Source organism: Bradyrhizobium sp. 31Argb, from assembly GCF_043638955.1.
Lineage (GTDB): Bacteria > Pseudomonadota > Alphaproteobacteria > Rhizobiales > Xanthobacteraceae > Bradyrhizobium.
On the sequence record NZ_JBEGDB010000024.1, the window covers coordinates 1 to 54079 of the forward strand.

Genomic DNA, 54079 nt, shown 5'->3' on the forward strand with positions numbered 1-54079 from the left:
GGTCACTTTGGCGTAGAGCTCACCAGGCCGCCGCCCAGCGCGCGCACTTCAAAACAAAAAGACAACTGTAATGCTAGTTTGCGATGATCCGTCCCGCTTCACCCTGAGAAACGACCATGGCGCTGCAACTGCGACCGAACTGCGAGTATTGCGACAAGGATCTGCCGCCGAACGCGACGGAGGCGATGATCTGCTCCTATGAATGCACCTTCTGTGCCGATTGCGTGGAGCACAAACTGTTCAACGTCTGCCCGAACTGCGGCGGCGGCTTCGCGCCGCGGCCGATAAGACCGTCGCAGGAATGGCGCGTCGGCGTGTGCGTGGTCAAGCAAACGCCGTCGGAGAAGCGGATGCATTTGAAGTACAGTCTCGAGGATGTCGCGGCGCATTCGGCGAAGCTACGCGGCATTCCGCCGGAGGAACGCTGACTGTCCTGTTGCCGTGAGCTGCGTAGGGTGGGCAAAGCGCAGCGTGCCCACCATCACGAGCGGAGTGCTTGAAGGTCGGCACGCTTCGCTTTGCCCACCCTACATGCTCCTCCGTCACTCCGCCGCGACGATCGTGCCTTCGACCTCGCCGAAGCCGATGCGGTAGCCGTCGCCCTGGCACCAGCCGCGCATGACGAGCGAATCGCCGTCTTCGAGGAAGGAGCGCTTGATGCCGCCGGCGAGTTCGACCGGCTCGGTGCCGTTCCAGCTTATTTCCAAGAGGCTGCCGCGCTGGTCTTTCTCTGGCCCCGAGATCGTGCCCGAGCCTAAGAGATCGCCGACATTCATGGCGCAGCCGGAGGACGCGTGGTGCACCAATTGCTGCACCGAGGACCAGTACATGTGTTTGAAATTGGTGCGGCAGATCCGCGCCGGCTCGTTCATCGCGCCTGCGCGCAAGGCGACGTCGAGCGTCAGGTCATAATTGTTCGGCTGGGTCTGGCGCAGATAGGGCAGCGGCACCAGCTCCTGTGTCGGCCCCTGCAGGCGGAATGGCTCCAGCGCCTCGCGCGTCACGACCCATGGGCTGATCGAGGTCGCGAAGGCCTTGGCCTGGAATGGACCGAGCGGGACATACTCCCATTGCTGGATGTCGCGCGCGCTCCAGTCGTTCAGGATCACGAAGCCGAAGATCATCTCCTCGGCCTGTTGCTCGCTCAGCATCTCGCCCATCGCTGACGGCTGGCCGACCACGACGCCCATCTCGAGCTCGAAATCGAGCCGCTTGCACGGACCGAAGCTCGGCGCCTCCACGTTTGGCGGCTTCAACTGGCCGCGCGGCCGGCGCACTTTCGTACCGCTCACGACGACGGTCGAAGCGCGGCCGTTATAGCCGATCGGCATGTGCAGCCAGTTCGGCTGCAGCGCATTGTCCTTGCCGCGGAACATGACGCCGACATTGGTGGCGTGCTCCTTCGACGAATAGAAATCGGTGTAGCCGGCGACCGTGATCGGCAGATGCAGCTTCACGTCGGCCATCGGCACCAGCGCACGTTGGCGCAGATGTTCATTGTCGCGCAGCTCGGGATGGTCGTGGCGCAGCAGTTCGCTGATCCGTGCGCGGGTGCGCGACCAGACCTTTGGACCAAGAGCCATGAACGGATTGAGCGAGGACGCGGCGAACACTGCGGGTTCGACGACATCGATGCGGCAGTCCTGCGCGAGCTGCCAGAGATCGAGCACGTAGTCGCCGATCGCAACGCCGATGCGCGGAGCAAGGCCGTCCTTGGCCGAGAACACGCCGTAGGGAAGATTCTGGATCGGGAAATCGGACGCAGGATCGACGTCGATGAAGGAGCGGAGCTTTGGGTCGTTGGGGTGGGACATGGTTTCCTGCCGAATGTTTCGACGCGCTATCCTTCGTCATTCCGGGATGCGCCGCAAGGCGCAGGCCCGGAATCCATTTCACCACGGGAGCCGGCGGAAAAATGGATTCCGGGGTCGCGCTTCGCGCGCCCCGGAATGACGGAGCGAGCTTATACTACGGCCTGCCCGGATCGAACCGCTTCTCCAGTCCCTTCCAGCAATCGGCATAGTCGTCCTGCAGCGTCGCGGACTTCGCCGCGAATTCGGTGACGCGCTGCGGGAAGCGGGTCTCGAACATGAAGGCCATGGTGCCCGTGAGCTTCACCGGTTTCAACTCGCTGTTGCTGGCGTGATCGAACGCCTCGCGGTCGGGACCGTGCGGCAGCATGCAGTTGTGCAGCGAGATGCCGCCGGGGACGAAGCCCTGCGGCTTGGCGTCGTAGACGCCGTAGATCAGGCCCATGAACTCCGACATGATGTTCATGTGGTACCACGGCGGCCGGAACGTGTTGTCCGCCACCATCCAGCGCTCCGGGAAGATGACGAAATCGATATTCGCGGTGCCCGCCGTCTCCGATGGCGAAGTCAGGACCGTGAAGATCGAGGGGTCGGGATGATCGAACGCGATAGCGCCGACCGGCGAGAAGGTGCGCAGATCGTATTTGTATGGCGCGTAATTGCCGTGCCATGCGACCACGTCGATCGGCGAATGCGGCAGCGTGGTCTTCCAGAGCACGCCGCCCCATTTCACATAGAGCTCGGTCGGCGTGTCCTTGTCCTCGTAGCTGGCGACCGGCGTCAGAAAGTCGCGCGAATTGGCCAGGCAATTGGCGCCGATCGGGCCGCGCTCCGGCAGCGTGAAGGCGCCGCCGTAATTCTCGCAGAGATAGCCGCGCGCGGGGCCGTTCGGGATCTCGGCGCGGAATTTCACGCCGCGCGGGATCACCACGATCTCGCCAGGCTCGGCATCGATGCGGCCGAACTCGGTGACGAGGCGCAGATTGCCCTGCTGCAGCACGAACATCATCTCGCCGTCGGCATTGTAGAAATGCTGGTCGACCATCGATTTGGTAATCAGATAGACATGCGCGGCCATGCCGGCCTGCGTGTTCGCATCGCCAGCCGTGGTCATGGTCTGCACGCCCTGCAGAAAAGTCTGTTCCTGCGTCGGGATCGGAGCCGGATCCCAGCGGAGCTGCGCGATCGGCATTTCGTATTCGTGGCAGGGTGCGGTGCGCCACAGCCCGGCATCGACCTTGCTGAAGCGGCCGAAATGCTTCACCGATGGGCGGATCCGATAGAGCCAGGAGCGCTCATTGGCGCCGCGCGGCGCGGTGAAGGGCGAGCCGGAGAGCTGCTCGGCATAGAGCCCGTAGGCGCAGCGCTGCGGCGAGTTGCGCCCGACCGGCAGCGCGCCGGGCAGGGCCTCGGTCTCAAAGCTGTTGCCGAAACCGGACATGTAGCCCGGCGTGATTTGCGCGGAGCTCTTGCCGATCGCATCAGGCGAGGTGTTGATGTTCATGGTCATCCTCCTCCTTGCAGGGCGGCCCACATTTCGCGGTCGCGCTTGTCGGTCCAGATCACGGGATCGTCGATCCCGGACGCCTCGTCATAGGCGCGCGAGACGTTGAACGGCAGGCAATGCTCGTAGATCGCGAAGGTCGAGAATTTCGGATCCATCACGTCGCGCGTCGCCGCCATCGTCTCCTTCAGCGTGCGCCCTTTTGCCACCGCTGCTTCAGCAGCGCCGTAGAGCGTCGTGACGAAATCACGTGTCATCGCGATCGCCTCGCGACCGGTGGCAAGGCCTTTCAACGCATCGCCGCGGCCCGGCGCGATCGCCTTCGGGTTGAAGGCGCGGATCTCGTTCAGCGTCATCGGCCATTCGCGCAAATGCGCATCGCCGCAATAGCAAGCCGAGTGATATTCGATGAGATCGCCTGAGAACATCACCTCGGCATCGGGCACCCAGGCCACGATATCGCCCGACGTATGTCCTGCGCCGAGCTGCATCAGCCGCACCTCGCGCTTGCCGAGATAGATCGACATCTCGCCTTCGAAGGTCAGCGTCGGCCAGGTCAGGCCGGGAATGCTCTGCGCGTCCTGGAACAGACGCGGAAAGCGGCCATACTCCGAATCCCAATCCTGCTGGCCGCGTTCCTCGATCAGGCGGTAGGTCTCCTGCGAAGCGACGATGCCTTGCGCCTTGTAGGCGGAAGCCCCCAGCACGCGCACCGCGTGACAATGCGACAGCACGACATATTTGATCGGCTTGTCGGTCACGGTGCGTACGCGCTCGATCACCTTGTTCGCCATCGCCGGCGTCGCCTGCGCGTCGAACACGAGGCAGCCGTCGTCGCCGACGATCACGGCGGTGTTGGGATCGCCCTCGGCGGTGAAGGCATAGAGATCGGTGCCGATCTCGGAGAAGGTGATCTTCTTCTCCGCGAGATCCGTGGTGGACGCAAAGCCTTTGGCCATCTCGTATCCTCGTTATTGTTGCTGCTGTTGTTGCTGCTGGCTCGCCTCCAGCATCCGCCGCTTGGCGAGCGCGATCGCCTCGTGCAGCACGTCGATGTCGCCGATATGGTTGGCGAGCACGAGCACCAGCGCGGCGTCGAGATCGGCGCTCTGCGCATCCGTCAGGCCGCGATGCGCCTCGACGATGGCGCGGAAGGCATCGTCCGGCTTTGCGAAGTTCGAACTGGTCGACAGCGCCATCACAGCACCTCAGTTCATTCCCGACGCCCGCGCCAGCGCCGCCTCTAACAGCGGCCGCGTCGGGCGACGGAAGCGCGCGGCAACATAGCCGTCGGGCCGTAGCAGATAGGCGGAGCCGGGTTCGGCATCGTAACGTTTGCTGACGAGCCCCGCGGCATCGGCGAAACCATCGTCGCCACCGATGCGGATGGCCTTGATGCCATCCGGCACATCCACCGCGGCGCCATTACCAAACTCCAGCAGCGCGAACCGCGTTCCTGCGCCGATAAACGCCTCGGTCAGGAACTGCGGATTGCTGTCACGTCCGGCGATCGGCGCATCCAGCAGTGAAGCGCCCGGCGGCGGCCCGCCGCGCCATACGTCACAGTCCCGCGTAGAGAGCGGCGTGTCGTAAACCGACGGCACCGACAATCGCCCACCATTGACCATGCGCTTGCCGAACTCGGTCTCCTTCGCCAGCGCCAGCACCGCCTGGCGCAGCCGCGCCTCCTGCCGCGAGCTTGGCGCCATGAAATCGGTGGAGCGGGTGGATTCGCGGATGTTCTCGTCCGCCGCAGCACTGCGCTCGATGTGATAGCTCTCGAGCAGCGATTCCGGCGAAATCCCGCGCAGCACGCGGTCGAGTTTCCACGACAGATTCTCGGCGTCCTCTAATCCGGAATTGGCGCCGCGCGCGCCAAAGGGCGAGACCTGGTGCGCGGCGTCGCCGGCAAAGATCACGCGGCCATGGATGAACTTGTCCATCCGCCGGCACCGGAATTTATAGAGCGAGATCCATTCGAACTCGAATTTGTCGTGGCCGAGCATGCGCGCGATCCGCGGCCGCACATTTTCCGGCTTCTTTTCGTGCACCGGGTCTGCATCCGGATGGAGTTGCAGATCGATCCGCCAGACATCGTCCGGCTGCTTGTGCAACAGCGCCGAGCGTCCGGCATGGAACGGCGGATCGAACCAGAACCAGCGCTCGGTCGGGAACGCCGCAGTCATCTTGACGTCGGCGATCAGGAACTGATCCTCGAACACCTGGCCGGCAAATTCCGCGCCGACCAATTTGCGCAGCGACGAGCGCGCACCGTCACAGGCGATCACGAAAGCCGCGCGAATAGTGTATGAGCCTTCCGGCGTCTCGATGGTCAGCGCGATGCCATCGTTGCGGCTCTCCAGCGCGATCACCTTGTTGCGCCAGCGCAGGTCGATCGCAGGCAACTCGCCCACGCGGTCGACCAGATAGGCCTCGGCGTAGAATTGCTGCAGGTTGATGAAGGCCGGCCGCTTGTGGCCGGCCTCCGGCAACAGGTTGAACTGATAGAGCTGCGAGGCGCCGTGGAAGATCTTGCCGACACTCCACACCACGCCCTTCTCGACCATGCGGTCGCCGACGCCAAGCCGGTCCCAGAATTCCAGCGAGCGCTTCGAGAAGCAGATCGCGCGCGAGCCTTCGCCGATCCGGTCGGCGTCGTCGAGCAGCACCACCGGTTGTCCGCGCTGGGCGAGATCGATTGCGAGCGACAGCCCGACGGGGCCCGCCCCGACCACCACGACCGGATATTCAGCCGTATCGGCTGCCACCCGATCCTGGTCGGGATGCCTGCGATAGCCGAACTGGGTGTTGGTCTTGGCCTGCGCCATCCGCTCAAACCCTTGTCAAACCCTTGCCGCTTCCTCGTGGCCCTGTTAAATTAGTCTCACTTGCAACGATCTTAAACCCCCTGACGGCACTGCCGTCAACTCCCCCTCGGAGGCATTTTGACGAAATCGGTTTCGAGCGACGGCATGGCGGCGGCGCGATCCGAATTGGAGTCGGTCTCGCCGCAAGAGGACGCGGCGGCCAAGAAAAGGCTCGACCTCTTCCACTTCATGCCGTTCCGCCTCAACCGATTGGCGGCGGAGGTGAGCTCGGCGCTTTCCGCCGAGTATCAGGCGCGCTACGGGCTCGACATCCCCTCATGGCGCGTGCTGGCAACGCTCGGCTTCCGCCGCGAAGCCTGCAGCGCACAATACATCGCCGATTGCACGCGGACGCATAAGTCCACCGTCAGCCGCGCCGTCACCACGCTGATGGAACGGCAGATCATCGAACGCGTCGAGAATGCCGACGACCGCCGCGAGTTCCGCCTGCAGCTCACGCGCAAGGGCAAGGCGCTGTACGAGGAACTGATCCCGCGACTGCTCCGAAGGGAGCAGGAGATTTTTTCATGCCTGTCCGCGCAGGAGCGGCGGCAACTCGGAAAACTGCTCGGCAAGATCGAGCACAGCCTTGAGCTGGTGCAGACCAGCGAAGAGGCGGACGCAAAAGAAGTGTATTAGCGATTTCTCTCACCGTCATTGCGAGGAGCGGAGCGACGAAGCAATCCATGCCTCCGTGCGCGTGGAGCGATGGATTGCTTCGCGGAGCCTGTCATCGGGCGCGCATTCGCGCGACCCGGTGGCTCGCAATGACGGCTGAATCAGCTACTGCCCTACTTCGCAAACGAGCGCGACGGCGCCAGATGCAGGGCAAAGGCGTCGACCTTGTCGCTCGCGCGCGGATAGATCTCGGCGACGATTGGATCATGCCCCGGGATAAAACGATCGGGATGCCCGGCGAGCCGCTCGACGGTTTCCCAGCCGATCGCCATGTCGCCGATGTTGTAGACGATCGGAAACGGACTGCGCTTCTGCAGATTGGCGTAGTAATGCGCGGCGTCGGATGCCAGCACCACAGGACCGCGCGCGGTCTCGACCCGCACCACCTGCAGGCCGTCGGAATGGCCGCCGACACGGTGCACGGTGATTCCAGGCGCGACCTCACCATCTCCAGAGTGGAACGTGACGCGCTCGCCATACACGTGGCGAACCATCAGCGTCACATGCTCGATCGAGAACGGGTGCCGCAGCATGCCGTTGCACATGCACCGTCCGGTCGCGTAGCTCATCTCGCGTTCCTGCAAATGGAAGCGCGCGTTCGGGAAGCGATCGAGATTGCCGGCGTGGTCGTAATGCAGGTGGGTGACGATCACGTCCCGGATTGATGCCACTGACACGCCAAAGCGATCCAGCGCATCGACCGGATTGAGAGTCAGCTTGCGGGCGCGCAGCTTGGCCTCCTCGGCGTTGAAGCCGGTATCGACCAGGATGTCGCGGCCCGCTCCCCGAACGAGCCAGACGAAGTAGTCGAGGTCCTGCGCCGCGGTCTCATGCGGATCGGGCGCAAGAAAGTTCATGTTCGGGGTGCGCGGCGACATCGTCGCATAGCGCAGTGCATAGATCTCGTAGGCATTTCCCATTGGCTTCGCTTTTCTTGTTAGGTGGCCGCTTGTGCGGCAAGCAAGCCATTGTCATCGGCAAAGGTCAAACCTTGCAAGCCTGCTGCGGCTGCATGACAGGATCGTGCGAGCCAATGTGAGTGTCATAGTGAGAGGGTGTCACAGTGGAAGGGTGTCACGGCGTCGTCGACGGAACCAGCTCTGCCGCCGGAACAGCCGCGCTTCATTTCCCTGCCGGAAGCCGCCGCTTCGCGCTTGATTGTCGCAATTAACGATGACGGCGCAAGTGGTTGACGGCCTATAGGCGCGGTTTGATAATGCCGGTTGCGTAGAGTAAGGTCGCCGCGGCGCAGACCGGGATCGGCGTCTTTTTGGCTGGACTGCCGCGACTATGAACATCCGCTTTGCTTTACTCCTCACATTGATTTTCGCCATCGCCTCGACCGCCCCCTCCTTCGCTGCGGGCGACCGTTTTGCCCTGGTGATCGGCAACGCCAAATATCCGGACGCGGATGCGCCGCTGAAGGAGCCGATCAATGATGCGCGCGATGTTGCCGACGAGCTCAAGCGCGACGGCTTCAGCGTGGACATCGGAGAAAATTTAACCGGCGAACAAATGCGGCATGCCTTCGATCGGCTCTACGCTAAGATCAAGCCCGGTTCGGTCGTCCTCTTGTTCTTCTCGGGCTATGGTATCCAGTCCAGTCGCCAGAGCTACATGATCCCGATCGACGCCCAGATCTGGAGCGAGGCCGACGTCCGCCGCGACGGTTTCAGCCTCGAGACGGTCCTCGGCGAGATCAACAGCCGCGGCGCCGGGGTCAAGATCGCTTTGATCGATGCTTCCAGGCGTAACCCGTTCGAGCGCCGATTCCGCAGCTTTTCAGCCGGCCTCGCGCCGGTGATCGCGCCGAACGGAACGCTGGTGATGTATTCGGCGGCGCTGTCGTCCGTGATCTCGGACAATGGCAGCGACCACAGCCTGTTCGTGCGGGAATTGCTCAAGGAAATCCGGACCCCCGACCTGATGGCGGAGGAGACGCTGAACCGCACCCGTGTCGGTGTCACCCGCGCCTCGCGCAGCGAGCAGGTGCCGTGGATTTCGTCTTCGCTGGCGGAAGATTTCTCTTTCATTCCGGGTTCAGCGGCGCGGCCGCAGAGCCCGCCGCCGCCTGAACCTCCGCCGCCACCGCCGGCTCAGACGGCGGTCGCCCCGCCGGCGCCACCTGCCCCACCGTCGCCGCCCCCCGCTCCTCCCACGCAGACCACCACCGCGGCGCCGCCGCCATCCGAGCAGTTGCCACTGCCGCCACCGACGACGCCGCGCCCGGTGGACATCGCCACGCCGCCAACGCCGACCCCGAAGCCGGCCGACACGTTGGCCGATGATCCGACCATCAAGACCCTGACGGCCCGGCTCAACGACAACCCGGATGATGCGGCCGCGCTTTACCGCCGCGGCCAGGTCTATGCCAGCAAGGGCGCCTACGACCTCGCGATCAAGGACTTCAACAATTCGCTTCGATTAAACCCCAAGGATGTCGAGGCCTACAACAACCGCTGCTGGGCCCGCACCGTCATCGGCGATCTGCAGGCTGCGCTGAAGGACTGCAACGAGGCGCTGCGGCTGCGCCCGAATTTCGTCGATGCTCTCGACAGCCGCGGCCTTTTGAATCTGAAGAGCGGGCAGACCAAGAACGCCATCTCCGATTTCGATGCGGCGCTGAAGCTGAACCCCAGATTGACATCCTCCCTCTACGGGCGCGGGCTTGCCAAGAAGCGTAACGGCTCGGTCGCAGAAGGGGATCTGGACATCACCAACGCCAAAGCAATGGACCCGAACATCGTCAAGGAATTCGCCGATTATGGCGTGCAGTGACGATAATTTGGATAGGTAGTTCCGTCCGGCCTCGAACCTCGGGTGGAGGTGCTAGACTAAGAATTTAAGATGGGCCGGGATCAAGCAACCGGCAGTGATTTGGCAAATTGATTTGAAACCGCGCGAACGGCGCAAGAGGGGCTGACAATGTTCGACATCACTGCGAAGAAGAATCTTGCTGCGATGCTTTCGGTTGCAACGATCAGCGCCACGCTTGCCCTTGGCATGGTGGCCGCCCGAGCCGGCGACAATGTCACCGAAGAGCAAATCCTCAGGGCGCTGACGCCGGAGAAGAAGCCGTTGACCCGCGGCCTGTCGATCGGACCGAAGGTCGAGCCGGCCGCAAACCCCGCCGAAGACAAGTTCGTCCAGACCATCCGCGGCCGCTCCACCCGCTCGCTGTCGTCGGCCGAGCGCGAGGAGATCGCGACCATCGTCCAAGACAAGCCCAAGATCGATCTGGAAATCAACTTCGACTACAACTCGGCCCAGATCAACGCCAGGTCGCTGGCGTCCGTGCAGGCCTTGGGCCGCGCTCTGACCAATGCCGACCTGAAGGGCTCGACCTTCGTCGTAGCCGGCCACACCGACGCCGCTGGCGGCGAGGCCTTCAACCAGGACCTGTCCGAGCGCCGCGCCGAAGCGATCAAGCGCTACCTCGTCGACAAATATGGCATCAACGGTTCCGACCTCGTCACCGTCGGCTACGGCAAGAGCAAGCTGAAGGATCCGAGCCAGCCGCTGGCGGAAGCGAACCGCCGCGTGCAGGTCGTGAACATGGAAAACAAGGCAACCGCGTCCAAGTAGCCCGTTCAGGTAAACGGCGTAGCGCCACGTGGTATTTTAAGGGTAAGATGCGTCTCGCACCCCTGCGGGACGCATTTGTTTTAGCAATAGACTTCAAACAATTCGAAGCGTTCTGCTTCAGCTAAACTTCAGGTCTGGATCGATCCGGCGATGAAATTCTCCGAATACCTAAAGCCTGTGCTCGGAACAGTTTTTGTCGTCGCACTTGGCGCCGGCTACTACTGGTTCGAGCATCGCCCGCGTCCGGAGGAGAAGGAGACGCCAGGCCAGGCGCTCGTCGTCGTCACCAAATCCACCAATGCCTGCTTCTCCGACATGGTCCGCGTCACCGGCTATATCGTGCCGCGTCGCGAAGCGCAGGTCGGCGTCGATCAGGAGGGCTCCAAGGTCACCGATGTCTTTGTCCGTGAGGGCGACACCGTGACCGAGAACCAGGAACTGGCACGGCTGACCCCGCCGCCGCAGCAACAGCAACAGACAGCCCAGGGCGGCGGACGCGCAGCATCGCTTTCCCTGCGCGCACCGGCCGCGGGCCTGGTCACGGAGGTGCGGACCGCCGTCGGCGCCCCAGCCTCGCCGCAGGCCGGACCAATGTTCCGGATCGCGATCAACAACGAGATCGAGCTGGAAGCCGAGGTGCCGAGCATTCACCTGCTGAAGCTCAATCCGGGCGCAACCGTCCGGATCAGCCGCGACGATGCGCCCGACATGGTCGGCAAGGTGCGGCAGATCTCGCCGCAGATCGACCGCAACACCCAGCTCGGCCGTGTCAGGATATCCCTCACCAACAATTCCTCGCTGAAGGTCGGCATGTTCGCCCGCGCCAATATCGACGCCAAGCGCTCTTGCGGCGTCGCCGTTCCGCGCACTGCGATCGACCGCCTCACCTTGCAGGTCGTCAAGGGCAACACGATCGAGACGCGAAAAGTGCGGGTCGGGCTGACCTCGGACACGTCAACGGAAATCCTTGAGGGCCTCGACGTCGGCGAAACCGTCGTCGCCGATGCTGGCACCTCGCTGCATGACGGCGACCAGATCAAGATCATGTTCGCCGACGAACTCGAGCGCACGCGGACACGCTAATGGCTTTGAATATCTCGGCTTGGTCGATCCGGAACCCGCTGCCGTCGATCGTCTTCTCGATCATCCTGCTGGTGCTGGGCTGGGTCTCCTTCACCAAGCTTGCGGTGACGCGGCTGCCGAGCGCCGATATCCCCGTGATCTCGGTTGCGGTGTCGCAGTTCGGCGCAGCACCGTCGGAACTGGAAGCGCAGGTCACCAAGACGATCGAAGACGGCGTCTCTGGCGTCGAGGGCGTGCGCCACATCTCCTCTTCGATCACCGACGGCCTCTCAGTGACCACGATCCAGTTCGCGCTGGAGACCAATACCGACCGCGCGCTGAACGACGTCAAGGATGCTGTCACCCGCGTCCGCGCCAACCTGCCGCAAAACGTCACCGAGCCGCTGATCCAGCGCGTCGACGTCATCGGCCTGCCGATCGTCACCTATGCCGCGATCTCACCCGGCAAGACGCCGGAGCAGCTTTCCTATTTCGTCGACGACGTGGTCAAGCGCGCACTGCAGGGCGTGCGCGGCGTCGCCCAGGTCGAGCGCATCGGCGGTGTCGAGCGCGAAATCCTGGTCTCGCTCGATCCCGACCGGCTGCAGGCGGCGGGGCTGACCGCCGTCAATGTCAGCCAGATCCTGCGCGGCACCAATGTCGACCTCGCCGGCGGCCGCGCCGAGATCGGCAAGAATGACCAAGCAATCCGCACACTCGCCGGCGCCAAGACGCTGAACGAACTCGCCGGCACCATGATCCCGCTGTTCGGCGGCGGAGAGGTGCGGCTCGATGATCTCGGCACGGTGACCGACACCATCGCCGACCGCCGCACCTTCGCCCGCTTCAACGGCGAGCCGGTGGTCGCGCTCGGCATCAAGCGCTCCAAGGGCGCGAGCGACGTGGTGGTCGCCGCCGCGGTGCAGAAACGGATCGATGCGCTGAAGGCCGCCTACCCCGATGTCGATCTCAAGCTGATCGACACCTCGGTCGAATTCACCAAGGGCAATTATGAGGCGGCGATCTCGACCTTGTTCGAGGGCGCGATCCTCGCTGTCATCATCGTGCTGTTGTTCCTGCGCGACCTCCGCGCCACCATCATCGCCGCGGTCTCGCTGCCGCTATCGATCTTCCCGGCGTTCTGGGCGATGGACCTTCTGGGTTTTTCGCTCAACCTCGTCAGCTTCCTGGCCATCACGCTCTCGACCGGCATCCTTGTCGACGATGCCATCGTCGAGATCGAGAATATCGTGCGCCACATGCGCATGGGCAAATCGCCCTACCGCGCCGCGCTGGAGGCAGCCGACGAAATCGGGCTTGCGGTGATCGCGATCTCGCTTACCATCATAGCGATCTTCGCGCCCGCGAGTTTCATGTCGGGCATCGCCGGCCAGTTCTTCAAGCAGTTCGGCATTACGGTGTCGGTGCAGGTGTTCTTCTCGCTGCTTGCAGCGCGCTTCGTCACGCCGATGCTGGCTGCTTATTTCCTCAAGCATCAGGCGCACGAGGAACCGCCGCCGGGTCGGGTGCTGCGGACCTATCACAGCCTGGTCACCTGGTCGGTGAAGCATCATTACATCACGGTGGTGATCGGCTTTGCCGTCTTCGCGGCATCGATCTGGAGCATCAAGCTGTTGCCGCAGGGATTCCTGCCGGCGCAGGACACCGCGCGCTCGCTGCTGGCGATGGAGCTGCCGCCGGGCTCGCAGCTTGCGCAGACCGAGAAGGTGACGGAAGAGATCGTCGCGCGCCTGCGCAAGCGGCCGGAGGTGAGAAGCATATTCGTCGACGGCGGCCGGGTTCCGCCGGGCACGCAGGAAGTGCGGCGCGCCGCGCTCATCATCAACTACACGCCGAAGAACGAGCGCAAGATCACCCAGCGCGAACTCGAGCTCTCCATCAGCAACGAGCTCGAGAACGTCCCTGATATTCGCTACTGGTTCCTCGACGAGAACGGCCTTCGCGCGATCTCGCTGGTCGTGACCGGCGTCGACAGCAACATCGTCAACAATGTCGCAAGCGAGCTGGCGACGCAGATGAAGCGGATCCCGATCATCGCCAACGTGATCTCGGAAACCGCGCTCGATCGTCCCGAACTACGCATCCGCCCACGCTCCGAACTGGCGGCGCGGCTCGGCGTCTCCACCGAGAGCCTGTCGCAGACGATCCGCGTGGCGACCATCGGCGATGTCGGCCCGGCGCTGGCAAAATTCGATGCCGGCGACCGCCAGGTGCCGATCCGCGTCCAGCTCGAGGATAGCGCGCGCAGCGACCTGCAGATGCTGCAGCAATTGCGCGTGCCGCTCGGCCAGCGCGGCGAACGCGGCGGCGTGCCGCTGTCTGTTGTCGCTGACATCCAGCTCGACCAGGGCCCGACCAGCATCAACCGCTACGACCGCGAGCGGCAGGCCACGGTCGCGGCCGACCTCGTCGGCAACGCCGCGCTCGGCGATGCCACCAAGCAGATTTATGAACTGCCGGTGATGAAGAGCCTGCCGAAGGGCGTCAAGGTGAGCCCGTCGGGTGACGCCGAAAGCCTCAACGAGCTTTCGGATGGCTTCGCCACCGCGATCACCGCCGGCCTGATGATGGTCTATGCCGTGCTGGTGCTGCTGTTCGGCACCTTCCTGCAGCCGATCACCATCCTGTTCTCGCTGCCACTCTCGATCGGCGGCGCGATCGCTGCGTTGCTGCTCACCGGAAAGCAGCTCACCACCCCGGTCTGGATCGGCATCCTGATGCTGATGGGCATCGTCACCAAGAACGCGATCATGCTGGTGGAATTCGCCATCGAGGCGATCCGCGCCGGCCAGCGGCGCGAGGAAGCGATGATCGACGCGGGCATGAAGCGCGCGCGCCCGATCGTGATGACGACCGTTGCCATGGTGGCCGGCATGATGCCGAGCGCACTGGCGGTCGGCGCCGGCGGCGAGTTCCGCTCGCCGATGGCGCTCGCCGTGATCGGCGGCCTGTTGTTCTCGACGGTGCTGTCGCTGGTGTTCGTGCCGGCAATGTTCATGGTGATGGACGACGTCGGCAACGTGATCTGGCGCTTCGGCAAGCGGCTGATCGTCTCGCACGCCGACGAGGAACCGCCCTCCGACCACCACGGCGAGCCGCCGGCCAAGCAGCCGCCGACGATGGTCTCGCCCGCAGCGGAGTAGTTCTACTCATTCCTCGCCATCGCGGTCAGCTTGGGCATGTCGTGCAGCAGGATCCGCCCGCGCTGCAGGTCCAAGATGCCGTCCTTGCGCCAGAGCTGGAGTTGCCGGTTGACGCTTTCGCGCGCGGCGCCGACGACGATGCCGAGCTGTTCCTGCGAAATGTGGACTTCGGAACCGGAGTCGGACGCCAGCGCGCAGAGCCGCTTGGCGAGGCGGACCGGCAAGGGTTGCTGCACCGATTCCTCCATCCGCTCGCTCATCCAGCGGATGCGCTGGCAGAGCAGCTCGATCAGCTTCACGGCAACCTTCGGCTCGCGCTCGAGGAAAGAGAGAAAATCCTCGCGGCGCAGCACGAACAAGTCGCTTGCTTCACCGGCAGTTGCGTCCGCGGTGCGGTCCTGGCCGTCGAGGACGGCGACCTCGCCAAAGAGGTCGCCGGGGCCCATGAAGTTGAGCGTCAACCGGTTGCCGTCGGAGGCGCCGGTCTCGATGCGGATCTGGCCGCGCCGGACTCCGAACAGGGCATCACCGGCATCGCCCTTCTGGAACAGCACCTCGCCCGCCTGAAGGTGCTGGGTGTGACAAAGGCCCGCAAGTCGCTGCAATTCGTCCGCCCCCAAATCGGCAAACATCGGATTCATCTTCAAAATGACCGCAAATTCGGCCTGTTTGCTCATTGTAATGCCTCCCACAACAACCTCCCGAGCGGCTTGCCTGCAGCCCGGATTAACAAAATTCACCCCCATGGAAGTGTGCCATAAGTCACATATGTTTGCAGCTGCGGCGGATTATTTTCGGCCGCTTTGAGCGGAAACCTGTTTCCGGGATAAACTTGGGGCGCCGGCTGCGCGGTGGCGCGGCGAGTAGCGTGAGGTTTGCGCGGTCTGGAATGTCGAGATGAGAGCACTGAAAATCGCAGGCGCCGCGATCGGAGCCGTGATCGTCGTCATCGCGCTGCTTGCCGTGATCGGCATCCCCTCCAGCTTCCTGACGTCGGCGATCCAGGAGCGGGTCGAGCGCGAGACCGGCTATCGGCTCGCCATCAATGGCGGCGCCAAGATCAGCCTGTGGCCGTCGCTCAACATCACACTGAACGATATCGCGCTGCAGGATCCGAAGGACCGCGAGATCAACAACCGCCTGACCGCGAGTAGCATCCAGGCTGACGTCACGCTGGCGAGCCTGTGGTCGGGCCGGCCGCACGTCACCGACCTCGTGATCGTGCGGCCGATCCTGACCATGCCGCTGCAGCGCGTGCGCGAGCCCAATCCGCCCGCAAAGAGCACCGCCGCCAGCACCGGCGAGGCCAAGTTCGGCATCGCGCATGTCAGCGTCACCGGCGGCACCATCGTGTTCTCCAATGTGCGCGACCGCGTCGAAGGCCGGATCGAGACCGTCAATGCGGATGCGACCGTCGGCAGCGACCGCAAGGTCGTCATCAGCGGCAATGCGAGCGGCGGCGGCCAGCCGCTGAAATTCGAGATCAAGGCGACCGCGCCGGCGCCGCCGACCGAGCGGCAGAACATCCCGACCGAAATCGCCTTTGAGGCGCCCGGCCTCTTGCAGGCGCCGCTGTCGGCGCGAACCGAGGTGCGGCTCAACGGCGCGGTGGTGATGTTCAACGGCGTCACCGGCACGCTCGGCGATGGCGCGTTCAACGGCTGGGCCTCCGTCGATATCGCCAGCAACAAACCGCTGGTGAAACTCGATCTCGACTTCCAGCGGCTGTCGGTGGCGATGCGGCGCGGCCAGCCGGGCACGGCCGCCCAGCCCTGGAGCAATGCCTCGTTCGACCCCATCGGGCTGAACTATGTCGACGCGCAGGCGAAGATTTCCGCGGCCGAGCTCAACATCGGCGACGGCCGCTTCGCGCCGGCGGCGATCGAGGCGACGCTGATGAGCGGCGTCTTGAAGGCGCGGCTCGCCAATCTCGGCGCCTATGAAGGCAACGCCAATGGCGATCTCGCCATCGACGTTTCCACCAGCAATCCGACCTACGCGCTCGGCGCCGATCTCAGCAATGTGCGGGCGCTGCCGCTGCTGCGCAGTCTTGCCGATTTCGACAAGATCGACGGCAGGATGCAGGCGAAGATCGCGGTGCGCTCCTCCGGCAACAGCCAGCGCGCGATCATGGGAAATATCAGCGGCACGGCCTTCGCCGTATTCCGGGACGGCGCGATCCGCGGCCTCAACGTCGCGCAGATGATCCGCTCGTTGACGACGAGCCCCCTCTCCGGCTGGCAGGAGGGCGATCAACTGGCAACCGACCTGAGCCAGCTCTCGGCCTCCTTCAAGATCGACAAGGGCCAGGCGGTCACCACCGATCTCAATTTGATCGGCCCGCTGGTGAAGATGACGGGCGTCGGCACCATCGATCTCGGCACCAGGATGATCGGCTTCCGCGTCGAGCCGAAGCTGGTGCTGACCACTGAGGGCCAGGGCCGCACCAGCGATCCGGTCGGCCTCGGCATCCCCGTGATGATCGAGGGGCCGTGGGATGGCCCGCGGATCTATCCGGAGATGCAGGGCATGCTCGACAATCCCGAGGCCGCCTATGCCAAGCTGCGCGAGATGGGCAAAGGCCTGTTCGGACCGAACGGCGTCAATCTCGGCGGACTGTTCGGCGGCGGCCAAGGCAGCCAAGACAGCGGAACCGGCACCCAGGGCGGCAGCACGAACGGCCAGGGCCAGTCCGGCCAAGGTGGCGGGCTGCTCGGCGGCCAGCTTGGCGAGACCATTGGCAACCTGATCCAGCAGGGCCTCAGCAGCGGAGGAACCCAGCCGCCGCGCCCGAGCCGCAGCATCCCGCCGGCCTCGGCGCAGCAGCCCGAGCCGCAGCCCCAATCCGCCGCGCCTCCGCCGCCGGGCGATAGCGGCGAGACGCAGGACAGCCAGGCGATGAACGAGGTGCTGCGGCAGCTCTTCAATCGTTGAGGCGCGCTGAAATTCGATTTTCAAACAGCTACTCCGCTGTCATCGTCCGGCTTGACCGGACGATCCAGTATTCCAGAGACGCCGGAGCTCAAGCTGAGAGGCCGCGGCGTACTGGATGCCCCGCATGCGCGGGGCATGGCGAACAGAGTTTGAGGAAACATACGTCCACATTCTCGCGGCACGAACTGCCCGAGCTTTGCGTCTGTTTCACCCGTCTCAGTGAAGAGAGGGCGCAGGGAAGGCCGGGTGCCGATTGCACCCGTGGGCCCCGTGCAACAAAAAGCACGGGGGAGGACCACAGGTCAACCGGAGCAACGCCGGCCATCCCTGCGCAATGGTTTTAACGGTTTCCTTCGTGCTCTCCCCGGTGACCGGGCTTTCTTGCCACCGTCATCTCTCGCGCGAACTTCTTCGCGCAAGAAACTTAGTGCCAGCGTCGGGGCGCCAGGACCACACGACTTCGCCGTCCGCGTTAGCCAAGCGTTCGTCGTTCGCCAGCTCTCGCGTCCACCGCATCCCGCCGCGCGTTCGTGACGACCGCGATCCGCCCCTCTTGCCGGGCGGGACGGCGGACTTATAGGGGGTGATTTGGGGAGAAAACGAAGCGGTTTATTTTTCGCTGTTAGCCTGGACGAGGCAAATCATATTGATTTAATTGCGATAATTCTTCTCGCCGCGCAATGCGAGGGGAACTTTTGGTCGCCTCGCGCGTTGTAGCTGCATGTCAGACTCATACACACCCCGTGAGAAGCCAACGCCGGAGCAGCGCAAGGCCAGAGAGGCCGAGCGACGGCGCGATGCAGAGCAGGCCATGCGGGACCATCAGCTCGCGCAAGAGGCCTTTCAGAAAAATCGCGAACGGCTGAAAGCGGAGCGACTGGCGCGCGAAGCGGCGGACGGAAAGTAGCGTTATGTGCTGGCGGCGAGCGCCAGATAGATCGCTGTCGCAACGAGACCGAGTGCGGTGCGCACCGCATGCATCCCGCCCCAGGAGACGACGAGCGCACGTGACTCGTTACCAGCCTGCTCGGGCGGCCATGCTTCGATCCGCTTGTTGGTCGGCAGCATCACCAGCAGCGTATAGGGCCAGTTCGCCAGCATCAGCACCGCCGCGACCGACCACCGCCAATCCTGCAACTGCCAGCTCGCGAGAAATCCAAGCAGCGCCGAGATGACGGCGAGACTCGCCTGCATCGCAAAGCCGCGCGCATAACTCGGCTTCCATTGCCGCAGCAGGCTCGCATCGTCGAGCAAGAGCCGCGCCGGCTGCTCGGCGACATTGATATAGAACGCCGCCCCGGCAAACGCCGCCGCGGCGACAAGGGCGAATAGTCCGAGCACCATCGCTCCCTCCCCAGCAAAGCCAACGCACTCTCTCAATATGGATGCATGCTGGCATGCAGCAAGCAAGCTCCCTCGTCGGATCGCGAAACCGACGCGCTGACGCAACTGATCCTGGAAGTGCTCCGCCTGAATGGCAGCCTGATCGCGGCCGGCGACCGCCTCGTCGCCGACCTCACACGCTCCATGGGCTTGCACCGCCAGGGCGTGCAGCGCATCGTCAACGAGCTCGTCGAAGAGGGCATCGTCACCCTCGACGACAATCCCCACCACCGCTGCGCCAAACTGGTGCGCATGTCGAAAAAGGGCGAGGCGCTTTATCGCGCGGCGGAGCGAAGGCGGAAGCCGTCGGCGAGGCGGCTAGCGAAGGGGATTGGGGGAGGGCGACTGTCTCAGCGCATGCGATGCTCAACACGATGCGGGACAGATTGGAAGATAGACACGTGCAGGGTGAGAGCTTATTCGTCGAATGTATCTTCATCCAACCGCTTAACCTGAATAACGCGCTCGATCCGGACACCGATTTGATAGCGTATCATCAGTTGAGCCAAATCATCGCCGTCGACAAGGATGATTTGCTTCTGAATGCCTTTAACATAGTCGATGCTGGCCTTGCTGAACCTCGCAGTTGTAATGAAAACACCTCTGCTGGTCTTCTTGTCGTCCAAGCTACCCGAAAAATCACGCACTTGGCTCGGCTGGATCAGCACATCTCGATCATAACACTTTGCCTGAACGTAAACGCGATCCAAGCCAAGCGCATCCAAGTAAATCACTCCATCAACTCCCCCATCGCCACGCCCACCCAAGTGATCTGCTTCGCCTAGTCCGTATCCCATCGCGACCAACAGCTTTAAGACAAGTCGTTCGAAGAATAACGCGCGCCGTGATGTTGGCTGGATGGCGAAAATCCGGTCGAGTAGTTCTTCGCGCAACGCCAATTCAATCTCTTTGACCGCGTTGTCGATCTGTTCATCCGGCGCAGTCGCTTGAAGTCCATCTTCGGCATTTGCGCCGACAGAAGCAGCTCTGGGATGGGGCATTGTACCACTCTGCGGGACCTGGGTTGCCGCTGCATCCTCAGTGTTCCGCTTGTGCAAAAAGGCTATGAACTCCGGAAATTGCGAAAGCAATTTATTATCAATCCGACTTGGATTCCTCGACAACACTTCTAGCCCGCGCGCAGTTGCACGAAATACTCCGCGACGGATGCGCTCCAGCAATCCTGCCTTCGTCAAATAGGTACACGCCCAATGCGTCCTATTTCCAATGACGGTCTGTCCGCCGCTGGGAAGCTGCTTCGCAAGTTGATCGTCGGTAAGACCATATTCTTGCGCTACACGCTCGATAACCTGAGGTACGGTCGTTTCGCCCTCCGCAGCAGCGCGCAAGACGGGCATCATCAGCGTTTGATAGTCGGGAATTTCAGACATGGTAGTCCCTACAGATCGGGGAGCAGCCTGCCCTTTTCTGCAGAACGTGTTCTTGAAGGTTTGGTCGAACACGTTGCTCCCCAAGAGCCGCTCAGCACTACCAAGACGAGCAAGAGAACGCCACATGAACATCCGCAATGACTGCGACTAGCTCCGTTGCTGTCGGTCTGATATCGATGAATTCGATTTTGGGAACGATTAGCCGATGTCCAATCTCTTTGATCGAACCAGCTTGAGGCTTTTCACCCTCTTCGCCGCCATCCTCTCCGAGGCCGCCATCTCCCCCACCCTCGCCGCCGAAGAGCCCGAGTCCCCCAAAGGCGCCACCGTCACGGTGCTGAAAGCCTCGAAAACCTGCTTCGGCAATATCGTCGAAGTCTCCGGGATCATCATGCCGCGGGAGGAGACGCAGGTGCGGCCGGAGCGGTTCGGGCTGAAGGTGGCGGAGGTGATGGCGGATCCGGGGGATAATGTTACCGCGGGGCAGATGCTGGCGCGGCTGAACCTGCCGGAGGGCGGGCAGCTCAACATCACCGCGCCGGTGGCGGGGACGATCTCGGCCTCGAGCGCGATCGTCGGCACGATCGCCGGCGGCAAGGGCGAGGCGCTGTTCTCGATCATCGCGCGCAACGAATTCGACCTGATCGGCATGGTGCCGACGCGGGACCTCGGCAAGCTGCAGGCGAACCAGACGGCGCAGATCAAGGTCATCGGCGCCGGCGACATGGACGGCAAGGTGCGGCGGGTGGCGCCGACGGTGGAGCCGAACAGCCAGCTCGGCCAGGTGGTCGTCGGCATCAACGCCCCCCGGCGGCTCCTGGTGAATTCATCCGGCCGCGCGCAGATCAAGACCGGGCAGAGCTGCGGCGTCGCGGTGCCGCTGACCGCGATCCTCTATGGCACCGCCGGCACCGTGGTGCAGGTGATCAAGCGCGACCGCGTCGAGACGCGGCGGGTGGAGACCGGGCTGATGCAGGCCGGACAGGTCGAGATCCGCGAGGGCGTGCAGGAAGGCGACATCGTGGTGGCGCGCGCGGGGGCCCTGCTGCGCGAGGGCGACCCGGTGCGGCCGGTGATGGCGAGCGCGGAGGGGAAGTAGGGACGGATAGAGGCGAATGGCGAATAGGGAGTAGCGAATAGGGAAGAAGCGTCAGCCTCTTCCTTCCCTATTCGCTACTCGCCACTCGCTATTCGCCACTTAGCCACCTAAGCGAATATCTTCCAGCAGCGACGACGACACTGACGGGACCTGCTCGCCTTCGCTGGCGCGGGAGATCGAGGCGCGGGTCTTGTTGAAGGCGGCCTCGATGCCGGGTTGGGTCTTCAGGTTGCCCAGGAGCTCAGTGACCAGCACGCTGTTGGCGACCGCGGGCTCGTCGATGACCTTGCCTGGCGTCGCCGACGATATCACCAGCGTGTTCTCGGGCGGGCTCATCGGGGCGAGGCCGTGGCTGTAGGAACGGAAGCGGCGCTCATAGGGATTGCGGCGGGAAGCATCGAGTACCACGAGCTTGGCCTTCGCGCCCTTCTCGTCCATCGCGGCCAGCACCTGCTCGACGCTGAGGCCATCGCGGCGGACGTCGCCTTCCTTCCAGATCGCGGCATCGACCGGGAGCATGAAGCTCTCGCGGCCGGCCTGCACGCCGAAGCCGCCGAAGAACAGCATGACCACGGTATCCGGCCCGACCTTCGCCTTCAGGCGGTCGACGGCGCGGCTCATGTCGTCCTTGGTGGCGTCCTCGACGACGTCGACATCGAAGCCGCTTGCGCGCAGCGCCGCGCCCAAATCGCGGGCGTCGTTGATCGGCTGCTGCAGCGGGTGGTTGGCATCGGGGTAATGGCCGTTGCCGATGATCAGCGCGACGCGGGACGCCTGCACAGGCACGACGCCCTGCTCGGTCGCGACCGCCTTCGGTGCTTCCAGCGGCCGCTTGTTCAGCGCAGCATGCGCGCCGATCGCCAGCGACACCATCGCGACGCAAGCAGCGGCGACAATGAGCGTGCGATCGGAAAGGGAGAGCTGCCTGAGCTTCATGCGTTTCTGATCCCAATCGTTGACCAAGGCGCGACTGTATAGTCGCGTCAAAACCGTCTGTGGTTTTAGGGGTTGCTTCATCGAGTGCCGTCAGATTGTGCTCAATTTGCGGCACCGCAACACAGAAACCCTTAACCTGCGAAGCCTTCCGGGGCAACCTGATTCGGCCCTTCGGTCTTATCCGTAATGCGCCGGGTCAAGGTTTGTGCCAAAACGCGGCAGTGTATGTGACATCCGTCACATTTGTGTTTCCCGCGATTTTGTGCTGCGATTCAAAGGTTTGCAGGGGGCTTCTGGGTGGGGCCTCCTTGGATTGCGCAGGATTTTTCGGAAAAGCCCGGTTCCGGGCTGTTCCGGATCATGCGTGCCAGAAAGGGGTGGCATGGGTTTTCATGACATTGCCGGGGCCGTGTGCCGGGCGCTCACGGTGCGGAAGGACGGGCCGTCGCTTTATGACGTCTGTGACCCCCTGCTGCTCAGATATCGCGGCGGGGATGCGCATTTGGGGAAATTCTACCGGACCGCGATCGGTAATCCGGCGCTGCGCGGCCTGTTGCGGCGGACCGGCCTGCCGGCCTTGCGCGACGGCGCGCGGCTCGGCGCGCTGCAGGCGGCCTTGAGACAGGCGCGCGATGCCGAGGCGCCGGACTGGGCGGCGATCGGCGCGCCCGTCGCTGCGCTGATGGAGGGCATCGACGTGGGGCACCCCCTGCCCGCGGCGGCGGCGCCGGCGCGGGCGCCCGCGGCTGCCGAGATCGAGCGCGTGATCCGGGCCTGCGGCGCGCATCTCTTGCGGTCGTATGCGAAGAACGGTTTCATCCCGACCTACGCGGCGTTCAATCTGATCGGTGATGCCGACATGGGCGGGCGCGAACTGTTGATGGCGCTGAGCGGGCTGAACTCGCGCGGCTACAAGAATTCGACTCTTCTCTTCAACCTCGCGCGCATCTTCATCGCGCATTCGCCGGCGCGCGCGCTGATCAACCCGCCCTGGCGCGGGATCGCCGAGCCGATGTGGCAGCCGATGCAGATCCGCCACCGGTCGGCCTATTACGACGCGTTCTTCACCGAGGCGCTGCTCAGCTTCATCGAGACCGGGCTCGCCTCTGGCGCCGAGACCAGCGCGGCGCGCGGGGCGATCGCCGACATGGTCGACTTCTGCTTACGGATCAGTGCCGAGGAGGTGCCCTCGCATGACGGCTCGACGGTGAACGTGATCACGGCGCTGGCGCCCCTGCCGCATCCGCGCTTCTCGCGCTTCTTCGCCCAGATCAAGCAGGATCTCGGCTTCGGCATCTATGTGCCTGATTGCGACACCACCGCCTGCTCGTTCTCGGCGGCGACGCAGGCCGGCAGCGAGCATCCGATCCTCAAGCAGCCGCTCTTGGATTTCTATCGCGGCTACCAGGTGCGGAGCGGGGCGAACGAGCCGCGCGTCACCGTGCCGCTCAACGACAATATCGATTACGAGGGCGGCGTCGTCACCTGGATCGACAACCTCGCCGGCGACCGTCCCTACGGCAACGACCTCGACCCGACGCTGAATCTCGACATCCTCGAGGTCAGCTTCCGCAACCTCAAGCGCTGGCGGATTCTTGAAACCCCGCAGCGATTGGAGACGGTGCACCGCATCATCGACTTCCAGCGGCGATTGGTGGAAAGCGGCGCGTTCAGGAAGCCGCGCTCGCATATCTATTATCTGCCGGAGCTCTACTCGGCCTATTTCGGCCGTTGCTACGCCGCCTTCATCGCGCTGCCGCTGGCGGCGCAGCGCGTGATCGACCCGGGCGGGGCGTTCGCGATGATCCGCGCGCAGGTGCTGCTCTACGTCCAGCAGGAATTGATCGCCTATGAGATGAACGCGTTCGATGCCGCGCTGGCGCTGATGGCGCTGGCGCATCTTGGCGCCGAGGTCACGACCTTTGCGCCGGCGCTGCACTGCATCGTCGCGAGCTTCGGCGAGGGCGGCAGGCGCTCCCCGTACAAGGCCTATGAGTGGAACAAGATGAAGACGCCGACGCGGATTCTTGTGGGCGGCCCCGAGGTGACCTCGGCCTTCGTGCTGATGGCGCTGGCGTTGGCAAGACGGCGAATGGCGAGTGGCGGGTAGCGAATAGGGAACGTGGCGCATGGTGGACCTTCCCCTATTCGCCACTCGCTATTCGCCATTCGCCGCTGATGACGCGAAGTTGAAAAGGCTGCGGCGTTCGCGCTACTGGTTTGCTTGCCCGAATCTCCGCACAATTGCTCGCCAATCCGTGAACCTGCCGATGCGATCGCTGCTCCTCACCGCCGCCCTCCTGCTGTCGCCCGCGCTGGCGCAGGCCGCCGAGATCACCGGCGTGCCGAAGATCCGCGAGGGCGACCAGATCCAGATCGGCACCACTCGCATCCGCCTCGGCGGCATCGACGCGCCCTCCACCGACCAGCTCTGCCTCAACACCCACGGTGAGCGCTGGACCTGCGGGGTCGCCGCGCGCGACGAGCTGATCAAGCATGCCGGCGGCAAAAGCTGGACCTGCCATACCCGCGGCACGACCGACCGCCGCGGCCGCGTCCTGGCGCGCTGCGAAGTCGAGGGGCAGGACATCCAGAGATGGCTGGTCGCCAATGGATGGGCGCTCGCCTATACGCGCTTGACGCACGATTATGAGGCCGACGAGAAAGCCGCGCGCGAAGCCAAGGCCGGGATGTGGCAGGGCGCCTTCATCGCGCCCTGGGACTGGCGCGTCCGCAACAAGAAGACGCCGATTTTGGGCGCCGTGAAGCCGCCGGAGAACGCCCGCAGCATCCTGCTCGCCTCCGCGTCCGGCCCCGTCGCGCCCTCGCCCGACTGCACCATCAAGGGCAACGTCAACACCTCGGGCGAATGCATCTATCACACGCCGCAGAGCCGCTGGTACGCCAAGATCCAGATGAAGATCGCCAAGGGCACGCGCTGGTTCTGCTCGGTCGAGGAGGCCGAAGCCGCCGGCTGCCGCGAGACAAGGCGGTGAGCAGGCTCTGGATTCTTGTTTTGACGCGTTTTCTTCACGCGAACCGGTGTCCACTTCGCTCGAAAACGCTTTAGACTAGCCGCGCAACCTCGGTTCGAGAGCGCGGCACAGTGACAGAGCTCGACGACAAGGCGCAACCTTCGGCGCGGCGGGGACGGGTCCGGCGCATCCAATTGCTGCTGGCGCTGACGGTCGCGATCTACGCGCTTGCCGCCTATCTGGTGCTGCCGGCGCTCTGGACCCATCACGAGCACCAAAAGGGTCTTGCCAACCTGCCGATGGTGACGCGCACCGCGCAGGGGATTCCCGGCGATCCCCTGAATATCGGATTGATCGGCGACAAGTATGACGTGGTCTGCGCCATGCATGCCGCCGGCTGGTATCCCGCCGATCCGATCACGCTGAAATCATCGATCGAGATCGTCGGCAGCGTGCTGCTCGACCGCCCCTACCGCGACGCGCCGGTCAGCAATCTGTTCTATCTCGGCCGCCGCGAAGACCTCGCCTTCGAGAAGCCGATCGGAAACAGCGCCGATCGCCGCAACCATGTCCGCTACTGGCAGGTGCTCGACAAGGGCGAGGAGGGCCGGCCGGTGTGGCTCGGCGCCGCCACGCAGGATCGCAGCGTCGGCGTCAGCCACTATACCGGCGCGATCACGCACCACATCGGTCCCGACCTCGACGCCGAGCGCGCCCTGCTCACGGCCGACCTGGAAAACGCCCACATGGTGACGGCAAAATATCAGGTCACCGGCATCGGGCCTACTATCGCGGGCCGCAACGGCGGCGGCGACCTCTATTACACCGACGGCGAGATCTGGATCCTGACGCTGGTGGAAGCATGCAAGCCGCGCGACGGCCCGGCGACGACGATCCCGAGCCCGCCCGCGGTCGAGATCAAGGATCAGATCTGGCATGCGGTCGCCAACGCGATCGGAAAATAACGTGATCACACGTCATTGCGAGGAGCGAAGCGACGAAGCAATCCATGCCGCCGCAAGTGGCGAAATGGATTGCTTCGCTTCGCTCGCAATGACGGCGTCGATCAAATATGATTGTCGCTCTTGAATCTCCCGTCGCCATCCTGCATTCACAGCCTGTCTCCGTGACGCAGCCATAAGGAACCCAACAATGACCGTTCGCGCGGGCCGGGAATTTCTGGCCATCCCCGGCCCCACCACGATGCCCGACGAGGTGCTGCAGGCGATGCATCGCCCGGCGCTCGATATCTACTCGGCAGAGATGGTCGAATTGACCGAGAGCCTGCTGCGCGATCTCTCAACGCTGTTCGCCACGAAGGGCAAATCGTACATCTATATCGCCAACGGCCATGGTGCCTGGGAGGCCACGCTCTCCAACGTGCTGTCGCGCGGCGACAAGGTGCTGGTGCTGGAGAGCGGCCGCTTCGCGATCGGCTGGGGTCTTGCCGCATCCGCGATGGGCGCCGAGGTCGAAGTGTTGAAGGGCGACTGGCGCCGCGCGATCCGGCCCGCGGAAGTGGAAGAGCGATTGCGGCGCGACAGGGAGCACACGATCAAGGTGATCCTCGCGGTGCAGGTCGACACCGCCTCCGGCGCCTATAACGACATCGAAGCGATCGGCAAGGCGATCAAGGCGAGCGGCCATCCGGCGCTGTTCATGGTCGATACCGTGGCTTCGCTCGGCTGCATGCCGTTCGAGATGGACGCCTGGGGCATCGACGTTGCGATGTCCGGCTCGCAGAAGGGCCTGATGACGCCGCCGGGTCTCGGTTTCGTCGCGGCGAACGCGCGCGCGCAGGAGGTGCACAAGCGCGCCAATCTGCGCACGCCCTATTGGGACTGGACCGAACGCGAAGGCACCGAGCACTATCGCAAATATGCCGGCACCGCGCCGGTGCATCTGTTGTTCGCCTTGCGCAAGGCGATCGACATGCTCACCGCCGAGGGGTTGGAGAATGCGCATCTGCGCCACCGCCTGCTTGCGGAAGCCGTGCGGCGTGCCGTGGCGGTATGGGCCGAGCGACAGGTGCTCGGCTTCAACATCACCGAACCCGCCGAGCGCTCGAACACGGTGACGACAGTCACCATGAACGGCCACGACCCGGCGGCGCTGCAGCGCTATTGCAAGGAGAAATGCGGCGTCGTGCTCGGCACCGGCATCGGCGACCTGCAGGGCCAGGCCTTCCGCATCGCCCATATGGGCCATGTCAACGCGCCGATGATTTTGGGCACCCTCGGCGTGGTCGAAGTCGCGCTCAACGCACTCGGCATTCCCCACGGCAAGGGCGGAACCGAGGCCGCGATCGAATGGCTCGGCGAAAGCGTGCGAGCCGATTGACCTTGTAGCCCGGGTGAAGCGCAGCGTAACCCGGGGTTCTCTCACCACCTGCAGCGACGGTCCCGGGGTTGCGCTGCGCTCCACCCGGGCTACGGTTCGCGCATCTGGCAATCCTCGCCTGCGTCCCGATATAAGGCATAGCCTTTGAAACGGAACGAGGACCGAGTGGACCAATCCGCCACCAAGAAACCTGCCCACCCAGCGCCCGTCGCGCCGCGACGGCCGCATTCCTTCACGCGGCACGGCATCACCGTAACCGACGATTATGCCTGGCTGAAGGACCCGAAATGGCAGGAGGTGCTGCGCGATCCCTCGATCCTTGATCCTGACATCCGCAACTATCTCGAAGCCGAGAACGCCTATGCCGAGAGCCTGCTTGGCCACACCGCACCCTTGCAGAAGAAGCTGGTGGCGGAGATGCGCGGGCGGATCAAGGAGGACGATTCCAGCGTCCCCTCGCCCGACGGTCCATTCGCCTATTTCCGCAAATTCCGCGAGGGCGGGCAGCACGAGATGTTCGGCCGCATGCCGCGCGACGGCGGCGAGGCGCACATAGTGCTCGACGGCGACGAGCTGGCGAAAGCCTCCGAATATTTCAGGTTCGGCGGCAGCCGGCACTCGCCCGACCACAGGCTGCATGCCTGGAGCGCCGATACCAAAGGCTCGGAATATTTTTCGATCCGCGTGCGCGACTGGTCAACCGGCGCCGATCTCGACGACATCGTCGAGGAGACCGATGGCGGCGTGGTGTGGAGCGCGGACGCGAAGAGCTTCTTCTACGTCAAGCTCGATGACAATCATCGCCCGATGCAGGTCTGGCGCCATCGGCTCGGCACCAAACAGGCCGACGACGTGCTGGTCTATGAAGAGCAGGATTCCGGATGGTTCACCCATCTGCATGAGAGCGCGAGCGGACGCTTCTGCGTGATCGCGGGCGGCGACCATGAGACGTCGGAGCAGCGGCTGATCGATCTCAGAAATCCCGAGGCGCCGCCGCGGCTGATCGCCGAGCGCGAAGAGGGCGTGCAATATTCGATCGCCGATCGCGGCGAAGAGCTGTTCATCCTCACCAATGCCGATGACGCGATCGACTTCAAGGTGGTGACGGCGCCGCTTGGCGCTCCCGAGCGCAAGAACTGGCGCGACCTGATCCCGCATCGCGAAGGCATCTACATCATCGACCTCGAGCTTTTCTCCGGCCACATGGTGCGGCTCCAGCGTGCCAATGCGCTGCCGGCGATCGTGATCCGCGATCTCGAGACCTGCGAGGAGCATGCGATCGCCTTCGACGAGGCCGCCTATTCGCTCGACACCATGGGATCCTACGAATTCGAGACGACGAACCTGCGCTTCTCCTATTCGTCGATGACGACGCCGTCGGAAGTCTACGACTACGACATGACGAAGCGGACACGGGTGTTGCGCAAGCGCCAGGAGATTCCCTCCGGCCACGATCCGGCCGACTACGTCACCACGCGCATCATGGCGACCTCGCATGATGGCGCAGAGGTCCCGGTCTCGATCCTGCACCGCAAGGATTTCGTCCGCGACGGCTCGGCGCCGCTCCTGCTCTACGGCTACGGTTCCTACGGCATGGCGATGCCGGCCTCCTTCAGCACCAACCGCCTGTCGCTGGTCGACCGCGGCTTCGTCTATGCGATCGCGCATATCCGCGGCGGCGCCGACAAGGGCTGGGGCTGGTATCTCGACGGCAAGCGCGAGAAGAAGACCAACAGCTTTGATGATTTCGCGGCCTCTGCCCGCGCGCTGTGTGAGGCAAAGTACACGAGCACAAAACGCATCGTCGGCCATGGCGGCTCGGCCGGCGGGATGCTGATGGGAGCGGTCGCGAACCGCGCCGGCGAATTGTTCGGCGGCATTGTCGCCGAAGTGCCCTTCGTCGACGTGCTCAACACCATGCTCGACGACACGCTGCCGCTGACGCCGCCGGAATGGCCGGAATGGGGCAACCCGATCGAGAGCGAGAAGGACTTTCGCACCATCCTGTCCTATTCGCCCTACGACAATGTCGCAGCGAAAGACTATCCCGCGATCCTCGCCATGGGCGGATTGACCGATCCCCGCGTCACCTATTGGGAGCCGGCGAAATGGATCGCGCGATTGCGCACAACCATGACCGGCGGCGGCCCGGTCCTGCTCCGCACCAATATGGGCGCGGGCCACGGCGGCGCGTCGGGACGCTTCAACCGGCTCGATGAAATCGCGATCGTGTATGCGTTTGCGCTGTGGACGGTGGGGATGGCGGACGCGGTGGCGTAGATATCGTAGGGTGGGCAAAGCGAAGCGTGCCCACCTTCTCCTGCACCGAGCGTGGATGGTGGGCACGCTGCGCTATGTCCACCCTACGCGTCTGAGATGAGCCTCCGCTCCGCTCCCTCCCCACGTCGTCTCGGGCTTGCGCGCCGCGGCGAAGCCCCTTGGCGAAGCCGGGACCCGGAACCCATAACCACCAAACCTCTTTCTTGAATCCGGCTGTAACTCCGAGTCTTCGTCACCAAAACCGCCTGTGCTTATGGGTCCCGGCTCGCGCTTCGCTTGGCCGGGACGACGGCGGAGTTTGAAGCGCAAACGAGGACGACAACTGAGAAGGAGAGGAGGCCCGATGCCGCGCTACACCAAGACGGATTTTCCTGTCGACAACATCAGGCGCTTTCTCGAGCCCGGGCCGATCGTGCTGGTCTCCTCCGCGCACAGGAATGAGACCAACATCATGACCATGGGCTGGCACATGATCATGGAGTTTCAGCCCTCGCTGGTCGGCTGCTACATCTGGGACGCCAACCATTCCTTCGAATTGATCCGCCGCAGCAAACAATGCGTGATCAACGTGCCGACCGTCGAGTTGGCGCCGACGGTGGTCAGGATCGGCAACAGTTCCGGACGCGACATCGACAAGTTCGCCGAGTTCGGTCTGACGCCCAGGCCCAGCGAGCTGGTGCGCGCGCCGTTGATCCAGGAGTGTTACGCCAATTTCGAATGCCGGCTGATCGATTCAAGCCTGATCCGGAAGTACAGCCTATTCGTGGTGGAAGTGGTGAAAGCGCACGTCGCGACCTCGCCGAAATATCCGAAGACCATCCACTATCGCGGTGACGGCGAGTTCATGATCTCCGGCGAGAACACGCGCAAATATCGCAAGCTGTTCAAGCCAGAGATGTTGTAGCGGCAAGACCATTCGGGCGGCGGCAGCGCCGCCCGAATGTCCGCCATCCTTACGGATTCGTATAGGCCGTCTTCACCGTCGTGTAGAACTCGGCCGCGTATTTGCCCTGCTCGCGTGGACCATAGCTCGAACCCTTTCGGCCGCCGAACGGGACGTGATAGTCGACGCCGGCGATCGGCAGGTTGACCATCACCATGCCGGCCTCGGCGTTGCGCTTGAAGTCGCTGGCGTATTTCAGACTGGTGGTGCAGATGCCGGCCGATAAACCGAACTCCGTATCGTTTGCGGTCGCCAGCGCCTCGGCGTAGTCATTGACGCGAATGACGCCCGCGACCGGTCCGAAGATCTCCTCGCGCGCGATCCGCATCTTGTTGGTCACCTCCGTGAACAGCGCCGGCTGCAGATAGAATCCGGGCGCGTCGCGCTTCAGCCGCTCGCCGCCGAACACCAGCTTCGCTCCCTCATCCTTGCCGATCGAGAGATATTTCAGGTCCTGATCGAGCTGGTTCTGGTCGACGACCGGGCCGATATCGGTGCCGGCCTTCAGGGCGTCGTCGACCTTGAGGCCGCCCAGACGCTCGGTGAGCGCGGCGACGAACTTGTCATGAATGCCCTTGGTAACGATGAGCCGCGAGGCCGCCGTGCAGCGCTGGCCGGTGGAGAAGAATGCGCTGTTGACGGCACATTCGACCGCGACCTTCAGGTCGGCATCGTCGAGAATGACCAGCGGATTCTTGCCGCCCATCTCGAGCTGGAACTTCTTCATCGGCCGCGATGCCACGCAGGCTGCCGCGACCTTCTGGCCCGTCGCCACCGATCCGGTGAAGCTGATCGCGGCGACATCGGGATGTTCGAGCAGCGCGGCGCCGACCTCGGAGCCACGACCGATCACGAGATTGAGCACGCCTTTGGGCAGGCCGGCACGCTGCAGGATATCGACCAGCGCCCAGGTCGATCCCGGCACCAGGTCAGCCGGCTTGATCACGACCGTGTTGCCATAGGCGAGCGCGGGCGCGATCTTCCAGGCCGGAATCGCGATCGGGAAATTCCAGGGCGTGATCAGGCCGACGACGCCCAGGGCTTCGCGGGTGATCTCGACGTCGATGCCGGGCCGCACGGAAGAAAGCTTCTCGCCGGCCATACGCAGGCACTCGCCGGCAAAGAACGCGAAAATCTGTCCCGCGCGCGCGGCCTCGCCGATGCCCTCCGGCAGGGTCTTGCCTTCCTCGCGCGACAGCAAGCGGCCCAGCTCATCCTTGCGCGCTAGGATTTCGTCGGACGCCTTCTTGAGGATGTCGTAGCGGACCTGCGGCGTCGCACGCGACCAGGCGGGGAATGCGGCCTTGGCGGCGGCAACCGCGGCATCAAGCTGGGCGCGGGTGCCGCGCACGGCTTCGCCGACGACGTCGTTGGTATCGGATGGATTGACGTTGGGCGAACGTGCGCCGTCCGACATCCATTCGCCGTCGATCAGATTGTTGAACATCAGCATGGCTTTCCTCCGTCTTGATCGGGCTTGGTGCCAAAGATCGGTTTAAGAGTTCGAGCACGACTCGGAAACGTTTGGGCCGAGTTCATGCTCGAACAACGAAATCTAGCGTCCGTTCCTTTTCCGCCACGCCGCGAAATCGGTCAATGTCTGCGGATCGGTGGCGGGATAGAGGCCGAAGATGCCGCGGCCGTTGCGGACCTCCTCGGCGACGAAATCCTCGAATGCGGTCATCTCGAAGGTTTCCTCGGCGATCTCATCGGCCAGATGCGCGGGGATGACGATGACGCCGTCGCTGTCACCCAGGATCACGTCGCCGGGAAACACCGGCGCGTCGCCGCATCCGATCGGAACGTTGATCTCGATCGCCTGATGCAGCGTCAAATTGGTCGGCGCGCTCGGACGGTGATGATAGGCGGGAAAGCCGAGATTGGCGATCTCAGCGGAATCGCGAAAGCCACCGTCGGAGACGACGCCGGCGACACCGCGCTTCATCAGGCGCGTCACCAGGATGGCGCCGGCAGAGGCGGCGCGCGCATCCTTGCGGCTGTCCATCACCAGCACCGCGCCGGGCGGACAATCCTCGATCGCCTTGCGCTGTGGATGCGAGCGGTCGCGGAAGACGTCGAGCTTGTTCAGGTCTTCGCGCGCCGGCATGTAGCGCAGCGTGAAGGCTTCGCCGACCATGGTCGGCTGGTCCGGGCTTAAGGGGTGGACGTCCTGGATGCACTGGACGCGGAAACCGCGCTTGTACAGCGCGGTGGCGACGGTGGCCGTGGAGACGGTTTTCAGCTTGTTGCGGGTGGCGTCGCTGAGTTTGGACATGTCTGCTCGCTTTCTGGTTCGTCATTCCGGGGCGGTCGCGACAGCGAGCGAACCCGGAATCTCAAGGTTCCGGGTTCGCGCTTCGCGCGCCCCGGAACGACATGGAGTTAGTAGATCGATGGCTCGTCGACCGGCTTACCAAAACCGGTCTCCAGAAAATCGAAATCGCAGCCTTCGTTGGCCTGCTTGATGTGGCGTGAGAACATCCAGCCATAGCCGCGCTCGTAGCGGCGCTCCGGCGGCTTCCAGGCGGCGCGGCGACGTTCGAGCTCTTGCTCCGGCACATCGAGGGTGATGCTGCGGGCGGCGACATCAAGGGTGATGCGGTCGCCGTTCTGCACCAGCGCGAGCGGACCGCCGACGTAAGCTTCCGGCGCCACATGCAGGATGCAGGCGCCGTAGCTGGTGCCGCTCATGCGCGCGTCCGAGATCTGCACCATGTCGCGCACGCCCTGCTTCACGAGTTTTGTGGGGATTGGCAGCATGCCCCATTCCGGCATACCCGGTCCGCCCTGCGGCCCCGCATTGCGCAGGATCAGCACATGGTCGGCGGTGACGTCGAGGTTGGGATCATCGACCGCCTTCTTCATCGAAGGGTAATCGTCGAACACCAGCGCCGGGCCGGAATGCTTCAGGAAGCGCGGATCACAGGCCGAGGGCTTGATCACGCAGCCGTCGGGGGCGAGATTGCCCTTGAGCACCGCGAGCGCCCCCTCCTTGTAGATCGGGTTCGCGACGCTGCGGATGACGTCGTCATTATAGACTTCGGCGCGGGCGATATTCTCCCCCAGCGTCCTGCCGGTCACGGTCAGGCAGTCGAGATGCAGATGATCCTTGATCCGGCTCATCAGCGCCGGCAGCCCGCCGGCATAGAAGAAATCCTCCATCAGATAGAGATCGCCGCTCGGGCGGACATTGGCGATGACAGGCACCTCGCGGCTCGCCTTCTCGAAATCGTCGAGGGAGATGTCCTGGCCGGCGCGGCGCGCCTGGGCGATCAGATGGATGATCGCATTGGTCGAGCAGCCCATCGCCATCGCGACCGTGATCGCGTTCTCGAACGCTTTCCGCGTCTGGATCTGTTGCGGGGTCAGATCCTCCCAGACCATCTCGACGATGCGGCGGCCGCACTCGGAGGCCATGCGGATGTGACCGGCATCCGCCGCTGGGATCGAGGAGGCGCCCGGCAGCGTCATGCCGACGGATTCGGCGATCGCGGTCATGGTGGAGGCGGTGCCCATGGTCATGCAGGTGCCGTAGCTGCGGGCGATGCCGGCTTCCATGTCGACCCAGTCATCATCGGAAATCTTGCCGGCACGCCGCTCGTCCCAATATTTCCAGGCGTCCGATCCCGAACCCAGCGTGCGGCCCTTCCAGTTGCCGCGCAGCATCGGGCCGGCCGGCAGATAGATCGTGGGCAGGTTCATGGAGGTGGCGGCGAGCAACAGCGCCGGCGTGGTCTTGTCGCAGCCGCCCATCAGCACGACGCCGTCGACCGGATGGCCGCGCAGCAATTCTTCAGCGTCCATCGCCAGCATGTTGCGATAGAGCATGGTGGTCGGCTTCAGGAACGATTCCGACAGCGACAGCGCCGGCAGTTCCATCGGAAAGCCGCCCGCCATCAGCACGCCACGCTTGACGTCGTCGACGCGGCTCTTGAAATGCATGTGACAGGGCTGGGCGTCCGACCAGGTGTTGATGATCGCGATCACCGGCCGGTCCTTCCACTCCTCCGGCGCATAACCCATCTGCATGGCGCGCGAGCGGTGGCCGAAGGCCCTGAGATCATCGGGCGCGAACCAGCGCGCGCTGCGGAGTTGGTCGGGACGCTTCCTCTTGTCGCTCATGTCTGGGTGCCCCACTTCTGGACAGTGTTCCGCTCGATGGTGCGGAAGATCAGGTTTTCGACGATCAGGCCGATGATGATCACCGTCAACAATCCGGCGAACACGGCAGGAATGTCGAGCAGGTTGCGGTTCTCAAAGATGTACCAACCGAGCCCCCCCTGTCCCGACGACACGCCGAACACCAGTTCCGCGGCGATCAACGTACGCCAGGCAAAGGCCCAACCGATCTTCAGCCCGGTCAGGATCGAACTGAAAGCCGCCGGGATCAGGATGCGCGCCACATAGGGTAGTCCACGCAGGCCATAATTGCGGCCGACCATGCGCAGCGTGTTGGATACGCTCTTGAAACCGGCATGGGTATTGAGCGCCACCGGCCACAGAACGGAATGAATCAGCACGAACACAAGACTGCCATTGCCAAGCCCGAACCAGATCAGCGCAAGCGGCAAGAGCGCGATCGCCGGCAGCGGGTTGAACGTCGCCGTGATCGTCTCGAGGAAATCCGTGCCGATGCGGGTCGAGATCGCGAGGATGGTCAAGATCGAGGCCAGGGCGATGCCGGCGGAATAACCCATAAACAGTACTTTTAGCGACGCCCAGGCCCGCATCGGGATGGTGCCGTCGCGCACCTTCTCGAACATGGTGACGACGGTGTCATGGAAGGTCGGGAACAGCAGGGGATTGTCGAGCAACAGACCGTAAGCTTCCCACGCTGCCGCCAGGAGAACAATGATGAGCCCCTTGCGCACAAATCCGTCGTTCCAGAGCAGCTCCCACACGCTCAGCTTGCGCTCGACCTCGCTTGCGGCCGGCGCGGCCACTGCATTGCCCTCGCGCAGCAGGATCGTTGCTTCTCCCATCGCGCCCCTCCTTCAGCGTGCGGTTGCTGCTTCAGCGAACAGCAGATCGTGGATCTGCTTCTCCAGCCGTGCAGCGCTGCCGTCTTCGCTGGAGACGCGGTCGACGTCAGCGACCTCGGCCTTCACCCGCCCCGGATGCGGCGACAGCAGCAGGATGCGGTTGCCGATCTTGATAGCTTCCGCGATTGAATGGGTGACGAACAGCACGGTGAACTTGGTCTCAGACCAGAGCAGCAGCAATTCGTCCTGGCAAGTCCGACGCGTCAGCGCATCCAGCGCCGCGAACGGCTCGTCCATCAGCAGAATGTCCGGCTCCATCGCCATGCCGCGCGCGATCGCGACGCGCTGCTTCATGCCGCCGGACAGCGTATGCGGATAGTTATCGACCACGCGAGTCAGCCCGACCTTCTCGATATAGGCCCGCGCCTTCGCTTCGGCTTCCTTGCGAGGCAGCCGCCGCGCGGTCAGGAGCGGAAACATCACATTCTCCAGCACGGTTTTCCACGGCAGGAGTTGATCGAACTCCTGAAAGATCATCATCCGATCGGCGCCTGGCTCGACGATCTCGCGACCGTCAATCCGCATCTTGCCCTCGCTGGGCTGCAAGTACCCGCCGACCGCCTTCAGCAGCGTGGATTTGCCGCAGCCGGACGGCCCGAGCAGCACGAAGCGATCGGAGCGATCGACCGTGAAGGAGACGCGTTCGGTCGCCGTGATGACCGCGTTCGACGTCTTGTAGCGCAGCGTCACATCGGAGACGTCAAGGAGCGGCGCCATGGGATCAACTGCCCTTCAAGTCATGCGCGACCGGCAGGTAATAGTCGGTCCACGCCTTGGGCTGCGTCTTCAGCGTGCCCGTCTTGAAGAGATGGTTGGCGAATTTCATGGTGCCCTGCGGCTCCAGATTCCACTCCATCATGCCGGGCTCCTTCAGCCAGGCCAGCAAATCTTCAACTGACGTCTTGTCGCCAGTGATCTCCTTGTAGATTTCGACCGCGAGCTTGGGATCGCTTCGGATCAGGTCATGCGCCTCCTTGGTCGCCAGCCGCACGGCCTGGATGATTTTTGGATTGGCGTCGGCGAATTTCGTCGTGGTGAAGAATTGCGCCTGGCTAAGCGGGCCGCCCATCACGTCAGGCGAGTTCAGCACGACATGCGCGCCCGGCACATTCTTCATCTCAAGGAAGGTAAAGGGAGGGATCGAGAAATGACTGCGCACCTCATGCTGCGGATTGGACATTGCTGCATAGGCATCGGGGTGGCCGAGCTGCACGGTGTTGGGATCGAGCTTCGACCATTGATCCGGGCCGAACAACTCGCCGGCCGCGATCTGCAGCACGATGGCCTGCGTCGAGACCTTCACGGTCGGCAACGCGATTTTATCGTTCGGCCCAAAATCCTTCAGCGACTTGATGTTGGGATCGCGGCTGATCAGCGTCATCGGCTGCGCAGACGTGGCGACAATGCCTTTCACGCCGCCGCGGGTACGATCCCATAGCAGCAAGAGATTGCCGGTGCCAGTATTGAGGATGTCGACGCCGCCCGCAAGCAGCGCATCGGTCTGCGCGCCGCCGCTGGAGAACGTCAGCCATTTGGTGGTGACGCCGGGCACGCCAAGCGCCGCGGCATGTTTCTCGATCAGCTTCTGCTTCTCGATAATGTGGCTCGGAATATAGAAGATACCCGGCTGCCGCGACAGGGCGATTTCCGTCTTTTGCTGCGCCAGTGCCGCCGGTCCCTGCAGCAAACCAACCGCCACGGCGGCGCTCGCAAGCGTCCGCCACATCATCCTGTTCATTACGCGTTTCCTCTGAGGGTTGCGGATTGACCACCCCCTGGGGAGATGCACTAATGTATTAGTGCATCGTTGGCGAGCCTCTCGCCGGGCGTAACGGCAATTCAAATGGATCAACCCGCAATCGGCCAGCGTCGTGTCGTCCCGCGATCGAGCGGGCTGCTCGACCGCGACCGTCAGGCGGCGCCGCAGGTGTTTGAGCGCCTGCGCGGCATGATCATCGCGCTGGAACTGCCGCCGGGCTCACCGCTGTCGCGCGCCGCGCTGGCAGAACAGTTCGGGGTGTCCTCGACGCCCATCCGCGACGCGCTGAAGCGGCTCGAGGAGGAAGGTCTCGTCGAGGTGTTCCCGCAATATGCGACGGTCGTCAGCCGGATCGACCTGCGCCGCGCGCAGCAGGCACATTTCCTGCGCCAGGCGCTCGAGCTGGAGATCGTGCGCGTGCTTGCGCTGAAACCGGACGAGGCGCTCGTCGCCCAGTTCAACTCAACCATCGCGCGGCAACAGCAGTTTGCAAAGGCCGGCGCCTTCGAGAAATTCATGGCCGCCGACAACGAGTTCCACGCGCAGCTCTACGAGGCCGCCGACAAGCAAGAGCTCTGGGCTCTCATCCGCAGCCGCAGCGGGCATATCGACCGGTTGCGCCGGCTGCATCTGCCCTCGCCCGGCAAGGCGCAGGATATCGTCCGCCATCACAAGCTGATCGCCAAGGCTATCGCCGGCGGTGAGCCGGAGGAAGCGCAAAAACATCTGCGAACCCATTTGTCGGGAACGCTGAGCGAGCTCGCGCAGATCCGCGCGCGGCATCCGCACTATTTCAACGACTGATGCGCGGCGCGTAGGCGTCGAACTGATTTTTCTTCGAATTGTCATCCCGCTTTGGCTCTTTGTATGAGCATGATCTTTTTCGGGAAACCGATTTCCACTTTTCCGGATCATGCTCTAGCATCAGTCGCCCGAGCCGGGATGACACCCCGTCGCTTGGTCCGGACAGAGGAAGGCCGCGACCGCACAGATGACGCTCACAACCAGACTCGCCGTCGCCATGATTGCGCTGGTTGCGATCGCAGTGGGCGCGGTCGCATGGCTGAGCTATCGCAACCTGGAACAGGCATTCGTGCCGCGCGTGCTCGACCGGATCGAGACCCATTCGCGCTTTGTGGCGGGCGACCTGACTTCCTATGCCGACAGCGCGCGCGCCGACATCGTGATCTTTCGCGATTTTGCCGCGGTGATCGGCATGATGCGAGCCCGTCTCAACGACGGGACGGATCCGGTCGATCATGTCAGCGAGGCGCTGTGGCGGGAGCGGCTGGAAAACCGCCTGGCCGCGCAGCTCGCGATCAAGCCGGCTTACGCGCGGCTGCGTTATATCGGCGTTGCCGATGGCGGGCACGAGATCGTCCGCGCCGACCGTTCAGGGCCGGACGGCGCCGTTCGCGCCGTGCCGGAGGCAGAGCTGCCGCGCGCCGGTGACGCGTCCTATTTCCGCGACACGCTCGCACTTGGTGTCGGCGGAATCTATGTCTCGCCGGTCGACTTGGACAAGGATGCCGGCGCGGCGCAGCCGGCGCCGATCCTGCGGGTGGCGACGACGGTGCCGGCGACCGACGGCAAGCCGTTCGGGATCATCCTGATCGAGATCGACATGCGGGGCGAGCTGGACCGCGTGCGGAGTTCGGTACGGCCCGGCGAAGCGGCCTATGTGGTCGACGGCCGGGGCAACTACCTCGTCCATCCCGACCGCACCCGTGAATTCGGCGCGCAGACAGGAGCCGATTGGCGGCGCGACTTTCCCTATCTGGCGTCGGCGCCGGGCACCACGCAGGCCTTCTCGCGCATGGTCGAAGGTGCGGGGGGACGGCCCAACGGCGTGGCGCTGGCGCCCGCGCTGCTCGTCGACAATCAATGGATCGCGGTGATCGAGACGGTTCCGAACGCCGTGTTCATGGCGCCGGCGGCGACGATCCGCAACAGCTCGATCGTCGTCGGCCTGCTCGCCGTGCTGGCCGCGGCGGGACTGGCGATCCTGATCGCGAGGTCGCTGATGCGGCCGATCCGGCAATTGACGGCGGCGATCGAGAGCGTCGCACAGAAGGGCACGGACGCAATTCCGGTCGACGCGCCGGGCGAGACCGGCGTGCTGGCGCGCGCCTTCGTGCGCGTGATCAATGAGGTGAACGCCAAGACGGTTGCGCTCGAGCGCGAGGTGGTCGAACATTTGCGGACCGAAGCCGCGCGGGACCGCCTGGCCGGGCGCGAGCGCCTGTTCAGCGCCGCGGTCGAATCCGCCAACGACGCCGTCATCACGCATTCGCTGGATGGCATCGTCACCGGCTGGAACCCGGCCGCGGAGCGGCTGTTCGGCTATACCGCGACTGAGGCGGTGGGCCGGCACATCTCGCTGATCGTGCCGCCCGACCGCGCCGCGGAGACAGACGACGTGGTGCGCCGGATCGGCTGGGGCGAAACGATCGCAAACAACGAGACCGTGCGGCTGCGCAAGGACGGCACACCGGTCGAGGTCTCGCTCTCGATCTCGCCGATCAAGTCGGCATCCGGCGCCATCATCGGCATCTGCAAGACCGCGCGCGACATGACCGAAAGCCGCAAGACGCAGGAGAATTTGCGCGAGAGCGAACAACTGGCGCGCGGCATCATCAACAGCGCGCTCGACGCCTTCGTGCAGATCGATCAGAAGGGCGTCATCCGCTACTGGAATCCGCAAGCCGCAAGCCTGTTCGGATGGCCTCACGAGGAGGCGCTCGGGAAGAACGTATTCGAGCTGCTCGGGCGGCCGGACGGCCCGCTCAGGGCGGCGCTGGGGGCCTTCCTGCAATCAGGCGGCGTACAGTTGCAACAGCCGCGCCGCGAGGTGCTGGCACGGCGGCGCGACGGCACGGAGTTCACCGCGGAACTGAGCATCGCCGCGCTGAAGACCCGCGACGGTTTCGTGTTCAACGGCTTCGTCCGCGACCTCACCGACAAGATCGCCGCCGAGGAGCGCATGAGGCAGGCGGAGAAGATGGAGGCCGTCGGCCAGCTCACCGGCGGCATCGCGCATGACTTCAACAACATCCTCACCGTCATCACCGGCACGATCGAGATCCTGGCCGACGCGGTGAAGAACGAGCCGCAGCTTGCCGCGATCACCAAGATGATCGACGAGGCGGCCGGGCGCGGCGCCGAGCTCACCCAGCATCTGCTGGCGTTCGCCCGCAAGCAGCCGCTCGACCCGCGCGAAATCGACGTCAACCTCCTGATCGTCGAGACCACCAAGCTGTTGCAGCGAACGCTCGGCGAGCACGTCGAGATTGAATCGATCTTCGAGGACGAGACCTGCCTTGCGGTCGTCGACCCCAACCAGCTCGTCACCGCAATCCTCAACCTCGCGCTCAACGCCCGCGATGCGATGTCCAATGGCGGCAAGCTCGTGCTCGAGACCGGCACCGTCTTCCTCGACGAAACCTACGCGAAACTGCAGGGCGACGTCCGGCCGGGGCGCTATGCTATGATCGCGGTGAGCGACACCGGCACCGGAATCCCCTCCGACATCATCGACAAGGTGTTCAATCCGTTCTTCACCTCGAAGGGTCCCGGCAAGGGCACCGGGCTCGGCCTGAGCATGGTCTACGGCTTCATCAAGCAGTCAGCGGGGCACATCAAGATCTACAGCGAGGAAGGCCACGGCACCACGGTCAAGATGTACCTGCCGCCAGCGGCCCGCGCGACGGCTACGATCGAGTCGACGGTCGCGGCGAAACTGGAAGGCGGGAACGAGACCATCCTCGTCGTCGAGGACGACAAGCTGGTGCGCGACTATGTGCTGACGCAATTGCACTCGCTCGGCTATGTCACGCTGGCTGCCGCAAACGCCGCGGACGCGCTCGCCATCACCCGCGCCGACCGGCCGTTCGACCTCTTGTTCACCGACGTGATCATGCCCGGCATGAACGGCCGCCAGCTCGCGGAAGAGATCCACAAGCTGAAGCCCGACGTGAAGGTGCTGTTCACCTCGGGCTACACCGAGAATGCCATCATCCATCACGGCCGGCTGGACGAAGGCGTGCTCTTGCTGGCGAAGCCCTATCGCAAGTCGGACATGGCGATCATGATCCGCAAGGCGCTCAGCGCATAGGGCTGCCAGCTCAAATGCGAAAGATGTTGCAATATCTCACAGCAAATAACGCTGTCGTCCCGGGCTTGACCCGGGACGCATAACCACAGGCATATGTGATGTAAAACGCTGTGGCCGCCCGTTCGCGCCGCAACCAACATTTGTGGTTATGGGTCCCGGCTCAAGGCCGGGACGGCGAATTAGGCCGAGCGCTGCTGTTGCTGCTGCGCGGTCATCACGATGCGGACGAGGTCGGCGGCATTCCTGGCGCCGAGCTTCTTCATGATGTTGGCGCGATGGTCTTCGATCGTGCGCGGGCTGATGCCGAGGTGACGTCCCGCTTCCTTGTTGGAAGCGCCCGCGGTGAATTGTTCCAGCACCTCGCGCTCACGCCGCGTCAATGGCTCGCGTCCCGGAAAATGCAGCGTTGATATCCGCGATGCGGAACTGTCGGCCTGGCGCCGCGTATAGGCGCCGATCGCCTCATCGAGGCGGGCGACGATCTCGCTGCCGCGGAACGGCTTCTCGATGAAGTCGAGGGCGCCGTTCTTGATGGCGCTGACGGCCATCGCGATGTCGCCCTGTCCCGAGATCATGAAGATCGGCGCCGGATAATCCTCGCCGTGCAGTTCCCTTAGAATATCGAGGCCGGATTTGCCGGGGATGTGCACGTCGAGCAGGATGCAGGCCGGCGTCCTGGTTCGCGCGACCGACAACAGCGCGGCGCCGTCGGCAAAACAGATCACCTGATAGCCGGCTGCGGACAGGACCATCGAAAGCGTGTCGCGGACGGCGGGATCGTCGTCGACTACGAAAATCTCCCCGCGGGAGGGGGCACTCTCAGCCATAGGTCATTCGTCCCTGAGTGGTGAAACCTGCAAACCGAACAATGGCTCCAATCGACATCGCACCGAACTGGCCCGTATTTGTACGGGACGACGGCTTAACGCACAAGTAGCACCGGGGTCCCTAAAGATAGGCCACCGTGGAGAACGCGCATGCAGAAAGCTGCAAAAAGCGATATCGTCATTGAGGCCGTCGACGGAAACGACGCCTATCAATCAATCGTCTCGGACCTGATGTGTCTGATCGGGCAGGTGCAGGCGAGCCTGTTGCGGATTGAGAGCGCGATCGCCTGCGAAACCTCGCCTGCTTCCACTGACGCCGCCGACACCGGCATTATCGTGCTTGATGACGTCACGCCCCGCTACGCCAAAGCGGGGGCGGTGCTGAAGGCATGGGACGCCGGCCTTGGCGCGGCCCTCGAGTTCCTGCTCGAGGCCAAGGCGATGGAGCACCGCCCGAACTAGAGATTCTCGTTTTGACGCGTTTTCTTCAGGCGAACCGGTGTCCACTTCGCTCGAAAACGCTCTAGCTCGAGGTCTTGCGGCTTTCAGTTCCCTCCGCCGCGGCGACGCGCTTCTTCACAGGCTTGCCCCGGATGAACTGGATGTCCATCTCGGTGCCGTTGACGCGGACCAGTTCGCAGCGGCGGTAGGCAAGCCCGGTCGAGGACAGCAGCAGGAAGAATTCCTTAAGATTAAGGCCCTGGATGGAGCCTTCGACGTTCAGCGCCGCGTTATTTTCGGAGATGGCGTTGAGCACGCAATTGCGCCGCCAGGTTCCATCGATGGCCATGATGCACACCTCATAGCCGCGACTGAATGTCACCCGCTCCGCTGCCCTGCTGGTCTCCTTCATCTGTCAGCGTCCTCCGATCGCGGCCATCCTGGGCATCGCGGCAGCCGCCATCGGGGCGGCCGCCGGACGCGTGCCGGTCGGCCGATAGAGGCCGCGCTTTTCAGGACAGGGTTTGAAGACGTCGGTCAGGCCGACGACGGTTTCGGCCGCGCCGAGCACCAGGAAGCCGTCTGTCTCGAGCGACCTGGCGAGGCGGTTGAAGACATTGATCTTGGTGTCCTGGTCGAAATAGATCAGGACGTTGCGGCAGAAGATGACGTCGAAAGTGCCGAGCTGCGAGAAGTCGTGCAGCAGGTTGAGCTGCCGGTGCTGCACCATCGCGCGGATGTCGGCATTGACCTGCCAGATCTCGCCGTTCTGCTTGAAATACTTGACCAGCAATTGGATCGGCAGGCCGCGCTGCACCTCGAACTGGCTGTAGATTCCGGCCTTGGATTTCTCCAGCACGTCCTGCGACAGATCGGTCGCGAGGATCTCGGTGCGCCAGCCCGCAAGCTGCGCGCTCATCTCCTTCAGGCACATCGCCAGCGAATAGGGCTCCTGCCCGGTCGAGCCGGCGGCGCACCATATCCGGATCGTCCTGCGGCCCGCCCGCGCCTTCAACAGCTCCGGGATGATCGTATCGCGGAAATGATCGAACGGCGCCTTGTCGCGGAAGAAGAAGGTCTCGTTGGTGGTCATGGCCTCGACCGCCTGCGCGATATGGCGGGCCGATCCGCCCCTCATCTTCTGCACGAGATCGTCGATGCCGGAGAGGCCGCATTTGCGCGACAGCGGCAGCAGGCGGCTTTCGATCAGATATTGCTTGTCCGCGGACAGGTCGAGACCGGAATGGTCCTTGAGCAATTTACGCAGATACTCGTAGTCGGAAGCGTTCACGGCGGCCTCTCAGCGCAAGGGATTTTCGAACGATCAGGCGGGCATCGAGGCTGCGATCAGGCCGACTGCGTGGAACTTGGCGGCGATGATGTCCTTGTCGAACGGCTTCATGATGTATTCGTCGGCGCCCGCGTCGAGCGCGCGCGAGATGTGATCGATATTGTTCTCGGTCGTGCAGAACACGACCCTGGGCAGGTCACCGCCGGGCAGCCGGCGCAGATGGAGCAGGAATTCATGGCCGTCCATCACCGGCATGTTCCAGTCGAGCAGCACCGCTGCGGGCATGGCGCGCCGGCAGGCGTCCAGTGCCCGCTCGCCGTTCTCGGCCTCGATGATCTGGAAATTGAGTTCTTCCAGGAAGCGGCGCGCGATTTTCCGCACCACGCTGGAATCATCGACGACAAGGCAGGTCCGCGCCTGCTCGCCGACACGGGGATCGTCCATCTGAATTCGCCTCTCGATTGTTCTTGTAGATGCTGGTCAATCGATAGGCCTTGGCGGCTCACAACCACTTAATTTTACCGTCCGTGTGAATACGGATGGCATGTTGATACCGTGCGGCGCGGCCGATGCCGGACACGTCGGAATCGATCGCTGCCGCGTACCGGCACGAAGGCAATGAATTCGTTGGAGTTTTCGCGTGCGAGGGCGGGCCGGCAGGCTCAGGCCGCGGCGCGCTGCTGCTCGCGCTGCATCAGCTTGCGGATTTCCTTGAGCGCCTTGTAAAGCGCGCCATCCGCCACATGACGGTTAACCAGATCGAGCGCCTCGCCCGTGCTGGCGTCGGCCTCCCGCAGCTCCTTGGCGAAACCGAGATAGGCGGCCCGATAACGCTGGACCTCGTTCTTCAGATACATGGTCTGGACGCAATGATAGAGCCGCCTCGCCGGGGTGTTGGCGGTCTCCGCGGTCACGGTGTCCCGTTCGCGCAGGATAGGCGCTTCGCCGTCGATCAGGAAGGAAGTGCGGGTGCCGGAGTTGATCAGCACGGTCTCGCCGATGACGATCCGTTCAAACGGCTTCAGCTCGACGCGTAACGGCATGATCGTCTCCTTTTCTAGGCAACGGCTTTTCTAGGCAACGGCTTTTCTAGGCAACGGCTTTTCTAGATAAAGACCTGGGCGTTTGCTCGCCCTCGATCTTCGAAATCTTCGTCGCGCAAACCGGCGTTGGGCACGCCGCCATCCGGTCTCGCAATTCGTCAGTCCGAAAGCGGCGGAGTTGCCTCCGCCGCTTCCGTGTTCGGTTTCGTCGCAGCGCTCAGCGGAGGAGCTGGAGCACGCTCTGCTGGCTCTGGTTGGCGAGCGCCAGCGCGGACACCGCGATCGACTGGCGGGTCGACAGCGCCTGGCTGTTGGCCGCTTCCTCGTTGGTGTCGGCCAGCGTCAGGTTGGACGAGCCGGTCTGCAGCACGTTGATCAGGTTCTTGGAGAAGTCCTGACGGATCTGCACGACCGACAGGTTCGAGCCGAAGGCCGACGCCTGCGAACGCAGCGTGCTCGACGCGTTGTTCAGCGAAGTGAGAACCTTTTGGGTGCTGTCGTTGTCGATGAAGTCGGTCCCGGAAGTCAGCGCCGCCAAGCCGAGGCCGCCCGGATCGTCGGTCACGCCGTTGATCGTCAGCGACGACTTGCCGGTTTCGTTGAACACCAGCTTGAGCTGGTCGCCGTTCAGCAGGTTGATGCCGTTGAAGGAGGCATCCTGCGCCGTCGTCTTGATCTGGTCGATCACAATATTGTACTGGCGCACCAGATCCGCGCGGGTGTTCTGCGCGTTGATGTCCTTGACAGGTGCGGTCGTGGTGAGGGTCCCGAGCAGGCCGCTGGCACCCGTGGCGCTGCCGGTGATCTTGCCAGTCAGATCAACCGACGCATCGTCGTTCGCAGTCGTGATGCTCAGCTTGCCATCGCTGGAGATCGAAGCCGTCAGGTTGCTGTCTGCGAGCTTCTTGTTCAGGTCGTCCAGGGTATTCACCGCACCGGCGCCGGTTCCGATGGTGATGGTCTGAGCCGCCTTGCTGCCGATCGCATCGATGCTGAGGACCTGATTATTCTTGGTATTGGTCGGCTTGGTCTCACCTGTCGTCAGGCCGAGCTTGGCGAGGACGGTGCCGGTTCCACCGAGGGTGATGCTGTTGGTCTTGTCGGTGGCGGCGTTGCTGATGGTCAGAACGTTGCCCGCGCTGATCGACGATGTGCCTCCAGTGATGCCGTCGATCGCCGCAAGGACGTCGCTGACCTTGCCGCCGGTGGTCGACGACAGGCTGATCGTCACGTTGCCGGTGGTGGCATCGGTTGTGGATGCAGCATCGGCCGCGGCGCCCGTCACGAAACTGATCGTCTTGCCATTGACGGTAAAGGAGTCGTTATTCGCGAAACCGGCAGCCGCCAGCGTTTCCGTACCAGCCAGGTTGGCCACCGCAGTGCCCGATACGGTCGCAGCCGTGTCTGCATCGCCGAGCAGGTTCGTGGCAGTCGCGCCGGTTACGGCCGCCGACGTGGCGGTCGACTTGGAGGAATAGCCCGAGGTCGCCTGCAGCGCCTGGTTGGCGATCGACTTGGCGCTGTCGACCAGCTTCTGCAGCGAGGTGATGCCGGTGTTGGCGGCCTGCAGCACCTGCACGCCATTGCCGATGCCATCGAGCAGGTTGTTGATGTCGCTGGCGCGGTTGTCGAGCGAGGCGGCGGTGAAATAGTTGGTGGGATTGTCGAGGGCCGAGTTGACCTTCTTGCCAGTCGAAAGGTGGCTCTGCGTGGTGGCGAGTAGATCAGCGGTCGACTGCAGCGAGAGCAGGTTCTGGCGAACCGAAGACGAAAGAATAATGCCGGACATAGTTTGATACCCTTCTGGATGAACACACGATTGACGCAGCCGCCGGAAATTTCACTCCCGCGACCGTGCCACACTGTTCCGGCGGCGCTACCCGTTCGTTAAATCGCTCCTCAGTACAAATACCCAGAAACTCCACGCGCAGACGCATTTCTCAGTAGTTCTACTGAGATAATCGCAAGTGTGAATGCGCAGATCGAAACAGCAGCACGCACGATGGATTGCGATTGCGGATCGCACGCGGCAGGCAAATCTCGTCGTCGACAGACAAAGCGAGTGTGATGGATTTGTGCTCTTCACCGCGATCGAGAGAGCGTCGCGCCAAGACTTTGATTCAAATCGTCGTCGCGCGGCTTTCTTTTCGAATTCTGTAGGAATGTTTCGTGCTTGTCTCGTCGGAGAAGACAGCCACGTTGCGCTAAAGCATTTTCGGTTCTGATGGAATCAGAACCGAAGCTCTAGATTCTTGTTTTGACGCGTTTTCTGCGCAGATAGGTCTACGCAGTCTGCGTAAACATGATTGCTATGCGAACCGGTGTCCACTGAGCTCGAAAACGCTCTGAGCAGCGGAACCTGCGTCGCTGAGGCCACAGTCGCCGGCGAGTATCAAACGACATCCGTCAAATGGACAGGTTTTCCTTGCCCGCGATGCGCGGCAAGGCCATCTTGCAACTCGGGCAGCGTGTGTCGGCTGCCAGGCCGAGATACACGCTAGCAATGAGGCAGGAGACTGCTTTGGATTCGGTTCCTCGTCCGCTAAACGGATTCTTGTCCGCACTATCGGCATCCGATTTCGAACTGATCCGCCCGCATCTGCGCACAGTCGATCTCATCCAGGACATGGTCCTCGTCGAGGCCGGCGAAATAGTCAAGCGTGCCTACCTGCCGCACAAGGGTGCGATTTCCCTGGTCGTGAAGGTCGGGCGCGGCGAGCACGTGCAGATCGCCTTGGTCGGGCGCGACAGCATCTTCGGCGCGTTCGCCGCGCTGGGGGACGCGACCGCACTGAACAGCGCGGTGGTGGTGGTGCCCGGCATCGCTTCGACCATCGACCTCGAGCAGCTTCGCTTCGCCGCCGACCAGAGCGCGACGCTGCGCTACGCGCTGGCGCGGCACGGACTTGCGGTCGATGCGAAGGTCCAGCAGACCGCCGGCTGCAACGCTTCGCACACCGTGGAATCGCGGCTCGCACGATGCCTCCTGCACACTCGCGACCTGTCCGGAAGCGACAAGATCGTGCTGACGCAGGAAGCAATAGCGCAGATGATCGGCGCGCGCCGCAACAGCGTCTCGCTGGTCGCGCACACGCTTCAGCAGGCGGATTTCATCCACTACAGCCGAGGCCATATCGAGATCACCAATCTCGACGGCCTGATGAAGACCTCTTGCGAATGCTACGCGACGGTGAAAGCCCAATACACCCGCCTGATTCAGGGGTGTGAATCGGTTACGCCATAAGCGCAACCGCGCGCTTGCTTCCCGGGTGGAAACCCGGCCGTACTTCTACGGCTCTCAATTTTCACGGACGGCTAAGCTTAACCGGCGATAATCGACGTGAACACGGGAGAGGTGACATGTTCACGTTCGAAACGACGGACCAGAAGGAAGCCAGGCGTTTTCGTATCGCACAGTTCAACGGCAGGACCGTGACCGCACGTTCGGCCGGCGCGACGGTCACAGGTCACGTTCGATCCATCGTGGAAAACAAGTCGAGCGTTCCGGCGGCCTGGACCATCACGATCATCCCGGAGACGCCGAAGCCCGCCACTGCGAACCTGCGGTCAGCCCCGCGCATCCACACCTTCGCGGAAGATTACCTCTGAACGACGTAGCCCGGGTGGAGCGAACGCGTAACCCGGGAGATTCACGCAGGTGTCGACCGCGGCCCCGGGTTACGCTGGCGCTTCACCCGGGCTACGATGCTATCAATTTGAATCGAATCGTTATTTGCTTAAGCGCAAGCTCCGCGCAAGTGCGTCGTGCTTTATGACGCTTCACTGCCCCGCCTGCGGCGTGCGTTGCCGCCTCTGGCTGCCATCCAATCCATCGCGCTCGACAGATCAGGACGACTGCATCAGCGCCTTGCGGACGAGCTCGGCGGTGTTGCGCGCGCCGAGCTTGCGCATCGCTTCGGCGCGATGGCTTTCGAATGTCCGCGGGCTGATCTTCATGTGCAGCGCGCCCTGCTTGTTCGAATAGCCCTCGCTGATGAGACGGAGCACCTCGCGCTCGCGCCTGGTGAGCGGCTTCTGGCCGGCCTTGGATGTAACCGTCACCTTTGGCGGCCGGCTTTCGTCCTTGATGTGCGCGGGCGGATTGTCCCATCCGGCCTTCTGATCGATGACGGTAGCGGCTCCCGGATGAATCTCCGAAATCTGCTTCAGCATCGCGCAGACGCGCTCGGTCTGCTGCAGGGCGTTCTCGACCACCTGCTGCAGGTAGATTCGGGCTGCCGGCGAATGCGCGAACTGATGACTGTGCTGCTTGATCTCGTTCATGTAGAGCAGGAGCGCCGTCATCGGACCGTTGAACTGACGCGCGATCGCAGCGCCCGCCTCTTCCGTCGCGCGCGCACGCTGTGCAGCGAGTTCCACAATCTCACGATTGCTCTCGAATGGGGCGCGGTCTTCCATCCACTTCGACAGATGTGACCCGTCGGCTCGATGCTCGTGCTGTGTCATGCGACCGATCTAGCGACCCTAAGGCTGTTTCCGCGTTAACTCGGCACTCAGTAGGAATACTGAGAACGCGACCATGTGTTGCCAGCTCACAAGGAAATAGAGGCAGACGCGCCTAGAGTTTGCAACAATTCTCGCAGGAATGTGGCAAATCTCAGTATTTCTACTCATCGGGAAAATACTGGAATTGTGGCGAAATGGCGTAATTTCACAAGCATATTTGTGAGTTCCATGAGGCGGTTCCCGAACGCGCAGCGAATCACCGATGACGCGAATGGAAACCGCATCATCGATGCGCGAGTTCGAGAGTTTTCCAGAGAACGCTTATGCGGGCCTGACGACGATCACGCGGCGCTTGCGCTGACATGACACGAACATGGGGCCGGAGTGATGTGTGCGCGAGAAGTCAACCCGTTGCAGGGCATTGCTGCATGATTTGTGATCGATGCGCGGCGCCACGCACCGGGGTTTGCGATTTACAGCCTTCACCGGCACCGCAATGATCGTGATCTCAATCTTCACAACGATGAAGGGAGACCGCGATGGCGCGAGTAACCGGATCATGGCTTGCGATGGCGACACTTGCTTGCGCCTTGGCGTTCGCATCGGCCGCGACTGCGCAGACCGCGCCCGCGGAGGGCACGGCGCCGCCGACGGCCGACAATGCGGTGATGATCACGGTGTTCCTGAAGCACGATCAGTCGCGCCCGCTCAGCGAACTCAACGCACAGCTCGAGAAGCAGGGCTACTACAAGGCCTTTCCGCCCGCGGGCGTCGAGGTCGTGAGCTGGTACGTGATGATGGGCATCGGCCAGGTGGTGACGCTGCGGCTGCCGGCATCGCGGCTCCGCGAGGTCAATCGCGTGCTCGAGGACAAGGCCTGGGGCGCCTATCGCACCGAATTCTATCCGACCTACGATTACAAGGCGGTCGGCATGGCCGCACACGAGAAAGCGCAGTAGGGCATCGATCGGCCGTTTTGGCATGGCGCGGCTGAAGGCGCCATGCCTCATGGCAAGGCGCCCTTGCCCTCGGCTTGCGCCATGGCAGTCAGCTCGGCTTCGCTGATCGTCGCTCCGGATGCATCGAGCACCGAGACCATGCGAAATCCGTCGTCGCGAAACTCCTCCACCTTTCCCAGCGCCGATGCCGCCGTTGCGAGGATGACGGAGACGCCGCCTGCACCATTCCTCGCAAATACCCGGAACATGATCTCCCCGGCTCCTGATGTGCTCTACGCCGCCAGCGCGACGCGCGAGGTCGATTTCCGCCGGTACGGCTTGCCGCCCGGCGATCCCGAGGGATCGGGATCGAGCGCCGACAGCGCTTCAAGCACCTCATCGACGCTGACGGCACACTTGGCGCCGGGAAGTTCACGCAATGCCGGACTGGACGAAACTGCGGCCGCGTCCGACGCCCATGAGGCCAGCACGGCGCGCTTTTCCGCCGTCGACAGCCGCGCATCCGCCAACACGTCGCGCGGATGGTCGTAAGCCGAGGCGGGGTGCAGGATGACATTCAAATCGACGACATTGTCAGTGTGATCGATCATTTGGTTGCTCCCAATGCTTGTCAGACAAGTTTCAACCGTCCCGCCCGGCACTTGGACCGGGCGGGGTGTGCATCGCCGTGCCGACGACGTTACGCCGCTTTTGCTTCGAGTTGCTGCACGCTGCTCGCGGGAGCGCCATCAATGGCGATCCGCCGCGGCTTCATGGCCTCGGGCACCTCGCGGACCAGCTCGATTTTCAGTAGTCCGTTGTCGAACGCGGCGCTCTTCACCTGCACGTAGTCGGCGAGATTGAAATGCCGCTTGAACGGCCGCGCCGAGATACCGCGATAGAGGTATTCGCGTTCGGCCTTGTCGGACTTGCAGCCTTCAATCGTGACCACGTTGCTCTCGGCCGTCACCGAGATCTCGTCGGGCGAGAAGCCCGCGAGCGCAAGCGATATTTGGTAGCGATCTTCGCCGAGCCGTTCGATGTTGTAGGGCGGGTAGTTGTCCTCGCCGGCGCGGGCCGCGGCATCGACGAGGTCGAACAGGCGGTCGAACCCGATGGTCGAACGCCACAGGGGAGCAAAGTCGTAGCTGCGCATAACCAAGTCCTCCAATGAGCAAGTTGGATACGAGCGGCACCGGACACGACCGGTGCCCGTCCTAGTCCGGGCCCATCAGGCGCCCGGACGCCATCCACCGGATGGCGAAAAAAAATCTTGGAAAAGGCCGATCCAGTTTCAAGGGGAGGTCGCGAAAAAATTTTGGTATCCTCGACGCGAGGGGATCAGGCCGAAATAGTGGCACTCACCGCGATATCGTAGTGACGACAAACAACGGGCCCGCTGCGCCCCCGTTAGCGGGAAGCGCAGCCAGGGAGAGGCGACGGACCAAGGCCTCAGGCGTGGGCCCTCGGCTGCTGGCTCAGCTTCTTCGCCAGCGTTTTCAAATCTTCGACCCGCCGGCTGCATAAGAGCCGGGTGAATTCGTCGGCATCGATGGTGGGTTGCGGAAAGACGGGCGGTTGGCGCAACTCCCGGCGCCGCCAGAACAGCCGGGAGAGACGCTGCAGCAGCTTCATTTTCTTGAGCCTCGATGAGAGCCTGCGCGGATAAGTCACTGGGCCGGTCCTTGGTTCCGCGCGTTAGCATTCTCCCCACTTTTTTCCGTCACTGGCAAGCCCTTCCGCACATCCACGCCGTTCCGATTCGCACCCGCGTAATGATGCTGGGCGACAATCTTGCCGGCCGCAGCCGCCGGGCTCATTCTTCCGGCGCCACGCCTTCAGGGGGAAGACAGATGCCTGCGCCGGACCTCAACCGCGCTCCGATGGGCGGCACGCTCGTGCCAGGCGGAGCGACATTCCGGGTCTGGGCGCCGCGGGCCAGCGCGGTCCATGTCTCCGGCGACTTCAACGATTGGAGACAGGATGCCGGTTCGCTGATGTCGGAGATCGGCGGCGGGCACTGGGCGAGCTTCGTGCCTGGCCTGAAGGACGGCGACGCTTACCTGTTCTATGTCGAGGGCGTCGGCTCGTTCGGCTTCAAGCGCGATCCGCGGGCGCGGCTGTTGAGCGTCCAGCCGTCCTTCCCTGCCTGCCATTCCGTGCTGCGCGATGCCGGGCGATTTCCCTGGCACCTCGAGCGCTTCGTGCCGCCGGCATTCAACGACCTCGTCGTCTACCAGCTTCACGTCGGGACGTTCGCGCCGCATCCGGAAAACACGGATGGCAAGTTCTTCGACGTGATCGAGCGCGTGCCGCACCTGGCCGCGCTCGGCGTCAATGCCATCGAGCTGCTACCGATCCAGGAATTCCCGACCACGTTCAGCATGGGCTATAACGGCGTCGATCTCTATAGCCCGGAGAACCAATATGCCGAGGCCAACGAGGCAAAGCTCAGCCGCTACGTGGATCGCACCAACGCGATCCTCCAGGCGGCCGGCCACGCGCCCTATGCCGGCGTCGACACTCTCAGGCACAGCGACGACCAGCTCCGCGCGCTGATCGACGTCTGCCATGTCCATGGCATCGCTGTGATCTTCGACGTCGTCTACAACCACGCCGGCGGCGGGTTCGATGACAAGAGCTTGTGGTTCCTCGACCGCGAGGTGCCCGGCGACAACAACAACAGCCTCTATTTCACCGACCAGGGCTGGGCGGGCGGCTTGGTGTTCGCGTTCTGGAACGATGGCGTCAAACAGTTCCTGATCGACAACGCCACGTTCCTCTATGAGGAGTATCGGATCGACGGCTTCCGTTTCGACGAAGTCAGCGTGATCGACCGCTTTGGCGGCTGGACCACCTGCCAGGACCTCACCTCGACCTTGCGCGCGCAAAAACCCGAGGCGATCCAGATCGCCGAATATTGGCCGGCGTATTGCCTCACCTGAGGATGTTACTTTCGCTTGACGGATGTAGCTCCGACTGTCGGCCGGTCCGAGGTTGCGTCATTGCTCGCAGGATCGGAGGGACTGGGGACGTCGCGGAGTGCCCATCACACGCAGCGGCGGCCCCAGTCCCGGCATCACCGGCCAGTGCCGCACCCTCAGCCGTGCGCGTGATAATCGTCTCGGCTGCTTTGCGTCTGAGCGATCGCAACAAGCGCTGCACGATGGTGTGCTGCGGCGGACCGAACTGTTCGGGGCGTTGT

General features: G+C 63.5%; 50 protein-coding genes. 23 read left to right on the top strand and 27 right to left on the bottom strand.

The window, feature by feature from the left end:
• Window positions 1-116: 116 nt before the first annotated feature.
• Window positions 117-428: a DUF1272 domain-containing protein gene (locus AAFX91_RS07105; RefSeq protein ID WP_394565974.1), complete on the top strand. Its 312-nt coding sequence runs from the start codon at window positions 117-119 to the stop codon at window positions 426-428.
• Between the two features lie 114 nt (window positions 429-542).
• Here AAFX91_RS07105 and fahA read toward each other — a convergent pair whose 3' ends face one another.
• From fahA to AAFX91_RS07130, 5 genes are all read right to left on the bottom strand, one after another.
• Window positions 543-1814, bottom strand: a complete 1272-nt coding sequence (gene fahA / locus AAFX91_RS07110) for a fumarylacetoacetase (RefSeq protein WP_394565975.1) — start codon at window positions 1812-1814, stop codon at window positions 543-545.
• A gap of 154 nt (window positions 1815-1968) precedes the next feature.
• A complete protein-coding gene (gene hmgA / locus AAFX91_RS07115; protein WP_394565976.1) occupies window positions 1969-3315 on the bottom strand; it encodes a homogentisate 1,2-dioxygenase in 1347 nt (448 codons plus the stop codon).
• Window positions 3316-3317: 2 nt separating this feature from the next.
• Window positions 3318-4274 carry an MBL fold metallo-hydrolase gene (locus AAFX91_RS07120; RefSeq protein WP_394565977.1) on the bottom strand — a complete coding sequence of 319 codons (957 nt, stop codon included), beginning with the start codon at window positions 4272-4274 and terminating at the stop codon, window positions 3318-3320.
• A gap of 12 nt (window positions 4275-4286) precedes the next feature.
• On the bottom strand, window positions 4287-4514 hold the full coding sequence (locus AAFX91_RS07125; RefSeq protein WP_282528185.1) for a DUF2783 domain-containing protein: 228 nt from the start codon (window positions 4512-4514) through the stop codon (window positions 4287-4289).
• A gap of 9 nt (window positions 4515-4523) precedes the next feature.
• Window positions 4524-6143, bottom strand: a complete 1620-nt coding sequence (locus tag AAFX91_RS07130; protein WP_394565978.1) for an FAD-dependent oxidoreductase — start codon at window positions 6141-6143, stop codon at window positions 4524-4526.
• A 144-nt stretch (window positions 6144-6287) separates the two neighbouring features.
• Between AAFX91_RS07130 and AAFX91_RS07135 the strand changes: the two genes are divergently transcribed.
• Window positions 6288-6821 (top strand): MarR family winged helix-turn-helix transcriptional regulator, encoded by a 534-nt coding sequence (locus tag AAFX91_RS07135; protein ID WP_394566005.1) that lies wholly within the window; start codon window positions 6288-6290, stop codon window positions 6819-6821.
• Window positions 6822-6973: 152 nt separating this feature from the next.
• On the opposite strand, the gene AAFX91_RS07140 is transcribed toward AAFX91_RS07135, so the two are convergent.
• Window positions 6974-7780, bottom strand: a complete 807-nt coding sequence (locus AAFX91_RS07140) for an N-acyl homoserine lactonase family protein (RefSeq protein ID WP_394565979.1) — start codon at window positions 7778-7780, stop codon at window positions 6974-6976.
• Between the two features lie 370 nt (window positions 7781-8150).
• Here AAFX91_RS07140 and AAFX91_RS07145 point away from each other — a divergent pair, with 370 nt between their 5' ends.
• The 4 genes from AAFX91_RS07145 (at window position 8151) to AAFX91_RS07160 (ending at window position 14671) form a co-directional block, all read left to right on the top strand.
• Window positions 8151-9638: a caspase family protein gene (locus tag AAFX91_RS07145; protein WP_130581979.1), complete on the top strand. Its 1488-nt coding sequence runs from the start codon at window positions 8151-8153 to the stop codon at window positions 9636-9638.
• A 147-nt stretch (window positions 9639-9785) separates the two neighbouring features.
• The gene (locus tag AAFX91_RS07150) at window positions 9786-10445 is read left to right on the top strand and encodes an OmpA family protein (RefSeq protein WP_394565980.1); all 660 of its coding nucleotides are present in this window, start codon (window positions 9786-9788) and stop codon (window positions 10443-10445) included.
• A 150-nt stretch (window positions 10446-10595) separates the two neighbouring features.
• The gene (locus AAFX91_RS07155) at window positions 10596-11528 is read left to right on the top strand and encodes an efflux RND transporter periplasmic adaptor subunit (protein ID WP_394565981.1); all 933 of its coding nucleotides are present in this window, start codon (window positions 10596-10598) and stop codon (window positions 11526-11528) included.
• Window positions 11528-14671 (top strand): efflux RND transporter permease subunit, encoded by a 3144-nt coding sequence (locus tag AAFX91_RS07160; protein WP_394565982.1) that lies wholly within the window; start codon window positions 11528-11530, stop codon window positions 14669-14671. Before AAFX91_RS07155 ends, AAFX91_RS07160 begins: the two co-directional genes overlap by 1 nt.
• A gap of 2 nt (window positions 14672-14673) precedes the next feature.
• On the opposite strand, the gene AAFX91_RS07165 is transcribed toward AAFX91_RS07160, so the two are convergent.
• Entirely contained in the window at window positions 14674-15348 is a 675-nt protein-coding gene (locus AAFX91_RS07165) for a Crp/Fnr family transcriptional regulator (protein ID WP_394565983.1), read from the bottom strand.
• Window positions 15349-15568: 220 nt separating this feature from the next.
• On the opposite strand from AAFX91_RS07165, the gene AAFX91_RS07170 reads away from it, so the two are divergent.
• Both AAFX91_RS07170 and AAFX91_RS07175 read left to right on the top strand, forming a co-directional pair.
• The gene (locus tag AAFX91_RS07170; RefSeq protein WP_394565984.1) at window positions 15569-17605 is read left to right on the top strand and encodes an AsmA family protein; all 2037 of its coding nucleotides are present in this window, start codon (window positions 15569-15571) and stop codon (window positions 17603-17605) included.
• A gap of 721 nt (window positions 17606-18326) precedes the next feature.
• Window positions 18327-18512, top strand: coding sequence for a hypothetical protein (locus AAFX91_RS07175; protein WP_130583488.1), 186 nt, complete (start codon window positions 18327-18329; stop codon window positions 18510-18512).
• Window positions 18513-18514: 2 nt separating this feature from the next.
• Here AAFX91_RS07175 and AAFX91_RS07180 read toward each other — a convergent pair whose 3' ends face one another.
• Entirely contained in the window at window positions 18515-18946 is a 432-nt protein-coding gene (locus AAFX91_RS07180) for a DUF1772 domain-containing protein (RefSeq protein WP_394566006.1), read from the bottom strand.
• Between the two features lie 48 nt (window positions 18947-18994).
• On the opposite strand from AAFX91_RS07180, the gene AAFX91_RS07185 reads away from it, so the two are divergent.
• Window positions 18995-19444 carry a MarR family transcriptional regulator gene (locus tag AAFX91_RS07185; RefSeq protein WP_394565985.1) on the top strand — a complete coding sequence of 150 codons (450 nt, stop codon included), beginning with the start codon at window positions 18995-18997 and terminating at the stop codon, window positions 19442-19444.
• On the opposite strand, the gene AAFX91_RS07190 is transcribed toward AAFX91_RS07185, so the two are convergent.
• Window positions 19405-20451: a restriction endonuclease gene (locus tag AAFX91_RS07190; protein WP_394565986.1), complete on the bottom strand. Its 1047-nt coding sequence runs from the start codon at window positions 20449-20451 to the stop codon at window positions 19405-19407. The genes AAFX91_RS07185 and AAFX91_RS07190 overlap by 40 nt on opposite strands.
• A gap of 133 nt (window positions 20452-20584) precedes the next feature.
• Between AAFX91_RS07190 and AAFX91_RS07195 the strand changes: the two genes are divergently transcribed.
• Window positions 20585-21478 carry an efflux RND transporter periplasmic adaptor subunit gene (locus AAFX91_RS07195; RefSeq protein ID WP_394565987.1) on the top strand — a complete coding sequence of 298 codons (894 nt, stop codon included), beginning with the start codon at window positions 20585-20587 and terminating at the stop codon, window positions 21476-21478.
• 99 nt (window positions 21479-21577) lie between these two features.
• On the opposite strand, the gene AAFX91_RS07200 is transcribed toward AAFX91_RS07195, so the two are convergent.
• Window positions 21578-22414, bottom strand: coding sequence for a caspase domain-containing protein (locus AAFX91_RS07200; RefSeq protein ID WP_394565988.1), 837 nt, complete (start codon window positions 22412-22414; stop codon window positions 21578-21580).
• A 382-nt stretch (window positions 22415-22796) separates the two neighbouring features.
• Here AAFX91_RS07200 and AAFX91_RS07205 point away from each other — a divergent pair, with 382 nt between their 5' ends.
• From AAFX91_RS07205 to AAFX91_RS07230, 6 genes are all read left to right on the top strand, one after another.
• Window positions 22797-24524 (top strand): hypothetical protein, encoded by a 1728-nt coding sequence (locus AAFX91_RS07205; protein ID WP_394565989.1) that lies wholly within the window; start codon window positions 22797-22799, stop codon window positions 24522-24524.
• 160 nt (window positions 24525-24684) lie between these two features.
• The gene (locus AAFX91_RS07210) at window positions 24685-25410 is read left to right on the top strand and encodes a thermonuclease family protein (RefSeq protein ID WP_130581139.1); all 726 of its coding nucleotides are present in this window, start codon (window positions 24685-24687) and stop codon (window positions 25408-25410) included.
• Window positions 25411-25520: 110 nt separating this feature from the next.
• On the top strand, window positions 25521-26354 hold the full coding sequence (locus tag AAFX91_RS07215) for an LssY C-terminal domain-containing protein (protein WP_130581138.1): 834 nt from the start codon (window positions 25521-25523) through the stop codon (window positions 26352-26354).
• A gap of 187 nt (window positions 26355-26541) precedes the next feature.
• Window positions 26542-27729 (top strand): pyridoxal-phosphate-dependent aminotransferase family protein, encoded by a 1188-nt coding sequence (locus AAFX91_RS07220; RefSeq protein WP_394565990.1) that lies wholly within the window; start codon window positions 26542-26544, stop codon window positions 27727-27729.
• Between the two features lie 165 nt (window positions 27730-27894).
• Window positions 27895-30009 carry a S9 family peptidase gene (locus AAFX91_RS07225; protein ID WP_130581136.1) on the top strand — a complete coding sequence of 705 codons (2115 nt, stop codon included), beginning with the start codon at window positions 27895-27897 and terminating at the stop codon, window positions 30007-30009.
• A 343-nt stretch (window positions 30010-30352) separates the two neighbouring features.
• Window positions 30353-30913: a flavin reductase family protein gene (locus AAFX91_RS07230; protein WP_282531329.1), complete on the top strand. Its 561-nt coding sequence runs from the start codon at window positions 30353-30355 to the stop codon at window positions 30911-30913.
• Between the two features lie 49 nt (window positions 30914-30962).
• Here the strand turns inward: AAFX91_RS07230 and AAFX91_RS07235 are convergent, their stop codons facing one another.
• The 6 genes from AAFX91_RS07235 to AAFX91_RS07260 all read right to left on the bottom strand — a co-directional run bounded on the left by AAFX91_RS07235 (window position 30963) and on the right by AAFX91_RS07260 (window position 37723).
• Complete coding sequence (locus AAFX91_RS07235; protein WP_394565991.1) at window positions 30963-32405, bottom strand: aldehyde dehydrogenase family protein; 1443 nt, start codon at window positions 32403-32405, stop codon at window positions 30963-30965.
• A 102-nt stretch (window positions 32406-32507) separates the two neighbouring features.
• A complete protein-coding gene (locus tag AAFX91_RS07240) occupies window positions 32508-33227 on the bottom strand; it encodes a ribonuclease activity regulator RraA (RefSeq protein ID WP_130581133.1) in 720 nt (239 codons plus the stop codon).
• A gap of 107 nt (window positions 33228-33334) precedes the next feature.
• The gene (araD, locus tag AAFX91_RS07245) at window positions 33335-35074 is read right to left on the bottom strand and encodes an L-arabinonate dehydratase (protein ID WP_394565992.1); all 1740 of its coding nucleotides are present in this window, start codon (window positions 35072-35074) and stop codon (window positions 33335-33337) included.
• Window positions 35071-35934, bottom strand: coding sequence for an ABC transporter permease (locus AAFX91_RS07250; RefSeq protein WP_394565993.1), 864 nt, complete (start codon window positions 35932-35934; stop codon window positions 35071-35073). The genes araD and AAFX91_RS07250 overlap by 4 nt, the downstream gene beginning before the upstream one ends.
• Before the next feature lie 12 nt (window positions 35935-35946).
• A complete protein-coding gene (locus AAFX91_RS07255; protein WP_130581130.1) occupies window positions 35947-36711 on the bottom strand; it encodes an ABC transporter ATP-binding protein in 765 nt (254 codons plus the stop codon).
• A 4-nt stretch (window positions 36712-36715) separates the two neighbouring features.
• Complete coding sequence (locus tag AAFX91_RS07260) at window positions 36716-37723, bottom strand: ABC transporter substrate-binding protein (protein WP_394566007.1); 1008 nt, start codon at window positions 37721-37723, stop codon at window positions 36716-36718.
• A gap of 114 nt (window positions 37724-37837) precedes the next feature.
• On the opposite strand from AAFX91_RS07260, the gene AAFX91_RS07265 reads away from it, so the two are divergent.
• Together AAFX91_RS07265 and AAFX91_RS07270 are read left to right on the top strand one after the other, a co-directional pair.
• Window positions 37838-38557, top strand: a complete 720-nt coding sequence (locus AAFX91_RS07265; RefSeq protein WP_130581128.1) for a GntR family transcriptional regulator — start codon at window positions 37838-37840, stop codon at window positions 38555-38557.
• Between the two features lie 187 nt (window positions 38558-38744).
• Entirely contained in the window at window positions 38745-41867 is a 3123-nt protein-coding gene (locus tag AAFX91_RS07270) for a PAS domain S-box protein (protein ID WP_394565994.1), read from the top strand.
• Between the two features lie 179 nt (window positions 41868-42046).
• Here AAFX91_RS07270 and AAFX91_RS07275 read toward each other — a convergent pair whose 3' ends face one another.
• Window positions 42047-42694, bottom strand: coding sequence for a response regulator transcription factor (locus AAFX91_RS07275; RefSeq protein WP_394565995.1), 648 nt, complete (start codon window positions 42692-42694; stop codon window positions 42047-42049).
• A 150-nt stretch (window positions 42695-42844) separates the two neighbouring features.
• Between AAFX91_RS07275 and AAFX91_RS07280 the strand changes: the two genes are divergently transcribed.
• Window positions 42845-43156 carry a hypothetical protein gene (locus AAFX91_RS07280; RefSeq protein WP_394565996.1) on the top strand — a complete coding sequence of 104 codons (312 nt, stop codon included), beginning with the start codon at window positions 42845-42847 and terminating at the stop codon, window positions 43154-43156.
• Between the two features lie 61 nt (window positions 43157-43217).
• Here AAFX91_RS07280 and AAFX91_RS07285 read toward each other — a convergent pair whose 3' ends face one another.
• The 5 genes from AAFX91_RS07285 to AAFX91_RS07305 all read right to left on the bottom strand — a co-directional run bounded on the left by AAFX91_RS07285 (window position 43218) and on the right by AAFX91_RS07305 (window position 47258).
• Window positions 43218-43547, bottom strand: coding sequence for a PilZ domain-containing protein (locus tag AAFX91_RS07285; RefSeq protein WP_394565997.1), 330 nt, complete (start codon window positions 43545-43547; stop codon window positions 43218-43220).
• Window positions 43548-43550: 3 nt separating this feature from the next.
• Entirely contained in the window at window positions 43551-44426 is an 876-nt protein-coding gene (locus tag AAFX91_RS07290) for a CheR family methyltransferase (protein WP_394565998.1), read from the bottom strand.
• 33 nt (window positions 44427-44459) lie between these two features.
• Window positions 44460-44870 (bottom strand): PleD family two-component system response regulator, encoded by a 411-nt coding sequence (locus AAFX91_RS07295; protein WP_394565999.1) that lies wholly within the window; start codon window positions 44868-44870, stop codon window positions 44460-44462.
• A gap of 218 nt (window positions 44871-45088) precedes the next feature.
• On the bottom strand, window positions 45089-45469 hold the full coding sequence (flbT, locus tag AAFX91_RS07300) for a flagellar biosynthesis repressor FlbT (protein ID WP_394566000.1): 381 nt from the start codon (window positions 45467-45469) through the stop codon (window positions 45089-45091).
• 217 nt (window positions 45470-45686) lie between these two features.
• Window positions 45687-47258, bottom strand: a complete 1572-nt coding sequence (locus AAFX91_RS07305) for a flagellin (protein WP_130578763.1) — start codon at window positions 47256-47258, stop codon at window positions 45687-45689.
• A gap of 714 nt (window positions 47259-47972) precedes the next feature.
• Here AAFX91_RS07305 and AAFX91_RS07310 point away from each other — a divergent pair.
• Window positions 47973-48713: a Crp/Fnr family transcriptional regulator gene (locus AAFX91_RS07310; RefSeq protein WP_394566001.1), complete on the top strand. Its 741-nt coding sequence runs from the start codon at window positions 47973-47975 to the stop codon at window positions 48711-48713.
• 116 nt (window positions 48714-48829) lie between these two features.
• Window positions 48830-49078 (top strand): hypothetical protein, encoded by a 249-nt coding sequence (locus tag AAFX91_RS07315; RefSeq protein ID WP_394566002.1) that lies wholly within the window; start codon window positions 48830-48832, stop codon window positions 49076-49078.
• Between the two features lie 237 nt (window positions 49079-49315).
• Here the strand turns inward: AAFX91_RS07315 and AAFX91_RS07320 are convergent, their stop codons facing one another.
• Window positions 49316-49936 (bottom strand): LuxR C-terminal-related transcriptional regulator, encoded by a 621-nt coding sequence (locus AAFX91_RS07320; protein WP_394566003.1) that lies wholly within the window; start codon window positions 49934-49936, stop codon window positions 49316-49318.
• Between the two features lie 539 nt (window positions 49937-50475).
• Between AAFX91_RS07320 and AAFX91_RS07325 the strand changes: the two genes are divergently transcribed.
• A complete protein-coding gene (locus AAFX91_RS07325) occupies window positions 50476-50895 on the top strand; it encodes a hypothetical protein (RefSeq protein WP_130578759.1) in 420 nt (139 codons plus the stop codon).
• 47 nt (window positions 50896-50942) lie between these two features.
• On the opposite strand, the gene AAFX91_RS07330 is transcribed toward AAFX91_RS07325, so the two are convergent.
• From AAFX91_RS07330 to AAFX91_RS07345, 4 genes are all read right to left on the bottom strand, one after another.
• A complete protein-coding gene (locus AAFX91_RS07330; RefSeq protein ID WP_282531342.1) occupies window positions 50943-51143 on the bottom strand; it encodes a hypothetical protein in 201 nt (66 codons plus the stop codon).
• Window positions 51144-51167: 24 nt separating this feature from the next.
• A complete protein-coding gene (locus AAFX91_RS07335) occupies window positions 51168-51485 on the bottom strand; it encodes a hypothetical protein (protein WP_282531343.1) in 318 nt (105 codons plus the stop codon).
• 89 nt (window positions 51486-51574) lie between these two features.
• Complete coding sequence (hspD, locus tag AAFX91_RS07340; protein WP_282531344.1) at window positions 51575-52030, bottom strand: small heat shock protein HspD; 456 nt, start codon at window positions 52028-52030, stop codon at window positions 51575-51577.
• A gap of 296 nt (window positions 52031-52326) precedes the next feature.
• Window positions 52327-52509: a hypothetical protein gene (locus AAFX91_RS07345; RefSeq protein ID WP_130578755.1), complete on the bottom strand. Its 183-nt coding sequence runs from the start codon at window positions 52507-52509 to the stop codon at window positions 52327-52329.
• A 218-nt stretch (window positions 52510-52727) separates the two neighbouring features.
• Between AAFX91_RS07345 and AAFX91_RS07350 the strand changes: the two genes are divergently transcribed.
• Window positions 52728-53819, top strand: coding sequence for a hypothetical protein (locus AAFX91_RS07350; RefSeq protein ID WP_394566004.1), 1092 nt, complete (start codon window positions 52728-52730; stop codon window positions 53817-53819).
• The last annotated feature ends 260 nt before the right edge of the window (window positions 53820-54079 follow it).

Excerpts from the sequence above, each read along its gene's own strand:
- AAFX91_RS07105 (WP_394565974.1), top strand. The coding sequence starts at position 117 with ATGGCGCTGCAACTGCGACCGAACTGCGAGTATTGCGACAAGGATCTG.
- fahA (WP_394565975.1), bottom strand. The coding sequence starts at position 1,814 with ATGTCCCACCCCAACGACCCAAAGCTCCGCTCCTTCATCGACGTCGAT.
- hmgA (WP_394565976.1), bottom strand. The coding sequence starts at position 3,315 with ATGAACATCAACACCTCGCCTGATGCGATCGGCAAGAGCTCCGCGCAA.
- AAFX91_RS07120 (WP_394565977.1), bottom strand. The coding sequence starts at position 4,274 with ATGGCCAAAGGCTTTGCGTCCACCACGGATCTCGCGGAGAAGAAGATC.
- AAFX91_RS07125 (WP_282528185.1), bottom strand. The coding sequence starts at position 4,514 with ATGGCGCTGTCGACCAGTTCGAACTTCGCAAAGCCGGACGATGCCTTC.
- AAFX91_RS07130 (WP_394565978.1), bottom strand. The coding sequence starts at position 6,143 with ATGGCGCAGGCCAAGACCAACACCCAGTTCGGCTATCGCAGGCATCCC.
- AAFX91_RS07135 (WP_394566005.1), top strand. The coding sequence starts at position 6,288 with ATGGCGGCGGCGCGATCCGAATTGGAGTCGGTCTCGCCGCAAGAGGAC.
- AAFX91_RS07140 (WP_394565979.1), bottom strand. The coding sequence starts at position 7,780 with ATGGGAAATGCCTACGAGATCTATGCACTGCGCTATGCGACGATGTCG.
- AAFX91_RS07145 (WP_130581979.1), top strand. The coding sequence starts at position 8,151 with ATGAACATCCGCTTTGCTTTACTCCTCACATTGATTTTCGCCATCGCC.
- AAFX91_RS07150 (WP_394565980.1), top strand. The coding sequence starts at position 9,786 with ATGTTCGACATCACTGCGAAGAAGAATCTTGCTGCGATGCTTTCGGTT.
- AAFX91_RS07155 (WP_394565981.1), top strand. The coding sequence starts at position 10,596 with ATGAAATTCTCCGAATACCTAAAGCCTGTGCTCGGAACAGTTTTTGTC.
- AAFX91_RS07160 (WP_394565982.1), top strand. The coding sequence starts at position 11,528 with ATGGCTTTGAATATCTCGGCTTGGTCGATCCGGAACCCGCTGCCGTCG.
- AAFX91_RS07165 (WP_394565983.1), bottom strand. The coding sequence starts at position 15,348 with ATGAGCAAACAGGCCGAATTTGCGGTCATTTTGAAGATGAATCCGATG.
- AAFX91_RS07170 (WP_394565984.1), top strand. The coding sequence starts at position 15,569 with ATGAGAGCACTGAAAATCGCAGGCGCCGCGATCGGAGCCGTGATCGTC.
- AAFX91_RS07175 (WP_130583488.1), top strand. The coding sequence starts at position 18,327 with ATGTCAGACTCATACACACCCCGTGAGAAGCCAACGCCGGAGCAGCGC.
- AAFX91_RS07185 (WP_394565985.1), top strand. The coding sequence starts at position 18,995 with ATGCTGGCATGCAGCAAGCAAGCTCCCTCGTCGGATCGCGAAACCGAC.
- AAFX91_RS07195 (WP_394565987.1), top strand. The coding sequence starts at position 20,585 with ATGTCCAATCTCTTTGATCGAACCAGCTTGAGGCTTTTCACCCTCTTC.
- AAFX91_RS07200 (WP_394565988.1), bottom strand. The coding sequence starts at position 22,414 with ATGAAGCTCAGGCAGCTCTCCCTTTCCGATCGCACGCTCATTGTCGCC.
- AAFX91_RS07205 (WP_394565989.1), top strand. The coding sequence starts at position 22,797 with ATGGGTTTTCATGACATTGCCGGGGCCGTGTGCCGGGCGCTCACGGTG.
- AAFX91_RS07210 (WP_130581139.1), top strand. The coding sequence starts at position 24,685 with ATGCGATCGCTGCTCCTCACCGCCGCCCTCCTGCTGTCGCCCGCGCTG.
- AAFX91_RS07220 (WP_394565990.1), top strand. The coding sequence starts at position 26,542 with ATGACCGTTCGCGCGGGCCGGGAATTTCTGGCCATCCCCGGCCCCACC.
- AAFX91_RS07230 (WP_282531329.1), top strand. The coding sequence starts at position 30,353 with ATGCCGCGCTACACCAAGACGGATTTTCCTGTCGACAACATCAGGCGC.
- AAFX91_RS07235 (WP_394565991.1), bottom strand. The coding sequence starts at position 32,405 with ATGCTGATGTTCAACAATCTGATCGACGGCGAATGGATGTCGGACGGC.
- AAFX91_RS07240 (WP_130581133.1), bottom strand. The coding sequence starts at position 33,227 with ATGTCCAAACTCAGCGACGCCACCCGCAACAAGCTGAAAACCGTCTCC.
- araD (WP_394565992.1), bottom strand. The coding sequence starts at position 35,074 with ATGAGCGACAAGAGGAAGCGTCCCGACCAACTCCGCAGCGCGCGCTGG.
- AAFX91_RS07250 (WP_394565993.1), bottom strand. The coding sequence starts at position 35,934 with ATGGGAGAAGCAACGATCCTGCTGCGCGAGGGCAATGCAGTGGCCGCG.
- AAFX91_RS07255 (WP_130581130.1), bottom strand. The coding sequence starts at position 36,711 with ATGGCGCCGCTCCTTGACGTCTCCGATGTGACGCTGCGCTACAAGACG.
- AAFX91_RS07260 (WP_394566007.1), bottom strand. The coding sequence starts at position 37,723 with ATGATGTGGCGGACGCTTGCGAGCGCCGCCGTGGCGGTTGGTTTGCTG.
- AAFX91_RS07265 (WP_130581128.1), top strand. The coding sequence starts at position 37,838 with ATGGATCAACCCGCAATCGGCCAGCGTCGTGTCGTCCCGCGATCGAGC.
- AAFX91_RS07270 (WP_394565994.1), top strand. The coding sequence starts at position 38,745 with ATGACGCTCACAACCAGACTCGCCGTCGCCATGATTGCGCTGGTTGCG.
- AAFX91_RS07275 (WP_394565995.1), bottom strand. The coding sequence starts at position 42,694 with ATGGCTGAGAGTGCCCCCTCCCGCGGGGAGATTTTCGTAGTCGACGAC.
- AAFX91_RS07280 (WP_394565996.1), top strand. The coding sequence starts at position 42,845 with ATGCAGAAAGCTGCAAAAAGCGATATCGTCATTGAGGCCGTCGACGGA.
- AAFX91_RS07285 (WP_394565997.1), bottom strand. The coding sequence starts at position 43,547 with ATGAAGGAGACCAGCAGGGCAGCGGAGCGGGTGACATTCAGTCGCGGC.
- AAFX91_RS07295 (WP_394565999.1), bottom strand. The coding sequence starts at position 44,870 with ATGGACGATCCCCGTGTCGGCGAGCAGGCGCGGACCTGCCTTGTCGTC.
- flbT (WP_394566000.1), bottom strand. The coding sequence starts at position 45,469 with ATGCCGTTACGCGTCGAGCTGAAGCCGTTTGAACGGATCGTCATCGGC.
- AAFX91_RS07305 (WP_130578763.1), bottom strand. The coding sequence starts at position 47,258 with ATGTCCGGCATTATTCTTTCGTCTTCGGTTCGCCAGAACCTGCTCTCG.
- AAFX91_RS07310 (WP_394566001.1), top strand. The coding sequence starts at position 47,973 with ATGAGGCAGGAGACTGCTTTGGATTCGGTTCCTCGTCCGCTAAACGGA.
- AAFX91_RS07315 (WP_394566002.1), top strand. The coding sequence starts at position 48,830 with ATGTTCACGTTCGAAACGACGGACCAGAAGGAAGCCAGGCGTTTTCGT.
- AAFX91_RS07320 (WP_394566003.1), bottom strand. The coding sequence starts at position 49,936 with ATGACACAGCACGAGCATCGAGCCGACGGGTCACATCTGTCGAAGTGG.
- AAFX91_RS07325 (WP_130578759.1), top strand. The coding sequence starts at position 50,476 with ATGGCGCGAGTAACCGGATCATGGCTTGCGATGGCGACACTTGCTTGC.
- AAFX91_RS07330 (WP_282531342.1), bottom strand. The coding sequence starts at position 51,143 with ATGTTCCGGGTATTTGCGAGGAATGGTGCAGGCGGCGTCTCCGTCATC.
- AAFX91_RS07335 (WP_282531343.1), bottom strand. The coding sequence starts at position 51,485 with ATGATCGATCACACTGACAATGTCGTCGATTTGAATGTCATCCTGCAC.
- hspD (WP_282531344.1), bottom strand. The coding sequence starts at position 52,030 with ATGCGCAGCTACGACTTTGCTCCCCTGTGGCGTTCGACCATCGGGTTC.
- AAFX91_RS07345 (WP_130578755.1), bottom strand. The coding sequence starts at position 52,509 with ATGAAGCTGCTGCAGCGTCTCTCCCGGCTGTTCTGGCGGCGCCGGGAG.
- AAFX91_RS07350 (WP_394566004.1), top strand. The coding sequence starts at position 52,728 with ATGCCTGCGCCGGACCTCAACCGCGCTCCGATGGGCGGCACGCTCGTG.